30 protein-coding genes (1 of these 30 running past the window's edge) are annotated in these 57,671 nt (G+C 52.1%); 16 read left to right on the top strand and 14 right to left on the bottom strand.

Going from position 1 to position 57,671, the window contains the following annotated elements:
- Positions 1-4,629, top strand: the 3' portion of a protein-coding gene (locus RIC19_RS24525; RefSeq protein ID WP_350181031.1) for a T9SS type A sorting domain-containing protein. 1,341 nt of this gene lie to the left of the window's left edge; the window shows 4,629 of its 5,970 coding nt (coding positions 1,342-5,970); the start codon falls outside the window, past its left edge; the stop codon is at positions 4,627-4,629.
- Here RIC19_RS24525 and RIC19_RS24520 read toward each other — a convergent pair.
- The 4 genes from RIC19_RS24520 to RIC19_RS24505 all read right to left on the bottom strand — a co-directional run bounded on the left by RIC19_RS24520 (position 4,619) and on the right by RIC19_RS24505 (position 21,782).
- Complete coding sequence (locus RIC19_RS24520) at positions 4,619-6,610, bottom strand: OmpA family protein (protein WP_350181030.1); 1,992 nt, start codon at positions 6,608-6,610, stop codon at positions 4,619-4,621. The genes RIC19_RS24525 and RIC19_RS24520 overlap by 11 nt on opposite strands.
- 307 nt (positions 6,611-6,917) lie before the next feature.
- The gene (locus RIC19_RS24515; protein WP_350181029.1) at positions 6,918-15,107 is read right to left on the bottom strand and encodes a choice-of-anchor L domain-containing protein; all 8,190 of its coding nucleotides are present in this window, start codon (positions 15,105-15,107) and stop codon (positions 6,918-6,920) included.
- 182 nt (positions 15,108-15,289) lie between these two features.
- Positions 15,290-18,364 (bottom strand): protein translocase subunit SecDF, encoded by a 3,075-nt coding sequence (gene secDF / locus RIC19_RS24510; protein WP_350181028.1) that lies wholly within the window; start codon positions 18,362-18,364, stop codon positions 15,290-15,292.
- Between the two features lie 160 nt (positions 18,365-18,524).
- Positions 18,525-21,782 (bottom strand): amidohydrolase family protein, encoded by a 3,258-nt coding sequence (locus RIC19_RS24505; protein ID WP_350181027.1) that lies wholly within the window; start codon positions 21,780-21,782, stop codon positions 18,525-18,527.
- Between the two features lie 91 nt (positions 21,783-21,873).
- Here RIC19_RS24505 and RIC19_RS24500 point away from each other — a divergent pair, with 91 nt between their 5' ends.
- Positions 21,874-23,298 carry an aldehyde dehydrogenase family protein gene (locus RIC19_RS24500; protein ID WP_350181026.1) on the top strand — a complete coding sequence of 475 codons (1,425 nt, stop codon included), beginning with the start codon at positions 21,874-21,876 and terminating at the stop codon, positions 23,296-23,298.
- Between the two features lie 86 nt (positions 23,299-23,384).
- Positions 23,385-26,615, top strand: a complete 3,231-nt coding sequence (locus RIC19_RS24495) for a reprolysin-like metallopeptidase (protein WP_350181025.1) — start codon at positions 23,385-23,387, stop codon at positions 26,613-26,615.
- 1 nt (position 26,616) lies between these two features.
- On the opposite strand, the gene RIC19_RS24490 is transcribed toward RIC19_RS24495, so the two are convergent.
- Positions 26,617-26,949 carry a tetratricopeptide repeat protein gene (locus tag RIC19_RS24490; protein WP_350181024.1) on the bottom strand — a complete coding sequence of 111 codons (333 nt, stop codon included), beginning with the start codon at positions 26,947-26,949 and terminating at the stop codon, positions 26,617-26,619.
- Between the two features lie 206 nt (positions 26,950-27,155).
- On the opposite strand from RIC19_RS24490, the gene RIC19_RS24485 reads away from it, so the two are divergent.
- The 8 genes from RIC19_RS24485 (at position 27,156) to RIC19_RS24450 (ending at position 35,750) form a co-directional block, all read left to right on the top strand.
- Positions 27,156-27,896, top strand: coding sequence for an electron transfer flavoprotein subunit beta/FixA family protein (locus tag RIC19_RS24485; RefSeq protein ID WP_350181023.1), 741 nt, complete (start codon positions 27,156-27,158; stop codon positions 27,894-27,896).
- A 39-nt stretch (positions 27,897-27,935) separates the two neighbouring features.
- Positions 27,936-28,898 carry an electron transfer flavoprotein subunit alpha/FixB family protein gene (locus RIC19_RS24480; RefSeq protein ID WP_350181022.1) on the top strand — a complete coding sequence of 321 codons (963 nt, stop codon included), beginning with the start codon at positions 27,936-27,938 and terminating at the stop codon, positions 28,896-28,898.
- A gap of 87 nt (positions 28,899-28,985) precedes the next feature.
- Positions 28,986-29,261 (top strand): 30S ribosomal protein S15, encoded by a 276-nt coding sequence (gene rpsO / locus RIC19_RS24475; RefSeq protein WP_350181021.1) that lies wholly within the window; start codon positions 28,986-28,988, stop codon positions 29,259-29,261.
- 459 nt (positions 29,262-29,720) lie between these two features.
- On the top strand, positions 29,721-31,913 hold the full coding sequence (gene pnp, locus RIC19_RS24470; protein ID WP_350181020.1) for a polyribonucleotide nucleotidyltransferase: 2,193 nt from the start codon (positions 29,721-29,723) through the stop codon (positions 31,911-31,913).
- Between the two features lie 337 nt (positions 31,914-32,250).
- The gene (locus tag RIC19_RS24465) at positions 32,251-33,120 is read left to right on the top strand and encodes a sigma-70 family RNA polymerase sigma factor (RefSeq protein ID WP_350181019.1); all 870 of its coding nucleotides are present in this window, start codon (positions 32,251-32,253) and stop codon (positions 33,118-33,120) included.
- Between the two features lie 316 nt (positions 33,121-33,436).
- Positions 33,437-34,513 carry an SH3 domain-containing protein gene (locus RIC19_RS24460; RefSeq protein ID WP_350181018.1) on the top strand — a complete coding sequence of 359 codons (1,077 nt, stop codon included), beginning with the start codon at positions 33,437-33,439 and terminating at the stop codon, positions 34,511-34,513.
- Between the two features lie 50 nt (positions 34,514-34,563).
- Complete coding sequence (locus tag RIC19_RS24455; RefSeq protein ID WP_350181017.1) at positions 34,564-35,217, top strand: hypothetical protein; 654 nt, start codon at positions 34,564-34,566, stop codon at positions 35,215-35,217.
- A 110-nt stretch (positions 35,218-35,327) separates the two neighbouring features.
- On the top strand, positions 35,328-35,750 hold the full coding sequence (locus RIC19_RS24450; protein WP_350181016.1) for a hypothetical protein: 423 nt from the start codon (positions 35,328-35,330) through the stop codon (positions 35,748-35,750).
- Between the two features lie 275 nt (positions 35,751-36,025).
- On the opposite strand, the gene cmk is transcribed toward RIC19_RS24450, so the two are convergent.
- The 9 genes from cmk to RIC19_RS24405 all read right to left on the bottom strand — a co-directional run bounded on the left by cmk (position 36,026) and on the right by RIC19_RS24405 (position 50,118).
- Positions 36,026-36,688: a (d)CMP kinase gene (gene cmk / locus RIC19_RS24445; RefSeq protein WP_350181015.1), complete on the bottom strand. Its 663-nt coding sequence runs from the start codon at positions 36,686-36,688 to the stop codon at positions 36,026-36,028.
- A 72-nt stretch (positions 36,689-36,760) separates the two neighbouring features.
- Entirely contained in the window at positions 36,761-38,272 is a 1,512-nt protein-coding gene (locus RIC19_RS24440) for a hypothetical protein (protein ID WP_350181014.1), read from the bottom strand.
- A 265-nt stretch (positions 38,273-38,537) separates the two neighbouring features.
- On the bottom strand, positions 38,538-38,759 hold the full coding sequence (locus tag RIC19_RS24435; protein ID WP_044146732.1) for a DUF2795 domain-containing protein: 222 nt from the start codon (positions 38,757-38,759) through the stop codon (positions 38,538-38,540).
- 282 nt (positions 38,760-39,041) lie between these two features.
- Positions 39,042-40,235: a hypothetical protein gene (locus tag RIC19_RS24430; protein ID WP_350181013.1), complete on the bottom strand. Its 1,194-nt coding sequence runs from the start codon at positions 40,233-40,235 to the stop codon at positions 39,042-39,044.
- 188 nt (positions 40,236-40,423) lie between these two features.
- Positions 40,424-41,488, bottom strand: coding sequence for a tRNA preQ1(34) S-adenosylmethionine ribosyltransferase-isomerase QueA (gene queA, locus RIC19_RS24425; protein WP_350181012.1), 1,065 nt, complete (start codon positions 41,486-41,488; stop codon positions 40,424-40,426).
- Positions 41,489-41,656: 168 nt separating this feature from the next.
- A complete protein-coding gene (gene tamL / locus RIC19_RS24420; RefSeq protein ID WP_350181011.1) occupies positions 41,657-43,951 on the bottom strand; it encodes a translocation and assembly module lipoprotein TamL in 2,295 nt (764 codons plus the stop codon).
- Positions 43,944-48,926, bottom strand: coding sequence for a translocation/assembly module TamB domain-containing protein (locus RIC19_RS24415; protein ID WP_350181010.1), 4,983 nt, complete (start codon positions 48,924-48,926; stop codon positions 43,944-43,946). The genes tamL and RIC19_RS24415 overlap by 8 nt, the downstream gene beginning before the upstream one ends.
- 243 nt (positions 48,927-49,169) lie before the next feature.
- Complete coding sequence (locus RIC19_RS24410; protein ID WP_350181009.1) at positions 49,170-49,550, bottom strand: hypothetical protein; 381 nt, start codon at positions 49,548-49,550, stop codon at positions 49,170-49,172.
- 148 nt (positions 49,551-49,698) lie between these two features.
- Positions 49,699-50,118, bottom strand: a complete 420-nt coding sequence (locus tag RIC19_RS24405) for a nucleoside-diphosphate kinase (RefSeq protein WP_350181008.1) — start codon at positions 50,116-50,118, stop codon at positions 49,699-49,701.
- A gap of 290 nt (positions 50,119-50,408) precedes the next feature.
- Between RIC19_RS24405 and RIC19_RS24400 the strand changes: the two genes are divergently transcribed.
- From RIC19_RS24400 to RIC19_RS24380, 5 genes are all read left to right on the top strand, one after another.
- Positions 50,409-51,422: a DHH family phosphoesterase gene (locus RIC19_RS24400; RefSeq protein WP_350181007.1), complete on the top strand. Its 1,014-nt coding sequence runs from the start codon at positions 50,409-50,411 to the stop codon at positions 51,420-51,422.
- Positions 51,423-51,459: 37 nt separating this feature from the next.
- Positions 51,460-52,353: an FKBP-type peptidyl-prolyl cis-trans isomerase gene (locus RIC19_RS24395; protein WP_350181006.1), complete on the top strand. Its 894-nt coding sequence runs from the start codon at positions 51,460-51,462 to the stop codon at positions 52,351-52,353.
- A gap of 113 nt (positions 52,354-52,466) precedes the next feature.
- A protein-coding gene (gene prfB, locus RIC19_RS24390; RefSeq protein WP_350181005.1) for a peptide chain release factor 2 occupies positions 52,467-53,565 on the top strand; the annotation gives its coding sequence in 2 pieces (ribosomal slippage) (positions 52,467-52,526 and positions 52,528-53,565; 1,098 coding nt in all).
- Positions 53,566-54,156: 591 nt separating this feature from the next.
- Positions 54,157-55,665 carry a T9SS type A sorting domain-containing protein gene (locus tag RIC19_RS24385; RefSeq protein WP_350181004.1) on the top strand — a complete coding sequence of 503 codons (1,509 nt, stop codon included), beginning with the start codon at positions 54,157-54,159 and terminating at the stop codon, positions 55,663-55,665.
- Between the two features lie 11 nt (positions 55,666-55,676).
- Positions 55,677-57,200 (top strand): T9SS type A sorting domain-containing protein, encoded by a 1,524-nt coding sequence (locus RIC19_RS24380; RefSeq protein WP_350181003.1) that lies wholly within the window; start codon positions 55,677-55,679, stop codon positions 57,198-57,200.
- The last annotated feature ends 471 nt before the right edge of the window (positions 57,201-57,671 follow it).

Here is a 57,671-nt window from a genome sequence, read left to right as displayed (position 1 = left end):
GATACCCTCCGGTTGCGCTTTAAAGGGCAGGAAGGGAGTACTACCCGGGGAGATATCGCCCTGGACAATTTGCAGTTTTACGGCGCTACGCTACTGGGGGCGCCCGGCTTTACCTTTTATGTAGACGCGGACGGCGATGGCTTCGGTGATATCACTCAGCCGGTCCACACCTGCCTGAGTACGCCACCTTCCGGCTTTGTCGCAGTGAGTGGAGACTGCAATGACAACAACCCTGCGATCAATCCGGGGGCGGATGAAATCCCCTGTAATGGATCAGATGAGAATTGCAATGGTTTGGCAGACGACCCGCTTTTGCCACCTCCCAACGTAGTCAACGATACCATCTGTTCAGGAGCTTCAGCTCTGCTTAGTATTTCTTCAGAACTCAATAACAGCCTTTTCTTTTGGTACCCGACAGCAGAAGCTACCAATTTCATTGGGTTTGGGCCCAATTATTCACCTTCGGCGCTTTTGATTAACGACGGGCCTGAGCCTGTGGTTTACACTTATTACGTTGAAGAACGCAACCTGACTTGTGTCTCCGCCAATCGCGCAGAAGTGCAGGTTGTGGTGAATCCTACACCGAATACCGCCCAGCAAACGGTGCCTGAAGTATGCCCGGACGATTCGCTGAACCTGGAGAGTATTATTATTGCTGATGCCAACTTTACCGGGAGTACCCTCACCTTTCATACCGGCAGCCCCGCCACTGAAAGCAATCAACTCCAAAATACCGTAGTCGCCCCTGGTATCGGCAACAACTTTTATTACAAGGCTACGGCGGATTTCGGATGTTCTGATGAAGCGGCGCTGCAAATCGACTACAAGCCCGGCCCTGCCTTGTCGTTTGTTCCCGCTGATTCCTTTGTGCTCTGCCAGGAAACCACTGCACTGTTGGGCGTACAGGCAAGCGGAGGCGGGCAACCGTATACTTATCAGTGGAGCACCGGAGCAACCGGTACGGAAATTGAGGTGGAAGCCGGTTTTCAGGCCGGGGTCACCAATACCTATCCGGTAACCATTACCGATACACAGGGCTGCTTCACCGTTGACAGTGCACGGGTGAGGACCATCGTTAGCATTGATTCTCTGCGGAGTTTTGTGACCAATGTCAGTAGTTGTGATGGCACGGATGGCGCGATCATACTAATCCCTTTGTCGGGGGAGCCGCCCTACGATTACAGCTGGGAAGGGGCCAACGGTATTGCGGGCAGTGCGTCTGGCCTATCGGATACTCTGGTAGTGAGCAATCTCCCACAAGGCAACTACCGGGTTTCCGTTACCGACAGTTCGGATGAAGGCTGTCAGTTAATTATTCGGTCGGTCCTGGTGAATGGGCCGGGAGCAGCCGTACAGAATATTAGTGTTAGTGATGTCACTTGCCCGGAAAGTCAGGACGGTTCCGTTTGCCTGACGGTTTCCGCCGGGGCACCGGTATTCGAATGGAGCAATGGCGGCTCAGCAGCATGTATTAATAATTTGGCAGGAGGTTTTTACAGCGTCACCGTGACGGATGGCGACTGTCAGACTATAATCGACAGTATAGAAGTGGCTACCGCTACACCCCTGCAATTGAGCTTCAACAGTACCGCACCCTCCTGCGCCACCGCCACGGATGGCACGATTGCTGCCACGGCTTTTGGCGGTACGCCCCCTTACAATTATCTGTGGAGCAACAACATCAACTTTTCCAACCCTTTTGACCTTGTAGCTGGCACATACACCCTCACCCTCACAGACAGTAAAGGGTGCGAATTGGTGGAAAGCTACGAGCTGCTGGCACCTGACCCGCTACAATTACAACTCCTGGACCAAAGAGATATGCCGTGCGTAGGGCAGGAAGAAGGCCGTATTCTGGTGGGTAGTACCGGTGGTACCCCTCCTTATTATTATCAATGGGCGGATGGCAGTGATGCTCCGCTGCGTGTCAATTTGAGTGAAGGAACATATCAGGTCACGGTTACCGACTTTCAGGGCTGCACCGCTACGGCAACGTACGCCATAGCAGCACCTCAGCCGCTGGCGCTGGCGCTCATTGATACGGACAACCCCACCTGTGTGGGCGAAAAAAATGGTTCCATTACGGTGAGCGGAAGCGGTGGAGTTCAACCTTATTCCTACTCTTGGAGTGAAACGGGCACCGATAGCGTACTGGCTAATCTTGCTGTTGGTACCTACTTTGCTTACCTCACGGATGCCAATAACTGCCCAGGAGATACACTGGAAGTGGTGCTTGCTGCCACATCCGAGCCTGACTTTACAGCACAAGTCGTACAGCCTTTATGCGAAGGCCTGGAAACCGGCAGTATCACCCTCAATCCGCAGGGCGTGCCACCCTATCAGTATACCTGGAACACAGGCGCAACAACGAATGCAATCAGCAACCTGCCGGTGGGTGCCTATGGTGTACTGGTGGAAGATGGGCAGGGTTGTCTTTACGATACCACTTTTGTGATCGCCGCACCGCAGCTCTTTGGCAGCGCTATAAACATCGTACAGCCAGCCTGTGATAATACGATGGATGGCCTGATCAATGTGACTGCTACACAAAACCCCGGCGCTCCGCCCATCCAACCTCCCATTCATTACCGCTGGAACGATGGTATTCTTGGCCCTAACCGGATTGGGATTGATGACGGGGACTATGTGGTGTCGATATCCGATGGGCGGGGTTGCGAGCTTATCAGCGATACTATTGCTATCGTAAGCCCGGCACCGCTGCAAGCCGGACTGGAAGGGCTTGGCCCCATTGCCTGCCGGGCGGATTCTACCGGCTTCATTGAGGTGGATACCCGGGGCGGTACGCCACCCTACGGCTATAGTTGGATCGGCACTGGTATTGAAACGGAAGACCTGTTTAACATCCCTGCGGGCTCTTACCGGTTGGTTGTCGATGATGCCAATGCCTGCTCTTACGATACGACGTTTGTTTTGAATGAACCCCCGGCTTTATCCGTAGCTATTGGTATAGAAGCAGAAGATATTTGTGAGGGCGGGGAAGTAGATGAGCTTCAGGCGATCGTAAGTGGAGGCGTGCCCGGCTACCAGTACAGTTGGAGCAACGGGGTGGATCAGCCGCAAATTCCCAACCCGGCTCCGGCTGATTACGGACTGACCGTCACGGATACCAATGGCTGCGAACGAGAAGCCCTGCCGGCCAAGGTCAAAGCATTCACTTCTGCATTTGAATTAGACACTTTTTATACCGTCAACGTCAGTTGTAATGGTGCGGCCGATGGTTGTGCTGTCGCCAGTATTTCCGGCGGTTCTTCCAATTATCAGTTTCATTTCAGCAATGGGTATTTAGAGGTGACTGACACGAACACGGTCTCGATCTGTAACCTCAGCCCCGGCAATTACCGGGTCACTGTGACGGACTTATCTACCGGCTGCAATGAAAAGTCGCCACTCCGGCCATTGAGTCAGCCCGAGCCTTTGTCTCTGACCCGGGACAGCATCCGAATGGTTCCATGTTTCGGGGATTCGACCGGAGGGATCTTTACTTCTGTTACCGGGGGGACGGGGCTCTACAGTTATTCCTGGTTCAACACCAATAATCAAGTGTTCGATGCTGTGGCGGACCTTACCGGTATCCCCGCAGGCACCTACACAGGTGTAGTGATTGATGAGAACGGATGTACCGATGCTGTGAATGCAGTGGTGACCAATGCGCACCCTGCCATTACGGCCAGTCTTCTTAGCCTTGAGCCTGTGGTTTGCAGGGGTGCCCTTACCGGCAACGTCGAGCTTGACATCATGGGCGGTGTTCAGCCGTATGGCTTTGCCTGGAGCAATGGCGCTTCTACTGAGGATCTGAACCAGATAGCTGCAAACAACTACAGCCTTACCGTTACAGACCAAAAAGGGTGTCAGGCTGTCTTCGGGCCTTACACCATTGAAGAGCCGGATGAAGCCCTGACGCTGGGTGTGGTGCATTATGATACCGTGCGCTGTTTCGGTGGGCAGGACGGCAGGCTTGCTGTAGATGTGGTGGGCGGCGTACCCGGCTATACTTACGAGTGGTTGTACGGCGGGCAATTACTGCCCTTTACTACCGACAGTATCTTTGACCGCCCGGCGGGGCTGCATCAGTTGAATGTCGTTGACAACAATAACTGCCTGCGCACTTTTGAGTTAGATGTCCCACAACCGGAGCGCCTTGAAGCCACAGTGAGTACACTGCCTGATCCACTCCAGGCAGTAGGGCAGGGCGTTGGAGGCACGCCTCCTTATACCTACCTGTGGAGCACCGGCGCTACTACGGATACCATAGACATACCGGTATCCGGTACTTACACCCTGATCACTACGGATGCCAATGGGTGTACAGCAACCGCAGAGGAAGAGCTGGTCGAAACCGTTGCTTACGAATGGCTGGAAGCCGTAAAACTGTTCCCTAACCCTGCGAGTGATTTCATTCAACTCGAAGGCACTCTGAAAGCACCAGCCCGGTTATCGCTCTTTATTGCCGAGGTCAGTGGTAAGTTGGTATTCCATCAGGCCTTACCGATGCAGAAAGCCTTTCAGTACCGCATGGATATGGCCCAATGGCCGGCAGGCACTTACTGGGTGCTGCTAAAAACAAAGGGGCAAACGGTTTACGCTGCCCCTGTTGTCCTTACTCGATAATCTTGAATGTCGTTCGCCGGTTGATTTGGTGTTCTTCCTCCGAACAACGGCTGCAGATACAATCGGCTTCCGGCTCGCTCTCGCCGTACCCGTAAGCGACGAGCCGCCCGGGGTCGATGCCCAGGGAGATCAGGTAATCCACTGCGGCTTGTGCCCGGCGCTGAGCCAACTCCTGATTGTAGCGGGCACTGCCCCGGCAGTCTGTATGTGAACCCAGCTGAATGCGGATATCGGGGTTCAGCTCCAGGTTGCGGGACAGTTCTTTAAGCGTAGGTTGCGCATCTTCGCGGATATTGGCTTTGTCGAAATCATAGTAGATATTCTCCAGCCTTATCTCCTTATCCATGAATATACGGTCCAGTACAATTTCGATTTCAAACTCCTGTACCGGATTGTTGGGGTCGCGCCCGATGCCCCGGGTGGAGAAGGTAGCTTCATTTTTCAGGTAGCCTTCTTTGGCGGCAAGGAATTGATAATCAGCATCTTCTTCCAGTTCGAGCTCGAACATGCCGTCTTCTCCAACTTCAATGACTTCCTTTTTGGGGCCAAACCGTATGGCTACCGTAGAGCCTGGTAGGGGTTTGCGGCCCAGCACAACACTATTGGGGTCAGTAGGCACTTCGTAAAGCTTTTCAAGTACAAAGCCTTTAAGCAGGAGTTTGTATGCTATTTCTTTAGGTGGTTCTTCATTCTGTACGACTTCTTCTGGTGGTAACTTACGCTTGGTAAACCGGTAAATATCATCATTGCCAATGCCTTCCTCACGGCGGGAGGTGAAGTACCCAGAGTAAAGGACGTCCTCATCTTGCTTAGTTGCATCATAGTCGATGATATATCCAAAGTCATCCGAGCCGGAGTTGATCGGTGGCTTCAGGTTGTAAGGCGAAGACCAGCCCCGACCTTGTAGCTGATAGGTCTTGAAAATATCCAGACCGCCCATGCTGGTATGCCCCCGGGAGGAAAAGTAAAGCGTATCCTTATCTACAAAGGGGAACATTTCATCTGCCTCGGTATTGATCACGCGGGTCATCAGCTGAGGAGGGCCCCAGGTCCCGTCGGTCTGCCGTTCGCTGTAGTAAAGGTCGTGGCCGCCCCAGCCATCAGGGTGGTTGGCAGAGAAGTAAAGGCGTTGCCCGTCTTCAGAAAGGGCAGGCCCACCGTAGTTGACGTTTTCTTCCATGAATGGCAGCGGTTGTGGCAGGCTCCAACTGTTGCCATCGACTTCAGCCCGCATAATTTTGCAGTGGTCTGTGCCCCATTTGCCCCCACCAGTGCAGCGCGTGAAGTAAACCTCCGTGTAGTCGTTATTGAAGATGGCTGTTCCTTCGTTATCTTTTGTATTGATTGGCCCGGAAAAATCAGAAACGGTATTGGACTCCAGGTCTACCAGGAACAGGTCAGAAAAAGCGTTGCCGGTCCAGTTGTAGGTATCATCACCGGTGCTTGTGGCCCGGTCTGAGGTGATCACCAGTTGATTGCCTTTGTACAGCACAGGTGCGTATTCGGCCCGGCTGGAGTTAAAGCCCATGACCTCAACTTCGTATTCCTGGGGGAGTTCTTTCCAGCCCTGTGCAATCTGACAGGCGCTGATCTCCCGCCGGTACTCATAGGGGCTGCCGATTTCAATGCCGAGGTCTTTGAAGGCCCGGGCTGCTTCTTCGTAGCGTTCGGCTTGTTTCAGAGCAAAGGCATATTCCCGGAGCGACTCCCACCCGGCCTGATTATCGTAGGCAATCTTATACCACCGAATGGCTTGGTCGCTCTGATTCAGGTTTTTGTAAGATTCCCCCATTTTGTAGGCAATACGCCCCTTTTCGACTCGGCTTTTGGACTTGTCATATTCTTTCTGCAGGAGCTCCAGGGCTACTGCGTACTGCTTGACCTCAATAGCCGTTTGCCCGTCTCTGACTTTTTCGGTGTAGGTGCAGCTACTAGTGGCTACCAAAAGGAGCGCTATAAGAATTGAAGAGTACCGGATCATAGCTTTACTTGGGTTTGAATGATATAGGGAACACGCTCTAAAAAACGACTAACACTGCCCAGAATCTTCCTTTTGAGCCTGGTTTTTAACGGTCGTACCCCCACGAAGTAAACGCGGAATGAATCTTCCAGACCAGTTTAGGGTAGACGCTGTTGACCTACCTGAGCAACACAGCGCATACACCAATAAAAACGCCGGAGGTGTTTTTTTGTTGCCAGGCTCCTTAAAATGAAGGCCGCTCCAGCAATGCTAAAGCGGCCTTCCGTCCTGTAGTTTAGAGTTGATTGGGATTTTGCTCTACGGCAGTTTAACGGGTCAGTTGTACATCGCCCTCAAAAATCTCAACGGTACCATCAACGAATTCGATCTCGGCAAACCAGGCAAATACGGCATTATTCATTAACTCGCCCCGGAACATGCCGTCCCATCCGTGCTCCGGATTGTTGGGTGAGAGGTTGTAGCCTTCGAAAACAGGCTCACCCCAGCGATTATAGATTTGGAAAGTACGGATTTTTTCCACCGTCCCGTTCCGGGCAAAAATATAGAACCAGTCATTAGTGCCGTCTCCATTCGGGGAGAACGCATTGGGTATATAAACGATCTGCGTCCGGTCTACAAAAAGCCGGAACGGTGCCTGATCGATACACCCGTTTTGGCTTACCACCGTCACGAGGTAGTCTGTGGTCCGCAGTGGGTTAGCGGTTGGCCGCAGACAGTCAGCGCAACTGAGGGTATTGGCGTTAGACCAGAAAACCTGTGCGATCTGGTTGGGCGTAAGGTTGGTCTGCGCATTGATATCAATGCTTTCGCCAAATTCGATGGTCGCTTCGGCCGGGTCAATGATGGTTACCGTGGAGTCTGGCTGATTAATGGCCGCGTTGGCTTCGAAGGTACAGCCATTCTCATCCTGTACAATCAGCTCGTAATTGCCAGGGCTTACATCCGCAAAGAGGTTATCCGGCTGATAGGTTTCGCCACCATCTATAGAAAATGCGTAGGGCGGTGTGCCACCAGTTACCTGAGGGAAACGAATGGTGCCCGGATCGCCGTAGCAAGGTGGCTGAATGAGGTCAAAACTAGCTTCAGGGATGGGTTGTGTTACCAGTACTTCGTCCTGATCGGTACAGCCGTTGGTGGTATTAGTCACCATAAGCGTATACAAGCCCGGCGCATCAATCACCGGCGCGGTCGTGGTGGCACCGGAGGTGAGATTGCCACCAATGGTGATCCATTGGTAGACTATGTTCGCACCCTGTTCTGAATCCGAACCATCAAGAGTAGCCGTGTTTTCCCAGCATTCGAGTACGAAGCTGTTGCCGGCATCGACCGCCGGAGGGGTGATGTCCTGGTCCACCACTACCTGATTGGTATTGGTGCAGCCGGTAAGCACATTCTCAATCGTCAGCAGGTAAGTGCCCGGCTGATCAATGGATACGGACAAGCTATTGGTTTCACCAACGAACTGCCCGTCTTGTGTAGACCAGTTAAAGTTGAAGCCATCTCCCTGTGTACTGGCGCTGGCATCAAGGGTTGCGGTCTCGACTGCGCAGGTGAGGGTGGCGGGCGGTGCGAATATCACACTGGGCAATCCCACGTCCTGTGTAATTTCTACAGCATCCGTGCTGGTGCATTGGTTGAAATTATTGGTGACCAGCAAGGTATAGGTGCCCGGCAGGTTGATATCGGGGTTTAGAGTACCTGTACCGCTCAGGACGCCAGGTCCCTGCCACGCATAGGTGAAATCTCCGGTACTGGAGCCGGCCCCGCTGAGGGTAAGGCTCGGGCTGTCGCAGTTGAGTTCCTGCCCGGTCCCGGCCTCGGCAACCGGCGCGAGGGTATCCTGAACAACGGGAATGCTCAGCTCGCTGCTGCAAAAATTAACGGTATTGGACAGCGTCAGGGTATAGGTGCCGCCGCTGCCAACCGTTGGGCTGTTGGTTTGCCCTCCGGAAAGGATCTGCCCGTTGGCGGTAGCCCAGTTATAATCGAATACAGCACCATTACTGGACGCACTGGCATCAATTTCCACGCTGGTTGTCGCACAGGTCAGCGTATCCGGTGTCAGGGCGGCGGCGACCGGCGCAGCGATATCCTGTTCGACTACAATACTGGCTACCGCATCGCAGCCATTACCGGTATTCTCAATAAGGAGGGTATACTCGCCCGGTGCATCAATAGTCGGCTGCAGGGTTTGGCTGCCGCTGTTGATATTGCCATTTGAGGTACTCCAGGTGTATTGGAATAAGGTACCCTGACTACTGTTGCCGGCCTGTAATTGCTGCTCCAAAACCGCACAGTTCAGAACTTGCGGGTCTGCAATAGCTATGGTCGGGGTGAGGGTATCCTGGGTGATTTGAACTGCATCAGTAGAGAGGCAGCCGTTGAAGTCATTGGTTACTGAGAGTGTATAGGTGCCGGGCTGATTGACTTCCGGGGAAAGCCCGTTGTTGCCGTTGATCAGGCCGGGGCCGTTCCAGTTGTAGGTGTACCCGCCGATGCTTGAGCCGTTACCGGAAAGAGTGAGGCTCGGGAAGTCGCAGTTGAGTTCCTGAGCAAGGCCTGCTTCTGCCACCGGTGTGATGGTATCCTGTACCACTTGTACTTCCAGGGTGCTGACGCAGTTGTTTTCGGTATTGGTCAGGGTGAGCAGGTAGTTGCCACCGCTGTTGACCGATGGGGTGGGGGAGGTACTGCCACTTTGCAAGTTCCCGTCAGGGGTGCTCCAGGTGTATTGGAAGATCGTCCCGCTACTGCTTGCGGTAGCATCCAGCTGCAAACTAGTCAGGGTACAGGTCAGGGTATCGGGCGTTGTGGCTGCGACCACCGGTGGGGTGATATCCTGGTCAACGTCAATACTTTGGCTACTGGTACAGCCATTATCGGTATTGACAACCAGCAGATTGTAAGTGCCGGGCGCATTGATGGTGGGCTGTAGCGTACCCGCCCCGGCTGAGATGGTTCCGTTAGCGGTAGTCCAGCTGTAGCTAAAGTCTGCCCCCTGTGATGATCCTGCTGCATCCAGTGATTGCTGAGTCAGGGTACAGTTGAGGACTTCCGGGTCTTCAATAGTGGCATCCGGAGGGGTTACATCTTGCGTTACCTGTACCTGATCCGTGGAAGTACAGCCGTTTTGAGTATTGGTTACCAATAGTTCGTAGGTGCCGGGTGCCTGTACAGCAGGGGTCAGCCCATCGGCTCCAGAGTTGAGGTCCTGGCCTGACCAGTTGTACAGGAAGTTGCCCTGACTGGAGGCGGTGGCATCCAGATTGAGTAACGTATCGGTACAGGTAAGGCGTACGGGGACACCTGCTTCAGCTATTGGGGCGAGGGTATCCTGTTGCACACTTACGGTAGTCAGGCTCTGGCAGCCATTGCTATTGTCGGTCACCACAAGTGTGTAAGTGCCGCCGCTGCTTACGGTTGGGCTGAGCACATCAGTCTGCCCGTTAATTTGCCCGTCTGTGGTGCTCCAGGTATAGGTAAACTCATTGCCCTGGCTGGAGGCACTGGCATCGAGTTGAAGGCTGGTTACGTTACAGGTTAGCACATCAGGAGCCAGAGCTGCCGCCGTTGGCGCAACGGTGTCAATAGTTACTGCGACCTCGTCCAGGGCTTCACATTGATTGTCGGTATTGAGTACAGACAACTGGTAGAGGCCTGGCTGTGTAGCATCTACAGTAGGATTTCCTGCATTGGGAAGCGGGTTGCCATTCAGGGTCCAGGTGTAAATTAGGGGCCCGTCCTGACTGGTGTTGCTGCCCCCGATGCTTACGGCACTGACCTCGCAGTCGAGTATGCCATCGGCGCCGGCATCCGCCTGAGGAATGGCAGTATTTTCCACTACGGTTATGGCCTCTGTGACGGTGCACAGGTTATCGGTATTCGTGATTTGCAGGGTGTATGTTCCTGCCTGTAGTGCCGTGATGACCGGATTGTCGGTGGCTTCATTGAAGTTGCCATCCGGTGAAGTCCATTGGTACAGGAGGTTGGGCCCTGCATCAGAATTGCTGGCATCAAGGGTAGCCGTTGGGCTGTCGCAGTCGATCTGCGGGTCTGCATCAACGGTGATGCCTGGCAGGGCTATATCTTCGTCTATGTTTACACTGCTGCTATTGGTACAGCCGTTACCCTGATTGGTGACTAGCAGGGTATAGATGCCTGGAGCATCAATTACAGCATTGAGTTCACCTTGTCCGGCCACAATATTACCGTTGCCCGATTCCCATGTATAAGAGAGTGGGGCGTTACCGCTGGCATTTGCCTGAAGGGTATAGGTGGTGTCTGCACAGTTGAGCGTCGTGGCCGGCCCGGCGTCTACGGACGGGGTTTCCACATCCTGATCCACAGTTACGCTGAGGCTCTGCACGCATTCATTATCAGTATTGGTGACCTGCAGAGAGTAGGTACCCGGGGCATCTGTAGACAACTCCGGCGTGGTAGCGCCACTCAGCAGATTGCCATCCGGTGTAGTCCACTCGTACGCTAGTGCGTTGCTGTTGGCAGTGGCGCTGCCAGCTAGCGCAATGACCGTATCTGTACACGTCAGCGTGGCGGGTGGTGCAATGACAACCTCCGGGAGTAGCGTATCGATCTCTACCAAAATGGTCGTAGCGGCGCTACAGCCGTTATCGGTATTCAGGACCTCAAGCTGATAAGCGCCTGGCTGATCAATACCAGGCAACTGATTATTATTGGTGCCAATAGCCGAAGTGTCCGGGACCGTCCAGGTGTAATTGAAATTATTACCTGCGCTGGATGCCGAGCCATCAAGTGTAACGCTTGAGGTGCCACAGTCAAGCACTTCCGGGGTGGCAATATTTGCTTGTGGTGGCGTAATATCCTGTTGCACGTTGACCTGAGCCGTGGTGGTACAGCCATTCACCGGATCGGTTACTTGCAGGCTATACAAGCCCGGCTGTACAATAGACTGCTCCAAGGGGCTTATGCCCTGTGGCAGCGTACCGGCTGGCCCGCTCCAAGTCAGGTTATTTTGTCCACTATTGGTACTGGCGGTACCCTGCAGGAGTAAGCTGTCGTTATAGCAGTTAAGGATGCCGGGCACGGGCAAATCAACCTGGGGCGTAATGGTATCAATGGTGATGATTAGTGCTGCGGTGTCGTAACAGGCAATACTCGGAGCGGAAATCACCAGTTGATACTCACCCGGCCCATCAATGACAGGGGTCAGCGTGCTCGATCCGCTGACAATATTACCATCTGCAGTACTCCATTCGTAAATACCGTCTGGCCCGAGGTTGGAATTTTGAGCGTCAAACTGTAAAGTGGTATTGTTACAATCGAGCACCTGTGGGCCATTGATGATGGCCACCGGCAGGTTATCGTCTTTAATAATGGAAACCGTATCAATGGAAGTACAGCCGTTGATGGTGTCTGTTACTTCGAGTTGATAAAGCCCACCAGCATTAACGGTAGGGTTGAGGGCATCCGCACCACTTAGAATGTTCCCATCGGGGGAGCTCCAGCTGTAGATAAAATTGTTGGTGTTGCCGTTGGCGCTGGCACCAAGGGTGGTTTCCGGTTCTTCGCAGGTAAGCTCGGCACTCGCACCGGCATCAATAGCCGGGGGCGTGGTGTTCTGTCCGATGGTGACGGAGCTGCTATTGGTGCACCCGTTTTCGGTATTGGTAACCGAAAGGGTATAGTTGCCCGGTGCATTAACCGTTGGAGCCAGAGTATTGGCACCGCTAGTAATAGCAGGGCCCGACCAGGCATATTCGAAGGCGGTGCCCGTACTGCTGCCGTCTGTATAAATCTGTATTTCCGGGACGTCGCAGGTGAGGGTCGCAGGGGCTAGGGCAATAACCGGTGGTGCATTATCGGCAGCAACGGTTACGGTGTCATAAGCCACACAGCCATTGACGGTATTGGAAATTGTCAGGATGTAATCTCCGCTCTGTTGGGCAAAAGCGGTAAGCCCATCGGTAGGCGGTAGCCCGGGGCCGGACCAGGTTGCTGTGAATTCGGTGCCCGTAGAGGAGCCGGTGCCATCTAATGTTACCGCGGGCTGAAAGCAGGTTACGGTATCAGGGGTATCAGACTGTACAGTGGGTAAGTCAAAGTTTTCTTCCACGATAGCTGAAGCCGTTGCCGTACAACCTGCATCATCCGTAATTGTAACGAAGTATTCTCCTGCCGGCAGATTGGCAGGGTCTTCATTACTGTCGCCATTACTCCAGCTAAAATCATAACCCGGTGAGCCACCACTCACCTGTAAGTCTATACTACCTCCATTGGGGTTCAGGCAGTTGACACCTTCGGTGGAGGCAATGCTGCCGGTAACCAACTCCGGTTCTTCCACTTCCACCTGCACGGTATCCGCACACCCGTATCCGTCCACGATGTAAGCTTCGTACAAGCCCGGTGCAAGCCCGGTAAGGTTGTTGCTTTCGTCGGGCAGAGCCTGATCGTTGGAGACATCGTACCAGCTGAAGTAGAACGGGGGCACTCCTCCGCTTACATTAATGGCAATTTCCCCATCGGTCGCCCCCGTACAGGAAACGGGCTCCGCATCCGCTTGTGGGTTGAGGTCGAGCAACTCTATGAAAGCAGTACCCTGTACCTGCCCCACACAAGTCGGATAAGCCTGTGGCGCTACATATTCTGCCTGGTAAAAGCCAGGCGCATCGACTTCGAGAATAAGTGGGTTTTCTGTTGCTACAATTTCTGGCTGCGGCACCCCATTAAGGGAGTAGGCGAACAACCAGGGGCCAGCCCCCTGAAAGGTCACTTGTAGCTGAGCGGTGAAGGGGGCTTCACAAAACTGCGCCTGTCCGGACAATAGTGCTTCAGATGCCCCACTTACGGTGACAGTAGCATCGGTAGTGGAAGTAAGCCCGCACTGATCCGTTACCGTGACGGTGTAGGTCGTGGTTTCATTGGGGGTCACTGTGATATTGGAACCGGGCGAACCATTACTCCAGGCATAACTGAACCCGGGCAATCCACCACTTACCGTAGCGGCGAGCGATGCCGGCTCCCCGGGGCATACTTCGACCGGCGGCACCGTCACATCCAAGGGCGGACTGTCCTGTATGATGAGTTCTATAGTACCGTTGATACAGGAACAGGAGTTTTCAATTTCCAGAATGATGCTTTCCTGCCCTTCCACCAGGTTATCCTGAAAAACATCAATAGGGATTTGTATTTCGGACTGACCAGGAAATGCAGTGACCGAAAGGGGGAACCCGGCATAGTCTACCCCTGGCGTTGCTGTACTATTTGGCGAGACGATGAGGTTGACGGTGCGGGTGGTGGACAGGTCGCCACCTACGTTGAGGGTGAAATAGCCATCTGAGCAAGCTTCATAAGTGATGTTGCTATTGGTGGTGGGAGAGAAAGCCTCCCCTGTAGCCGTACCACCGGCTGCGAAGCTGTTGGCCTCCAGGAATACCGCAGAGTCGTAGATGCCGTCGCCTACATCACCTACCAAGAGCCGGATGGTGTAGGTTTCGCATTCCTGTACATTAGCGATGGCGGTGAGGACTTTGGTGAAACCATCAAACTCAATATCGTTATTGATGGTGCCGGCGCCGCAACTGCCGGAGTTGGGTACAAAAAAGACGGTGTTGTCCTGATCATTGATGTTGTCGATGGTCACGCCGATGCCTGAACCGGGCAGAACAGCGATGTTCTCTCCATTACCGGTGAAGCCGCCATTGATGCCTGGGCCACTGATGAAAAAGCCGAAGACATCATTATAGCCGGCGTCCACAAATTCACAGTACTCTTCAGAGGCAAAGGCATACCGGAACGTAATATTATCTACGGTTGGCGTAAACTGGAACTCAATGCCCGAGGCATCAAAAACAGCATTGGCGCCTGCCAGGTCAGCCAGATCGGGATGGCTTCCGCCGCCCATGTTGTTGCCGGTGCTGCCGGAGTTGTTCGGGCCGGTGGCATCGGTAACATTACCACTGGAAATGATGACGCCGGAACCAATACCAATTGAGGAGTCTCCCATGCCAAACTGTCCCGCACTTGATGCATTACCAATCACGCTAACGTTGGAGACATCGAAGCAATTACCACCGATGAATATATCTTGGATCAGTGTAAGGGCATCCACACCGGGGCTGACGGTCAGGGCGGCGAGCCGGTTTTCGTCTGCTGGCCGTTCGCAGCTTTCGCAGCTGACCGATAGAATGAACCTGGTTTTGGATGTTCCTGGGTTTAACTGGGCTACCGGAATACTCTGGCACGGAGCCGAGGCGGTAAAGCTGTAGGTGATTTCCGGCGTGCCGCCATCAGTCAGGAAACGGACCTCTCCACCCTGTTGCGCTTGCGGGCTTAACCAGAGTTGGTACTGCTCACCGGGCTGTAATTGGCAAAGGGTTAGTGCAAACGGGCCATCAGCCTGCGTGGACAGCCGGTGTCGTGACCGGGTCTGCTCCAGGTTGACCACAATAGGATCATTGTTGGCTTCTGTCACAAAGGTAAGTAGAAGGAATAATGGGGCAAGGAGTATGTGTTTTCTCATATTCTGGAATTTAGGTGTATAGACACCAATTGTTCTGTGTGCAAATATGTTTTCCTGATTTTACAAAAGATAGGCCGTTATTCCACAATAAAGATATGGTTATTTACTCAGCCAGAAAAAAAAAGGGCTAATCCTTTGCAGGATCAGCCCTAATTCCATTGAATTATGTTGTGAGTGGGTTGCTACCGTGCAGCTTGAGCTGCCTTGGAGAACCCTTTCTTGTCTGAATTCGTTTCTTTCGCCCGAAGCTCGCCGGTCAGGTCTGACATGATCGGTGTCGCCACGAAGATCGAAGAGTAGGTACCCACAAGGATACCGATGAGCAATGCGAATGAAAAGCCCCGGATACTTGAACCGCCGAAGAAGAACAGGATAGCGACCACAAACAGGGTGGTCAGCGAGGTGATGATCGTACGGCTAACGGTGCTGTTGACCGCGCGGTTGATCACTTCTTCCTTAGAGCTCTTCGTGTAGTTGTTCAGGAATTCCCGGATACGGTCGAATACGACAACGGTATCGTTAATGGAATAACCAATCACGGTCAGAATCGCTGCGATAAAGGCCTGATCAATCTCCAGTGAGAAGGGCAGGATACCGTGGAAGATGGAGAAGATGCCCATAACCACGAGGGTATCGTGGAACAGAGCGGCTACTGCACCAAGGCTATACTGCCACTTGCTAAAGCGGATGAAGATGTACAGGAAGATAAACAAGAGGGCAAAAGTAGCCGCGTAGAATGCACTTGACTTGATGTCATCGGCAATCGTTGGGCCTACCTTACTTGAGCTCTCCACGTGTGTACCTTCGCCATCCGGAGCCTTGAATTGCTCCAGGTCGAGGTTACCGCCAGTGATGCCGTTAACGCCGTTGTACAGCGCCATCATCACTTTCTCATCAGCGCCCTCTTCGGTAGACTCTACGAGATAATCAGTTACAACGTTGTAAGTGTTTTCTGTATCTACAGACTTTACGATCGGCTCATTGCCTTCGAATGCCTCCGTCAGTGCCGTGCGCAGCTCAGCAGCTTCCACCTCCGTACCTTCAATAGTTACGTTGTAAGAGTAGCCACCTTTGAAGTCAACGCCCAGCTCAAAGCCACGGGTTGCCATTGAAACAAGGCCTGCGAGGATGATCGTACCCGAAATGATGTACGCCATCTTACGCTTGCCCAGCCAGTCAATGGACAGGTCAGCAAAAGCATTCTTAGAGAAGCCTGTTGAGAAGGACATGCTGCGATCTTTCTCCTTCAGCCACTGATCGATCATCAGGCGGCCTACCAATACCGCTGTGAACAGCGAGGACAGCACACCAATAATCAATACAACAGCAAAGCCTTTGATTGGGCCAAGACCGAAGTACGCCAGAACGAAGGCGGTCAGCAGGGTCGTCACGTTGGCATCGATGATCGCAGAATAAGAATTCTGGAAACCATCGCTTACCGCCATGAGCAGCGATTTGCCATCCCGTAGTTCTTCCCGGATACGCTCGTAGATGATCACGTTGGCATCCACTGCCATACCGATGGTCAGTACGATACCGGCGATACCAGGGAGCGTAAGTACGGTACCGTAGGAAGCCAGTGCACCGAAGATGAAGAAAATGTTCAGGATCAGTGCCAGGATGGAAACGATACCGCCACCGCCGTAGTAGGCGATCATAAAGAGCAGTACGAGAACGAAACCAACAGTCAGTGCAATGGTGCTGTTACGGATATTTTCCTCACCCAAAGATGGGCCCACGAGTGCTTCCTGAATGATCTCTGTTTCAGCTGGCAACTTACCAATCTGAAGGATGTTGGACAAATCCTTGCCTTCCTGAATGCTGAAGTTACCTGTGATTTGAGAATCACCGGTCAGGATAGGGTTGATTACCCGTGGTGCAGACACCACTTCATCATCCAGTACAATAGCGATTTCGCGATTGTTATCCTGTGCAGCTTCAGTGGTCAGCTGTCCCCAGATTTTGGCACCGGTGTTGTCCATTTTCAGGGACACCGCCACCTCATTGGTCTGAGGGTCAGGGTTGGCACTTGCATCCACCACGTGGTCACCAGTCATAGCAGGCTTACCGTCGCGGGCAGGCTTCAGGCCATAAAGCTCGTAATTGTCAGTAACCTCATTGGTCTCGTAGTTCTTCATCGGGTCTTTACCCCAGCGCAGGACCATATCCCGTGGGAATAAAGACTTGATTTCCGGCTTAGCCAGAAGGCTGTCGATATAACGACGCTGGTTTTTCTTGGCAAAACCAAGTACTGACAGACCTTGTGCACCTGTGGAATTCAGGGTCAGCGCTTCGAAAAGCGGACCAGATTGTGATGCACTGCCGTAGATGGTATCAATACTTTCAATTTCACCAGCAATCTCATTGCCCAGCGAATCGGTTGCCAGAGTTGTGTCAATACGCAAAACTTCCCGCTCCACTCCGCTGCCGCTCATAGACTGTGCCAGGCGCTGATTGGCCTCCATAAAGGCTTGCTGTACACCGGGGTCAGAAATGCGGAAAACGTTAAAGAACTCAAGCTTCGCAGCTGCCTGCAGGAAATTACGGGCACGCTCCGGGTTGTCAATGCCCGGCAGCTCTACGATGATCAGGTCGCGGCTGGCATCCAGAGAAACATTCGGCTGGGTTACCCCCAGCTTATCAATACGCTCTTTGAGGAGCTTAAAGGTCAGGTCTACTGTTTCGTTCGCCTTTTCGCGGATCACCCGTACCACTTCACCGTCGCCGGTTTCGTAGTTGATCTGATCGCGTAGGGCTTCGTTGCGGGTGAAGATCGGAGCGAGTTTTTTATCGCCCTTTACCTCATTCCACGCATCAAAGAATAGAGAAACAAAGTCGGCCTGTTCGGTTTTCTGCGCTTGAGATGCTCGGTTTAACGCTTCCTCAAAAGTCGGATCCTTGCTGTCGTTAGCTAACGCTCTGATAAATTGCCGCAAATCAACTTGCAGCACGACGCTCATCCCTCCTTTGAGGTCGAGGCCGAGGGCCAGTTGCTGTGACTTTAATTCCTGATACGTGTAGCTCTTCAGCAGAGGAATCTTAAATACCTCTTCCGAAGACATGGAGTCCAAAAACTCCGCGCGCTTCATTTTGAAGGCGGTCTTCTGAAGCTCTTCCGACAGGTTTTGGGTCGACGCGCGTGCGTACTCCTCAGCAGCTTTCTCAACTTTCTGCGTGGGCAGAATGAAAAAGTACTGAACGAGTGTTACGATCGTCATGACCACAAGGAAGAACTTCACTACTCCTTTTCCTTGCATAACTCGAAGTGACTTTTAGAAAATGTTAAAAAATGAGCATCCGTCTTTCTTTGCAGAACACCTAAGCCGCTGATAAATAGCGCTTTCTGTGTATCCTTTAAAGAAAAACTGCGCAAATATACGTGTTTTGGGGCGCTAATGAAACCTTAAGGTGTATTTATTACCGTTGACAAGCACACTGCGTTGGCATCAGCGAATTCGTATCAGTCATCGTTGGCCAGGAATTACCACTGCCTTCCAGTTCGAAATAAAAAGGCTTGCGCTTATTGTCGTAGTTCCCTGCTTCGTTCATGGTCGCTGCATCGTAAAGGCGGCCGTTGACCATAGTGTACCGGACCGATTCAGAATTCCGGATGTCCTCCAGCGGGTTTTTATCAAGTACAATAAGGTCGGCCAGCTTACCTGCTTCCAGGGACCCAATCTGATGGTCCATACCCAGGTACCTGGCACCATTCATGGTTGCGCAGCGCAGCGCCTGATGATTGCTCATCCCGCCTTGTTCCAGCATCCAAAGCTCCCAGTGGGCGCCAAGGCCCTGCAATTGCCCGTGGGCACCGAGGTTGATGTTGACACCATTATCCTGCAGCTTTTTCAGGGATTTGGAAGTCAGGATATGCCCGTTTTCGTATTCCTCATCCGGGACCATAGTCCGGTGTCGGGCGCGCGCATCCACTACGGCTCTCGGCGTAAAGGAGAGCAACCGGTCTTTTTCCCAAACATTGGTCTTTTGGTACCAGTAATACTCACCGTTGATCCCCCCGTAGTTGACAATAAGGGTAGGAGTGTTGTGGGTCTGGGTTTGAGACCAGAATTGGACTACATCGTCGTACAGCGGAGCGACCGGTATATTGTGCTCCACACCGGTATGGCCATCGGCGACCATGCTCATATTATGGTAAAAGAAAGAACCGCCCTCCGGTACCACCAGAATATCGAGCTCCCGGGCGGCCTGCATAACCTGTTGCCGTTGCTCCCGCCGGGGCTGATTGTAGCTCTTCACGGAGAAGGCGCCAAATGCCTTGGTCCGGCGGATGGCCGAGCGGGCATCATCGAGGTTGTTGATCACCGCCTTGAAGTCGCCGTCTGCACCATATAATATGGTACCGGTAGAAAACAGGCGAGGGCCTACCGTTTCCCCGGCTTTGATCATCTCAGCGTGAGAAAAGATCATTTCCGAGTTGGAGGAGGGGTCATGAGCGGTAGTCACCCCATAAGCGAGGTTGGCATAGTAGTACCAGTTTTGTTGTGGGCTCAGCCCGTAGCGGAAATCGCCAAGGTGCCCGTGCACGTCTACCAGGCCCGGTATTATGGTCTTGCCTTTACAGTCGATGATTTTAGCAGATTTAGGCACCTGCACTTTTTTGCCGATCTCCCGGATCAGGTTGCCTTCCACCAATACCGTTCCGTTTTCAATAACTTCATCGCCCTTCATGGTGATAATACGGGCATTGGTAAAAGCTAAGAAGCCTTCCGGCTGATCGGCTTTCAGCTCCAGCCCGATACGCAACCCAACGGTGTCCATAGGCGGCAGGCTGTCGAGGCCGCCTTTCAGGAAGCTGAACCGCTCCGTGAGGTCATCGCTGAAGAGCTCCTCGCCCAGTGTCCAGTAGAGCCGCTTGCTGTCTGTGGACCAGTGAATGTTGATGCCGGCATCACGGGCGACTTGCGCTACGGGTACCGCTTTAGTCTTGGCGCTCAGGCCAACGGACTGGCCCGTATGGGGCATAGGCGCAACGTAGACTTTGTGCAGTTCTGACCAGGCTACCCACTGATTATCGGGGCTGAGCACAAACCGCTGGGCGTATTTGCCATCGAAGTGCTTCTTATCGTCACTCCCATTGGGCTTGATGCTATGGTAAGCCTTGGTAATACTGCCAAATAGATAACCGCCGCTTTGGTAAAAAATACGGCTGCCATCAGTACTGAATACGGGGTATTCTCCTTTAGGGGTTACCAGGGAAGGCTCCCCGCCGTTTACTGACAAGGTATAGATGCCAGGCTCCTTGCAAAAAGCATAGCCCTGATGGCCATTGCCGCCATCTTTGCGGTAAACGATGGTTTGCCCGTCTGGAGAAAACCGGGGCGTCCGGTAGATGCCCCGGGCTGAGGTGAGCTTTTTGCGCTGCCCGGTGGAAAGGTTCAGCAGTTGTATAGTGCCCATCTCCTGGTCGTTCCAGGTGACATAAGCCAGCGATTGCCCGTCCGGGGAGAAGGCCGGTTCAAACTCGAAGTCTTCGGCATCCGTCAGGCGTTCGGGTTTCCCGTCGGGCAGGGCTTTTTTCCAAAGGTGGCCGACCGCAGAAAAGACCAGCATCTGTTCGTCCGGTGCGGTCACTGCGTGGCGGATGACCTTGGCGGTAAACTGTTCGTCGAAGGCGTTATTCCTGAAGCGGACAGTCTCCTGAAACCGGTGTTTGGCAGTCGCCTCGAAGGGGATCTCCGTAGCTTTGCCGGTCGCTACCTCTACTTTCCAAATTTTGCCCTGTCCCCAGATGATAATGTGCTTGTCGTCGGGTGTCCAGTCAAAGCCGGTATACACGCCAAAGATGGCCCAGGCTTCCTGCTGATCCTTGCTTAGCCCATCAAAGAGGGGGAAGTTCTGCCCGGTTTCCAGATCGTGGATAAAGAGCACAGACTCCGTCCGGATCCGACGCACAAAGGCCAGCTTCTGCCCGTCGTGAGAAGCCTGAGGGCGGCAGGCGCCCCCGGGGCCGGAAATGAGGGTCTTTTCCTCTCCCTTTTCCCGGTCGTACCGCTTGATGACATAAATCTGGCTGTTCGGGTCTTTATTGTATTGGAAATAGCCACCCGGGTACATGTCTTCGCTGTAGTAGACGTAGCGGCCATCGGGGGAAACGGCAGGCTCGTTGACGTCCTGCTGGTCATTTTTGCGCTCAGTGAGTTGCAAGCCACTGCCGCCGGTTTTGTGGTACATCCACATTTCGCCTGCCCCTAGGGAGCGGGAAGAGGTGAAGTGCTTGCGGGCAACGAAGTATTCACCGTCGGGCATCCACACTGCGTTGTTGAGCAGGCGGAAGTCTTCCTTCGTCAGCTGTTTGGCGGCACTGCCATCGGCATCCATCACCCAGATATTATCGCCGCCCCCGGCATCCGAGGTGAAGAGGATTTGACGGCCGTCCGGGCTGAATCGGGGTTGTACTTCCCAGGCCAGCCCTCCGCGCATCAGGGTGGCATCACCACCGGTTACCGGCATGGTGTAAATATCGCCTAAAAGGTCGAAGGCAATGGTCTGCCCATCCGGGCTCACGTCCAGGTTCATCCAGGTCCCCTCCCCGAAGGTCAGTTCTTCTTCGTGGTGCTCGCCCGGTGGATTGTTGACATCCCAGGTCTTTTCTTCATCTTGTGCAAGGAGGCTGCCGGGTACCAGCAGTAGTAAAAGGAATAATCGGAAATTCATTATCTGGTTAGTTTGTATGCAGAATAAGGACTTGCAAGTCTATGAAAAAAAATGCTTACTATTGTTAAGATAAGACCTAACCGATAAGAAAATGACTACCCAGATCTCTACTTCAGCCAACCGGCAGGAAATCCGCGCTTTATTTGAAGCCCAGCGAGGGCATCAGTTTGAGGTTGCCCGCAGTACTGCCCGGGAGCGGATACAGAAGCTTGGCCGACTGAAAAAAGCGGTCCTTGACCGGCGGCAGGCCATCCGGGATGCGGTGTACGCTGATTTTAAGAAGCCGGCTGCAGAAGCCGATCTTACCGAAATTTACGCCATAACCACTGAGATCAAGCACACCTCCCGCCACCTGAAGCGGTGGATGAGCCGTCATAGTGTAGGGACCCCGCTGCCCTTCCTGGGCAGTTCCTCCTGGGTGCAGTACGAGCCCAAAGGCGTTTGCCTGATCATCGCGCCCTGGAATTTTCCGTTGCAGCTGGCGATTGGGCCATTGGTGTCGGCTATTGCAGCCGGCAATACGGCTATTGTGAAGCCCTCAGAGCATACGCCTCACACCTCAGCCGTGGTGCGGGAAATCATAGCGGATGTGTTTGACCCCCGCGAAGTTGTAGTCGTGGAAGGAGCGGTGGAAACCGCGACAGAGCTGCTAAAGCTGCCTTTCAACCATATCTTTTTTACCGGTGCGCCTGCAATCGGCAAGCTGGTCATGCGTGCGGCAGCCGAACACCTGGCATCCGTTACCCTGGAGCTTGGTGGCAAGTCGCCAACCATCATTGACGAAACAGCGGATTTGAAAACGGCGGTCCGCCGGATCGCCTGGGGCAAGTTTTTGAACAGCGGGCAGATCTGCATTGCACCCGATTACCTCTTTGTGCACGAAAGTAAAAAAGATGAGTTCGTCCGGCTGATGGCCGCACAGCTTAAGGCGCTTTACGGTGATGACGCCGCTACCTCCGGCGCGTACAACCGCATGGTCAATGCGAAGCACTTTGAGCGGGTGGAAGGCTACCTCCGGGATGCGGAAGCACGCGGTGCTACCATCGAGATCGGTGGACGGCGCGATGCCAGCTCAGACTACATTGAGCCTACAGTGGTCAGCGGGGTGCCGGATGACGCGCTGCTGATGCAGGAAGAAATCTTCGGCCCGGTCTTGCCCATTCGGACCTTCCGGAGCCTGGAAACGCCCCTGCAGGTGATCAACAGTAAGGAAAAGCCCCTGGCGCTCTATTTGTACAGTAAAAGCGAACGCAACATCAGGCACATTCTGCAGGGGACCCGTGCCGGGGGGACCTGTATCAACAACAACGACGTCCACTTTATGCAGCCCAATCTGCCCTTCGGCGGCTCCAACAACAGCGGCATCGGCAAGAGCCACGGTTGGTATGGCTTCGAAGCCTTTTCCAACGCCCGCGCCGTTTACCGGCAGTACCTGCCCGGTGCCCTGGAACTCCTCATGCCGCCCTATACCAGTCTGAAACAGCGTATCATCGACCTGACCATTAAATGGTTCTGATTCTGTTGGCAGTCAGACAATCGGGCAATCTTTAAACCTTTGGGTAGCGTCTATCCTTTACATTCGCAGAAAAATAAACTGTTAGTATGAAGAGGACGACCCTTATATTTACATGGTTGCTGTGCGGGCTTACGAGTGCCGTTTTTGCTCAGCAACGAACGTATTGGAAAGACGCAACACCACCCGCTATTGGCTGGGCACAGCGGTATATTTTACCGGAGGCTGCCCGTATTGTGGAAATCGATGAGGCCACGCTTTCAGAAGTGCTTGAAGAGGCGCCGCCGGAAGGCAGTACCACAGCTGCGACTTCTGATTTTATTTTTACCCTGCCTACGCCCGATGGCGGCACGGAAGCGTTCCGGCTGGTCAATTCCCCCATCATGGCACCGGGCCTGGCGCGGCAGTTCCCCGGTATGCAGACCTTCCTGGGCAAGAGCCTGGAAGACGGCCGTGCACTGGCGCGGATCGACTACACCCCCAAGGGGTTCCATGCAATGGTGCTTAAAGGGGATCAGACTTACTTCATTGACCCCTTTTACCATAATTATGTGCATCCGGCGCATCAGGTGTACTACCGCCGCGATTTCACTTCCGAAGAAACCTTTACCTGTGAGCTGGAGCATTCCGAAGCACCGGCCGGGCAAGTTGGGGCGAATGCCACTTTTGTAGGTGAAGAACTCCGTATCTACCGGCTGGCCATTGCGGCGACCGGTGAGTACACTCAGTTTCATGGAGGTACGGTAGCGGGTGCTATGGCAGCAATCGTTACGTCTATGAACCGGGTCAATGGTGTTTATGAGATGGACATCTCTTCCCGGATGATCCTGATAGACAGCAATCACCTGATCGTTTATACCAGTACCGCCACCGACCCTTACTCCGGCAGCTCGGGCAACCACCTGGGGCAAAATCAGTCCAATCTGGATGCAGTGATCGGCAATGCCAACTACGATATCGGGCATGTCTATCACCGGGCAGGCGGGGGCGGCGTAGCTTCCCTGCGTTCGGTTTGTGATGATGAAGACAAAGCCCGCGGGTTCACTTCTCAGGCGACCCCTGTAGGTGACCCCTTTGATATTGATTATGTTGCCCATGAGATGGGGCATCAATTTGGAGGCAATCACACCCAAAACAACAATTGCAACCGCGTTTCTTCAGCGGCGATGGAGCCGGGCAGCGCTTCTACCATAATGGGTTACGCGGGGATTTGCCCGCCTGATTTGCAAAACAATAGCGACCCTTACTTCCATGCCATCAGCCAGGAAGAAATGATTGACCATACCATTTTTGGCGGGGGCAACAGTTGTGCGACCATTATCCCGACAGAGAATACGCCTCCACTGGTAGAAGCAGGAGAGAACGGGCTGTTTTTGCCCATTTCCACGCCCTTTGAGCTGACGGGTACCGCCACTGACCTGGAAGGGGATTCCCTGACCTACTGCTGGGAGCAATTTGACCTGGGGCCTTCTGCTCCACCCAATAGCCCGCAAGGGAACTCCCCCATTTTCCGGTCCTTTGTGCCAACCACGGACTCCACGCGGGTATTCCCCCGTTTGCAGGATTTGGTGAACAATACCACTACGATTGGCGAATTTCTCCCGGACTACAACCGGGGGCTGCGCTTCCGGCTGACCGTACGGGACAACCATGGGTTTGGCTCCGGGGTGAGTACAGATGACCGCACGTTTAATGTGACTGAGCAGGCCGGCCCTTTCCGGGTGCTTACGCAAAATACGCCTGATACCTGGGCAGGCGGAAGCCTGCAAACGGTGGTATGGGATGTGGCCAATACCGATCAGCCGCCGGTCGCCGCCACTACAGTCGATATTTTCCTTTCTGCCGATGGAGGATTCACCTATCCTTATTTATTAGCTGCGGGGGTCCCTAATGACGGTGCTGAACTGATCACGGTGCCGGATACTCTTGATGGCAGCACCTTCAGGTATAAGATCAAAGCCGCAAACAACGTATTCTTTGATATCAATAATGCCAATATCACCATCGACTCCGTGGATGCGCCCGGGCTGGCCTTGGGCACTGAGGTATCAACTGTAGAAGTATGTGCCGGCGAGGTAGCCTCTTTTTCAGTGCAGGCGTTGCCTGTTCTGGGGTTTGATGCCGAAGTGGAATGGGTGGTGGAAGGATTGCCTGCCAGCTTCTCGGTCAGCGGCATTGATCCGGTAGTCCTCCCTTCTGTCCTTAATGTGGACGTCACTACGGCTCCGGGCCTGGCTACAGGGCCTTACCCCTTTCAGCTGATCGGCACGAGCGGTATGGTTTCGGACACTCTGGAGCTGGAGCTGTTGTACGCAGCGCAGGTTCCCGGTGAAGTCTTTTTAGTAGAACCTGTACCCGGTGGTGTAAATACGCCTGTAACCCCAACCCTCTCCTGGACGCCCAATCCGGATGCCTCCACGTACGATGTGCAGGTTGCCGCTGATGCTGCCTTCACGGACATTCTTTTGGAAGCCAGTGGCCTGTTGGATACCTTTTTCATCGTCACCAACCCACTGCCCGACAGTAGTACTCTGCACTGGCGGGTCAGAGGGCAGAGCAGCTCCTGTGGCGCAGGCCCCTATGCCGGGCAAGCTTTCCAAACCGAAGGGTTACGTTGTGAAGTGTTTGAGGCGGCAGATGTGCCGCTTGACCTGGGCGCACCCGGCCCATTTGCGACCTCTGTGATTGAGGTGGAAGTGGATGCGCCGGTCCGGGACGTTAATGTCCTGGAAATTGCCGGGAATTATACCCCACTGGACCGGATTGATTTCCGTCTTCGCGGCCCGGGTGGCGACTTGCAAGACATTTTTGTGGGTAATGAGTGTGAGAATGGCTTCTTATTCAACTTTTCCATTGATGATGCGGCCAGCAGTTTTGTCCCCTGCCCACCGATCGGCGGGCCCTATCGCCCGGCAGAGTCTTTGTCCATTTTCAATGGGGAATCAGCGGCGGGCACCTGGCGGCTGGTGATGTTTAAGAATGGGCAGTCAGGGTCGCTGGCGCGGTGGTCTGTAGAGATTTGCTATGGCGTACCTTTGTTGTCGAATACAGCTGAAGAAGACTTGGAGGGCGCACTGCGTATCTTCCCTAATCCGGCCAGCACAACGGCTACCGTCGTATTGCCGGAGCAGGCATCAAGAGGAGGGCAACTCTACTTATTCAGCGCCACGGGCCAACTGCTGGAAAGCCTGGCAGTGGGAGCAGGGCAAGAGCCGTTGAACCTACCTCTGCGGAATTACCCGGCCGGGTTGTACACGGTTCACTGGCGTGGTGCGGATGGTGCGTTGCTAGACCTGCGCAAGCTGATTATACAGCGATAGGCTATTGAAAATCCTCTTCATCGCCCAGGGTGAGTTTGGCGCCGGCCAGTTCACTGAGGGCATGTTGATCACCGGCCCGTTTGGCGGCCTCCATACCTGTTTTGTAGGTTTGGAAGGCGTCGGCGGGCCGGTTTAGTTTTTCATAGAGTTTGCCCAGGTGGTAGTAAGTGCCTACGTAGTCCGGGTCATTGGTCGTCAATGTTTCGTAGGCTGTACAAGCTTGGGCCCATTGCTCGTACTTCTCATATTCTTTAGCGATCGCAAACTGTATAAAAGAGCTGCCCGGGTCCTCTTTCAGGAGGGCTTTGAGCTGTTTGAGCCGTGTATCGTTCATGTTGTTGATGTTTACTATTTTGATTACGAGCAGGTTAAGTTGGTTTTTCAGTCGACTGTCAAACCTAAGCGAAAATTCGCTGGGTTACTTTCCTGAGTGGATAAAAGTAAGTATATTTGCACGAATTCAATATTTAGCAAAATAAGCGGCTTTTAGGTTGCACTGCAGCCTAATCCCAGCCAAAGAAACCACAAAAATACCCATTCATGAAATTATTGGTTTGTGTCAGCAAGACTCCGGAAACCACAGCCAAGATTGCTTTTACGGAGAGCAATACTCAATTTGATACCACAGGCGTACAATTCATCATGAACCCTTATGATGAATGGTATGCGCTGGTCCGGGCACTAGAGCTCAAGGAAGCGAACGGGGGCAGCGTGACGCTCATCAACGTTGGCCCTGCTGCCAACGATACGGTTATCCGGAAAGGGCTTGCGATCGGTGCAGACGAGGCCGTACGTATTGATGCGGAACCCGGCAGTGCGCTTTTCGTGGCTAAGCAAATTGCAGCTTATGCCAAAAAGGAAGCATTTGATATCGTCTTTCTGGGCAAAGAAACAATTGACTACAATGGCTCCGAGGTTGGTGCTATGGTTGCCGAGCTCCTGGATGTTCCATTTATTTCGTACGCTTCCCATATGGATATGGAGGGCGATACGGCTACCATCTCAAGAGATATTGAGGGGGGCAACGAAGTTGTTGAAGTAAAGGCACCGTTTGTCATTTCGGCGGCGAAAGGGCTTGCCGAGCAGCGCATCCCCAATATGCGCGGCATTATGATGGCGAAGCGCAAGCCACTGAAGGTAGAGCCCGCAGTGGAAGCAGAAGACCTTTCGGTAGTCGTGCATTACGAGCTGCCTCCTGAAAAAGGAGACGTAAAACTGGTTGATCCGGAGAATATGGATGAGCTGGTGCGCCTGCTGCACGAAGACGCGAAGGCCATATAACCCATCTATTTCAGAACCCTCTCAAAGTCAATATAAATTATGGTTTTAGTATTAGCAGAAACCCAGAAAGGAAAATTCAAAAAGGCCGCCTACGAACTGGCTTACTACGGTTATCAGACGGCTCAGGCAATGGGTACCACCTGTGCCGCATTAGTATTAGGCACAGCCGAAGGAGCAGAGGAGCTCGGAAAGTACGGTGCCTCCAAAGTATATCATGTTAATGATGCTGCGCTTGATATTTTCGACAGTCAGGCATACACGAAAGTGATTGCTGCGGCTGCGGATAAAATTGGCGCAAACGTAGTGGTGGTGGGGCATACCTCAACCGGCAAATCGCTGCTCGGCCGGCTGGCGGTCCGTATGAATGCCGGTTCTGTGCCGGCGGTCAACGCAGTACCTACCGTTGACGGTGGCGCTTTTAAAGTCCGCAAGCCGGTATTCTCCGGGAAAGCCTTCGCGGATTACGAAGTGAAGTCAGACAAGAAAGTACTCTCGCTCATGGGCAACTCCCTTCAGCCTAAGGAGGTAGGCGAAGCGGCAAGTGTTGAAGCATTGGATGTGGACGTCCCTGCCGCACAGGTTACTGTAAAAGAAGTGAAGCGCATGGAAGGCCTTACGCCTCTGCCGGAAGCAGAGCTGGTTGTATCGGCGGGCCGGGGCATGAAAGGGCCTGACAACTGGAGCATCATTGAGGAACTGGCAGGCACGATGGGCGCGACAACCGCTTGTTCGCGCCCGGTAGCGGATGCTGACTGGCGCCCGCACCACGAGCACGTTGGGCAGACCGGCGTTGCTATCCGGCCGAATTTGTATATCGCCATTGGTATTTCCGGGGCAATACAGCACCTGGCCGGAGTAAACAGCTCCAAGACGATTGTGGTGATCAACAAAGACCCGGAAGCGCCTTTCTTCAAAGCTGCCGATTACGGTGTGGTGGGCGATTTGTTTGATGTGGTACCACGCCTGAATGAAGCGATGAAGAAGTTTAAGGCAGAGAATTAAGGCAAAGGTCTTGTTAATTCGGGCAATTCGCCTATCTTTGCGCCGCTGTAACTGATTCATACAATCACTAACGGTTAAAAAATTATCATGGCAGAATATTTAACGAAAGAAAAGAAAGCCGAGATCTTCAAGGAATTCGGCGGTTCTGACAAAAACACTGGTTCTACAGAAGGGCAGGTGGCATTGTTCACTTACCGTATCAAGGAGCTTTCCAAGCACCTGAACGAGAACCAAAAAGACCACTCCTCCCGTCGCGCATTGCTGACGCTGGTAGGAAAGCGTAAGCGCCTGCTGGGCTACCTGGCGAAGAAAGACCTGAACGGATACCGGGCCCTCATCGAGAAGCTCAATATTCGTAAATAATTCAGCGTATTGCGCTGAGCAACATACAGGGGCGTTTCCATACGGAAGCGCCCCTGTTTATGTTTTCAAGCCGTTCGGAGCAATAATTTGCAAATCTGCACCGAAAAACGGCGTAAAATTGTTTATATTCGCCTTCGATAAAAGAAGCTAAGACAACTAACGGGAGCAAGACCACTAGTGCGGCTGGTCAGAATTAACGGATGTTTTTTCAGACTCGGAGCCCTTGCCAGTGCTAAACTTAGAAATGGTTAAGCACTTTTGTGCATCAATCCACTAGCAAAAAACCCGGCTAACGAAGGAAAATGAAGGTCACGATACCATCTCACAACCCTTATTCCTCCCTCATTTGCTGAAGACGGTTTCTCACTGGGTTTTTTCAGCCCCAGACCGGTCCCTTTGCATTTCGTTGTGATGCTTTGCAACATGATTTATTAGAAGTTAAAACCAATCAAATTCAAGATGGGATTACAAACTCCTATTACCACGTCCTTTGACCTACCTGATGGGCGCACAGTAACTATCGAAACCGGCAAGTTGGCTACTCAGGCTGATGGCTCGGTTGTGATCCGTATCGGAGATACGATGCTCTTTTGTTCCGTTGTTTCTGCTAAAGAAGCTCGGGAAGGGCAGCCTTTCTTCCCCCTCTCCGTCGATTATCAGGAAAAGTTTGCAGCAGCAGGCCGTATCCCCGGCAATTTCTTCCGCCGGGAAGCCAGGCTATCTGACTACGAAGTGTTGATTTCACGCCTGGTAGACCGCGCGATCCGCCCGCTTTTTCCAGACGGGTACATGAATGATACGCAGGTCATTATCAACCTTATTTCCGGCGAACCGGAAGTACTGCCTGATGCATTTGCAGCCCTTGCGGCATCTTCAGCTCTGGCCGTTTCGAGTATCCCATTCGGCGGGCCGATTTCTGAGGTGCGGGTGGCTCGTATCAACGACCGCTTCATTGTGAACCCTTTCCGTTCTGACCTTGAAAACGCAGACCTGGATATCATCGTTGCTGCAACCCTCGATAATGTAATGATGGTGGAAGGTGAAGCCAATGAGGTGCCGGAAAGTGTGCTGGTCGAAGCCATTAAAGTTGGCCACGAAGCCATTAAAGTGCAGTGTAAAGCACAGCTGGAGCTGGCAGAAAAGGTAGGCGAGCAGGCTACCGTTAAACGCGAGTTCATACCCCCGGCAGTGGCCAGCGAGGTTAAGGAGGTCGTGGAAAGCAATACCCGGGAAAATATCCATAAAATAGCTTCCGGTGCCCTGGACAAAGTGGCACGTAAGGAGGGCTTCAAAGCCATTATCGACGAGCTGATCGAAAAGCTGACCGAAGAGAAGGACGAGGCGTTCATGGAAGAGCACGGGGATGCCATCAAAGAATACTACAACAAATTCAAGAAGGAGGTCATCCGAGATATGGTGCTTTCGGATAGTATCCGCCTGGATGGCCGTAAATTTGATGAGATTCGTGATATCTGGTGCGAAGTAGATTACCTGCCTTCGGCACACGGCTCAGCAGTATTCACCCGTGGGGAGACACAGTCGCTGACGTCTCTGACGCTGGGTACCAAGCAAGATGAGCTGATGGTGGATACCGCCATGGAACACGGCTTCTCTAACTTCATTCTGCACTACAACTTCCCTGCATTTTCTGTAGGCGAAATTAAGCCGATGCGTGGCCCTGGCCGCCGGGAAGTCGGGCACGCCAACCTGGCTGCACGTTCTATTAAGAAAGTGATGCCGGATGAAATGCCTTACACCATTCGCCTGGTTTCCGATATTCTGGAGTCTAACGGGTCGTCCTCTATGGCAACCGTATGTGCCGGATCTCTGGCGCTGATGGACGGTGGTATCCAAATCAAAGCACCCGTTTCGGGCATCGCTATGGGTATGATCTCTGACGGCAAGCGTACGGCTATCCTGTCTGATATCCTTGGTGATGAAGATGCGCTGGGTGATATGGACTTCAAAGTTACAGGTACAGAGAAAGGCATTACGGCCTGCCAAATGGATATCAAAATTGATGGGCTGCCTTACGAAGAGCTGGAAAAGGCACTGAATCAGGCACGTGCCGGGCGTATTCACATCCTTAACGAGATGAAGAAATCCCTTGAAGTGCCACGTGAAGACCTCAAGCCACACGCACCACGTATTGTTGAAATTGTTATCGACAAGAGCTATATCGGTGCTGTGATTGGACCGGGTGGTAAAGTGATTCAGGAGATTCAGGCAGAGACCGGTACCAACATCAACATCGAAGAAGTGGGTGATGAAGGCGTGGTCAGTATTGCCAGTCAGAACAAAGAGTCTATTGATGCTGCGCTTGCGCGTATCCGCCGCATTACCTTCACTCCATCAGTAGGCGATACCTACGACGCAGTGGTGAAGACCGTAATGCCTTACGGGGTTTTCGTAGACTTCATGGGCAAGAGTGGTCTGTTGCACGTTTCTGAGATTTCTCATTCCCGTGTTGACCGCGTGGAGGATGTCTTCCAGGAAGGCGATGAACTCCGTGTCAAGCTTATTGGCGTTGACAATAAGACCGGCAAGCTCCGCTTATCCCGCAAAGCGCTGTTGCCAAGGCCGGAAGGCGGAGGTGGGCGCGATAATGACCGTGGTGGCCGCGACAATGATCGTGGGCGAAACCGCGATTAATATGATACAGCATAATTAAGGAACAGCCGGATACCTGACCAAAAAGGTATTCGGCTTTTTTTGTTGGGCCAAAGACAAATCAGGGAAACTTAAAACGGCTGAAAACGGCTGAAATACCGGAGTTATGGAGCGTAGCTACTCAGAGCGCTACCATATTGTATGCGGCAGGCTGCTGCTGTTGCGGAACTTTTTCAGGATGATAGTTGTAAGTTAAATGGAAAACATGCATTTAGCATCTTTTTCGTAAAAAGTCAAGTTTCCACAATGGGGGCAACATTTCTAACTGATTAACGTAAATTTACAGTGTGGAATAGCTAACCCTAAAATTACCTTGCTTATGCGTCAGTTGAAAATTACAAATAAAATTACGGCCAGGGAGAGCCTTGCCCTGGACAAGTATTTGAATGATATTGGCAAAATCCCAATGCTTGCTCCCGAGGACGAAGCCGAACTGGCCCGGCGCATTCGACAGGGAGATCAGGAGGCACTTGACAAACTGACCCGTTCTAACCTGCGTTTCGTGGTGTCTGTAGCCAAGCAATACCAGAATCAGGGGCTTTCCCTAAGTGATTTGATCAACGAAGGTAATGTAGGATTGATGAAGGCTGCTCGTCGATTTGACGAAACGAAAGGCTTCAAGTTCATTTCTTATGCCGTCTGGTGGATTCGCCAATCCATTCTGCAGGCTATCGTTGAGTATTCCCGGATTGTCCGTTTGCCGCTGAATAAGGTGGGCTCTTATAATAAAGTCAATGAGGCTTTTCTGGCTTTCGTACAGGAATTTGAGCGGGAGCCGACACACGAAGAGCTGGCGGACCTGCTGGGTATGACCCCAAAGGAGATTTCCAATATGCTCAAGGGCAATGGCCGGCATGTATCGGTGGATGCACCGATGAGCGGCGAAGATGGCGATAGTACGATGCTGGACATTATCTCTGTGGACGAGCCCGGTGCGAGCCCGGATGGTTCCCTGATGGATCAGTCCCTGAAAGATGAAGTGCAGCAAGGCTTGTCGATCTTGTCTCCCCGTGAGGTAGAGGTCTTGTCTTCCTACTACGGTCTCAACGGGCAGAAGTCTCTGACCCTGGAAGAGATCGGTGACCTTTACGGCCTGACCCGGGAACGGGTGCGGCAGATTAAGGAGCGCGCGATCCGCCGGTTGCGGAAGTCTTACAACCGTAATGCCCTAAGGTCTTATTTGGGGTAAAAGATTAGACTTGATGCGTCGGGTCAGTGCAGTGGGAAAAATGAGCTATTTTCAACCACGTGTCCCGGTAATTACCGGGATTTTAGGAGCTTAGCCTGAGTTAACGGACTGAAAAAAGGCATCCCGGTTCTACCGGGATGGGAAGAGACAGTGCTATTTTAACCCTGTAATGATCCCCGATACATCAAGTCTATTATAAGCGCTAACAGAAACGCCTGTTCCCTGCGAAAGCCCGGAGCAGGCGTTTTTTTAGAGCGTCTTTTAAGCCTACCCCAAAAGGGGGGGGAAGGTTTTTCGCTCTTAATTGGTAGATCAGATGAAAGAAAGATTTTTGCTACTTGGTTTTATGGGGCTGCTCTTTGCGGGCTGCAGTCAGGCGCCCTCTGATGAAGAGGCCGGCTCCGGTGCAGTTGCGCAGCCGCAGGATACCCTGAGGGTTTCAAGGTACCCCACTGCCCAATTGAGTGTGCCCGTTTTCCAAATCCGGGAAGCACCGCTGGTGGACAGCCGGAGCCTGGGCGATCTCAGGCAAGGCGAGCAACTGGAGCTGCTGGGCCCGGTAAGCGAAAATAGCACGCGGTTAACGATAGGAGGGCAGGCTTTCCTGCAGCCCTGGCTGCTGGTACGTACTGTCAGTGGAGTAGAAGGGTGGGTGCATGCCGCCGCTCTGGGTGATGAGATGCCCGATGGGTTGCGCCTTCAAGCTTTCCTGGGAAAAGACTTAGCGGCTACAGCTACTGCTTACAGGCAGTCATTTACAGAGATGGGCAATGCTGCAACTGTGGTTCAAGCCCTCCGGCAGGCCCATCAATTGGCTGGTGTACTGTCTATTGCTTTGCAACCCCGGCACTTGGACGTTGCACCGAAGGTGGCTGATCTGCTGCCTGCGCTGACAGCGGTATGGATGGAAACCCGGCGCAGTTGGTTATTTTTTGTAGATTACAAAGCATTTGAAACGGCGGCGCAACGGTCACAGGGCATTGCCGACGAAGCACTGCTTAAGCTTTACTATGATACGTACCCTGTAGACAGTATCGGTTATGTGCACCCGGCCTGGAAGCTGGAAGTGGAACCCGATAAGGTGTACAGCTTGCTGGGGAAGGGCATGCATTTTTCCTATTTGGAGCATTTAGACCAAATGTTGAAGTACCACGATGTAGCCGGGCCGGAAATCGACCAGCTCAAAGTGCTCATTATCAACGATATGACGGCACCATCTGTTTTATATTGGGAAGCAAGGGAAAAAGTGTGGGCTGAGCTCGAAGCTATACTTGACACCACTTTTTTGGTGTTAAAACCTGCAGATACGCTAGCTTTGCACCAAAGCATGGAGTCGATCAGGGATACGGGCGTTGCGCAGAGGCGGCGTTTTAACTTCCGGGCAGGCTTTTGAGTATATAATTCTCGTTTTTAACTAATAATAATCAAATGGGTTTATTTGCATTGATCACACTATTAGTTGTTCTGACCGGAGCTGTTCTGCTGGCCAGGGGGCTCAAAAACTTTATGCCAGGCGACAAGCGCTTGTTCCAGGATTTGCAACAGCTTAAAGAAAGCATGCAGGAATGGAAACCCGAGCTCGTCCCGATTTCATCCGAAGAACTGGATACTTTTTCCTTCAATCAGGAGCAACGCTCCGTGCGTAAGCGGTTTGGAAAAACGGCAAAGGGCGTATTCACCACCATCTATCACGAACCCATTCTGGCCTATGCCTACAAGGAGTACTCAGGGCCGGGGCACAAAGCGGTCCTTTTTGCAGAGACCCGGGAGAAGTCCTATTCCTTCATTAAGGATAAAAAGGGGGTGCGTATTGCTGCCGGGCAGCGGCAATTGGGCACCTTAAAGGAAGATGGTAAATTGTACAGCCCGAAGGGCGGCAAAGCCATCGCTACACTGGGGCAATCTGCCAATCAGTTGCTTCCGGTACGTACGGCAGACAGAGAGTTGGGCAGCCTGGTGGATAAGCCTGCTGCTCAGAATGATGAACTGGGGCAACGCGCTTTTCAGTTTGTGCCCAATGACCTGGCCGAAGAGGAAAAAGATGTTTTTCTGGCATTGGCTACCCTGGAATTGGTGCACCGGTCTTTGAAATCGTAAAAAAAATCAAAAATCATTGCTGCTTTCCCCTCCATTGGCCTAGCTTTGATGAACCATTTATATGGATACCTGTTTTCCAGTACATTCTGGCAGGTTAATATTGACATACTATGAAGTTACGGAAGAAAGCTAACCTTATTATATACCGGTTCCAGGAGAAAGGGCTTGAAATCTTTTTGGTCAACGCTGACGAAAAAGGGACCAAGTGGGATTTGCCTCAGGGTGCTGTGGATGATGATATGTCCCGGTCTTTCATTGAAGAAGACCGGCTTATTGAGCTTGATCCGGTGGCACAGGACAGCGGGGATATGGAAAATGCTGTAGCTGTAGAGGGCGACTGGCATGAAATCCCTTCCCTGAAGTCTATGCTCTCCGAAGATGCACAATACCTGAAGGATAAGATTAAAAACATGGAGAAAGGCACTTACTTTGCCCTGAAAGAAGCGGTAAAAAAAGTAATGCCCCACCAATACGAATTCCTGAAAGAACTTAAGGATATCCTGGTCGACCGGAATTCAGTTAAAGATATCTAGTGCCTCAAGCCATAAATCCTTGACCCCCCAAGTTTCGTTCTTTTCCGCCTACTCTTCGTTGAAGAACCGCTCCTTTAGCTCGGGCTAAAGTCGCGAACCTTCGCCTTGATTAGTAGAGAAATAACTTCAACTTAAGTATCAGAGATCTATGACTTGAGGCACTAGTCCGGCGTAGAAGCTTCGGAAAACCAAGCGCTTAGCGGCAACAAGCTGCTACAGGCACAAAAGGCGCGATTCGCACACTATGCGGGTCGCGCCTTTTGTTGCTGGATAGCTCAGGCACCTGCCTGTTGGGCCAGAAAGATGGCTCTTTCCAGTTGTTCCTCCCGGTTGAGCAAGGTATTATCAATGATAATGGCATCTGCCGCTTTGCGCAGCGGGCTGTCCTCCCGGGTGGAGTCAATATGGTCGCGGTGAGCAAGGTTAGCCTTTACTTCTTGGAGGCTGGCGTCCTGTCTTTTGTGAAGGAGTTCTTCGTACCGGCGTTTAGCTCTGATATCAGGGTCTGCTGTCAGGAATATCTTAAGCTCCGCCTTTGGGAAGACCACCGTGCCAATATCCCTGCCGTCCATCACCAGCCCTTTTTCTGCTCCCATCTGTTGCTGTTGGCTGACCATCGCCCGGCGCACTTCCGGAACCGCAGCGACTTCACTTACGTAGTTGGAAACGGCCATCTGCCGGATTTCCTGTTCCACATCCTCGCCATTCAACAAGGTGTGATTGTTGGGGGCGAAGCGGATGTTGATGGCTTTCAACGCTTCGCTGACACTGAGGCTTTCTTCTACTTTGACGCCTTGGTTCAGCAGATACAGGGTAACAGCTCTGTACATCGCGCCTGAGTCTATGTAGGTATAGCCGAAACGGGCTGCGAGCGACTTGGCCAGTGTACTTTTACCGCAGGAAGAGTAGCCGTCTATGGCAATGATGATTTTTTTCACGTGGGCTCGGTTTTTCCGGGCAGTAAAGATAACGAACTGCAACTGACTTTTTCAAAAGAGCATCGCTGTTCCCTACCTGACGTATTGTTTGACTCGCTCCCAGAGGGCTTCATAGGGGATGATTTCAAGCTCAGCCGTAACACCCCGGTAGAAAAAGGGCACACTTGACAGTTGTGCGAGGTACCGATCCACGCCTGTGACTTCACCGGGCTGGAAATCAGACTTTGCATACTGCTGCAACAAACGGATGAATTGCACCGGGCGGTGGTACTCCTCGCGGCGGAGCTGCCGGTTGGCGTACTTTTTGAGCCGGTCGATGCGCTCCAGTGCGTCATTGAACTTGCGCTCTTCCAGTAGGAAAAGGACCTGTAGGATCAGCATATGAACGGTGAAAATACGCTGTTCCTTAGCGTATACAGCAGGCTTGCTAATAAACTTGGAAGATCGGAACTGCGCATTTTGCTGTTTTTTCAAGACGGGGTTTTCCTTACCTTCAACCAGTATGAGGTATTCAATATAGCCCTCGTAGATGTTCCACTTTTCGACGGTCTCAGTATCTTGTTTGCGAAGTTTGGAGTTGGTGGATACCAGCTTGAAGATCGCTACGCTCTGCAGCGGGTTGTTGACGTGCATGGTCAGCAGGAAGTAATAATCCATAAAGGTGAACCAGTCTTCACTGCCAGCTTTCAGTTCTTTCAGGCATTGTTCGGCTGTTGCACGCCCGTCTCGGTAGTTGCGCAGGTGCAGGTAAGCGGACATCTTCTTGGTCTGAAAGGTCACCATTTTTTTATGCTGCTTATAGACGGCGTTTTTCTGTACAAACTGCTCGCCTTGTTCGCAGACCTCCAGCATAGACTCAAAGTCCTGTTGCATCTCGTAGGCAAAAATCCAGACCAGGTACATATTGTAAAAGATCACCGGGGCGTCATACTGTTCGGAAAGACTGACGAGGGCTTCACAGTAATCCTCGATATTTTCCGTCAGCTCCTGTGTTTTGGACAAAGGCTTGTAGTAATTCATGATTACCCGTTGCAGGAGCTCTTCCGAGCGTATTTCTGCATTCAGGATATCATTGTATTCTTTGATATAGTTATCGTACTCTTCGTAGGCCCTTTCATCCCCTTGCTGAGCTGCGTAGTCACGGAGGATACGGGAGCTGTTGATGATCAGGTCTGCAAATTTAAACTTCAGGGAAGTTGTCAGGATTTGGCGGGCAAGCTGAGCCGCGGAGTTTGGCGCATTGTACCAGATCAGGGTTTTGACAAGGGTCCAGTCTTTATGGCAGGAGTAGTAGGCCCGGTCGTAACTCGCTGCTTTGGGCATATTGATATCAAGGAAAAAAAGCGTGTTCAGCAACCGTTTTCTAAAGCGTGATTTTAACTGACGGTACTTGGGGTCGGTCGGGCTGCATTTATAGAGGGCTGTGGCGGCCTCTCTGTCGTTTTTGAACTTGTTGTCCCGTAATGATTCGTAAAACTGATTGAACTTACTCTTATTGTTCCGTAAGGAGTGGTCATCAAAGATTTCGATCTTCCGTACTTTCCGCTTAGTAACGACACGAGCTATTTCAAGTAAGTTTTTCATTTACTAGTTTGGTTAAGGCCGAGCGTAGTCTGGCCGGTGTGCATAATTTGTGACATTCAAATTAGGGGATTTTCTGATGAATGGCAATAATAACAGGTTCAAATCGCACTATTCGGGAGGGGTAAACAGGCGGGCGGTAACAGAGGTGTAAAATAAAAAAGGTTTTGAGTAATGACAAGTTACTCAAAACCTTTTTATTCAAAGATGTGACTATCTTTTTTGAAGAGGCTTAATATTCAAAAAAGGGAACCATCAAAAGCTGGCTTTAGTATTCATCCTCGTTGAAGAGAAAGTCATCTTTGCGCGGGTAATCCGGCCAGATTTCCTCCATCCCTTCATATACTTCACCTTCATCCTCCATTTGCTGAAGGTTTTCGATCACTTCCAAAGGCGCTCCGGAGCGAATGGCATAGTCGATAAGCTCATCGCGGGTAGCTGGCCATGGCGCGTCTTCAAGATGGTGAGCAAGTTCAAGCGTCCAATACATATGTTGGCAAAGTTTGTTGTTAGCCGGCTATTTTTCATCATGCTCCTGCTTAACCCTGACAAGCAAGGCACAAGAAAAGTCAAAAAATGAGCCGAAAGAATTTTATAAACGGTAAAAAGCCGCGACTAAGCAAATTGTGGGCCAGATATTTTGCAGGAAATAGAATTAATTTCACTTCACAATGGCTTCTCTTTCGCAATGCGCCTGCTTTCGGCAAAAGTAAAAAACCTGGCGTACTATCCAAATATTTGTTGCGCTTTTTAAATTTAGTTGGAGATTAACCTATTTTTCCTGAGTAACGCCAGGCACATGGTAGTGTTTAATGATCTTAAAAGGTTTGTTCTCATAGCCTTTGGGTACTTTGCCTACGGTATGGTCCCGAACCGGGCCGGTAGGGTCTGTGAAATAGTAATTGTGCCCCTGATAAGGTACCGTATTGCCGGGTGCCGGTGGCAGCGCCATCGCCAGGGTCAGGTGGTCCGGATAAGCAATAACCAGGGTTGGAAGCGGGAGCAGGTGCTTGGCCAGCTGGAAGAATAGTGCCGTCCGGTCTTCACAATCGGAGTATGGATGGATGAAGACCTCCTCTGCAACCATCGGTTTACTGTAACCGAAGTACGCTTTATCCTCTTTGTAAGCAAAGGCCGACCGGGTAAAGGCCGCGAGCAATTCGGCAGATTGCCACTCATTTTTCCCTTTGAGCAGCTCCTTCATCTGAGGGATCAGGCTTTGAAACAGCTGGGCAGACATGGGGACTTCCAGGTACTGTGTTTCTGCAACAACGGGGTAGTCTTCCATATAAGCCGCAATATTCTCATCGACCTCCACTTCCAAAGTGTACCATTCTTTTTTGTAGAAAAAGCTGATTTCATGAGACTTGAGCATCGGCCGCAGCCGGGGAAGGTCTTTAAACGTAAAAGTGAAAGCATGCCCGTCCGGATTCGGGGAAAACCCCAACATATACAGGGCTTGCTGTTTGGTGTGCCCTGTCCGGATCTCAGAGAGGTTGATAAAGGAACGGCCTCTGTCTTGAATGATCGGTGCCTCAAAAACTTCGTCCATTGTAAAAACATAGAGATAAGCCTTGTCCTCAAAGTACGTCAGGCGGGTATCATAACCACTTTGCGAAAGGATGAACCAGGAAGCCAGCGTACGGTCTACCGGTTCGTGCTGCCCGTAGATCTGCCGGAGTACCTGCTTAACGAGTTTGTAGTACAGCCAGTCATTAAGCCGGAAGGCTCTCCTGGCTTGCTGCAGGCTCCGGATCAGTACCTCGTACTCCGTGGTGCTCATTTGCCGGAAGTACGCCCGAAGCCCTTGTTCTGACATGCTGGGCCGCTGTATTTGCAGCAGATCAGTCTGGTATTGGATCGGGACTTGCTCTGTGAAAAACGGGATCATGACTTCCTCACAGTTGGTCGCATAAACGCTTTTCCCTAAGGTCAGTAATAATGAAAGGAGTAAAATCCGGGGCATGATGTTTATATGATCTGTTACCGAAGCCGTCCTGAACGGACCTCGTTGTTGCTGTTAAACCATTTAGAATGAAAGGGAGGGGCAAATCCACCCTAAAAAGTACGGAATAAAATCAGAAAAGCGTATCCAAAAAAGTTCAGATACGCTTTTCATTAAAAGCAATGTATGAATTTTTACTGAGGACGAGCCTACAAAATGAGCATAGCGTCACCGTAGGCAAAGAAACGGTACTTTTCCTTGACGGCCTGCTTGTAGGCTTCCATGATCAAATCATAGCCACCGAAAGCACAGACCATAATCATCAGGCTGGATTTTGGAAGGTGTAAGTTGGTGACCATCGCATCCGGGATGCTGAACTCGAATGGCGGATAAATGAAGAGATTCGTCCAACCTTCGGCTTCCTTGAGCATATTCTCAGCAGATACTGCTGACTCGATTGAGCGCATACTCGTAGTGCCTACTGCACAAACCCGGTGCTCTCCGGATTTTGCCCTGTTGACAACCTCGACAGCATCTGCGCCGATTTTGAAGTACTCGGCATCCATCTTGTGCTTAGACAAGTCTTCCACATCAATACTGCGGAAAGTGCCCAGGCCAATATGAAGTGTAAGCTCTGCGAATTCAATCCCTTTGATTTCGAGGCGCTTCAGGAGTTCGTCGCTGTAGTGCAAGCCGGCTGTAGGAGCAGCCACCGCACCCATCTCCTTGGCGAACAAGGTCTGATAGCGGTCGCGGTCAATCACTTCTGCTTTACGCCCCATCTCTTTAGGCAGAGGGGTGGTGCCAAGGCGATGCAGGTCCTTTTGGAAGTTCTCATCGCTGTCGTCATAAATGAACCGGATGGTCCGGCCACGGGAGGTCGTATTGTCTACTACTTCCGCCACGAGCACATCATTATCATTTTCATCACTAAAGTAAAGCTTGTTGCCAACCCGGATTTTACGGGCTGGGTCTACCAGTACGTCCCAGAGGCGGGAATCGCTGTTGAGCTCGCGCAACAGGAAGACCTCAATATCCGCTCCGGTTTTTTCTTTTTTGCCATATAGCCTGGCAGGGAACACTTTGGTGTTGTTGAAAATCATAGCATCCCCCTCGTCAAAATACTCAAGGATGTCTTTAAATGTCCGGTGTTCGATTTTACCTGATTCCCGGTGGATAACCATCAGCCTGGAGTCGTGGCGGTTATCAGCAGGGTACTTTGCAATCAGCTCGGGAGGTAGTGTGAAATCAAATTGAGACAGTTTGGTCCTCATATTGTCTTATGCTTTTTTCGGGTAAAACGGAATCAGAGGGCTTTTGCTTCCCTGTTTTCTGAAATCAGCGGAGCTGCTTCAAGGTAAATTCCGGCAATGATACTAAAAAAATAGCGATTTAAACTGAGGATGCCCTTTGGATATCCTCATAAAAATCAATCATCAAAATTAAAATGGATAACCAATAGCGAGATTGTAAACAATATTTTCTGCTCTCCAGTTCGTCGATCCCGGTGCAAACTCATCAAAAACCCAACGGTTACCTGCTGCATTGTAAGGTTTACGGAATGGGAAAGCTACATCCAGGCGAAGCACAAAGTAGGAAATGTCTAACCGAAGCCCCAGCCCGCCCCCTATGGCAATCTGTCGGTAGAATTCGTTCCACTGGAAAACCCCGTCCTCTTGGTCTGCATCAATAGGGCCTTGATCTACCAGCCAGATGTTACCGGCATCCACAAAAGCAGCTCCTTTGAGGTAACTGATGATGGGAAAGCGGTATTCCAAATTGGCCTCCAGCTTCAGGTCACCGGTTTGGTCCTGAAAGGTTGCGGCATCAAGGGCTTCCACCGGGACTGCACCCGGGCCGAGGGTCCGGATCTGCCAGGCTCTGATGCTATTGCTGCCCCCTACAAAAAATTGACGAATGTAGGGGATAGACATCCCGTTGCCGTAAGGCTGCGCAACGCCAATATTTAGTCTGGCCAGCCAGTCTGTATGCTTGTTGTACCAGTGGTATTTGACCCCTGTTTCCACCCTCAGAAACTGAGCAAAGGGCAGCCCCAGCAACCGATAGGGCGCTTCGGTGTCGGGAGACGCTAAGCGCGCAATCCCATAGCTCAAATTGCCCGCGGGCTCCACAGAAGCAGACATCGTCAGGTAATTCTGCCGTTTTCCAGGGCGCTTTTCGCTGTAGTTGTATTCAAAAATGGTACTTAAAATCAGGTTGTCCTCAAAGGAGGCCCTCAGGCGCGAATTCCCCGCCAGGCGCTCATCAAACTGATCCGTACTGCTTAGCAGGCGCGTGCGGGTGAGCTGTACGGGCTTCCAGGTATAGCGGTGGAGGCGCCCGGGCTGCCAGTCAAAGCCGTAAGATCCGGACAGGGAAAACAGGGAGAAGTTGTTCGTCCGCCGCTGGAAATCACCCCGTAGCTGGGCGGTGGTGGACGATTGCCAGGCTTGCTCGCCTCTGAGCCAGTTGAAAGGGGTGAGCATGCCCGGAAACCGAAGGCTGGTCTCCAGCCCAATATTATAGCTGTTGATAAAGTCAACGGATTCTCCGATTTGCGTAGCAATGCTCGTGGAGAGCTCTATGTTGAATCGCTCTGCTCCACCGAAAAGGTTGTGGTGGGCATAGTTGAGGTTCACCCCACCATTGAGCGAACTACTTGCGGTACTCAGCGAGCTGATTTCCAATTCTGCAGAGAAGTCCTGCGTCAGGCTGGGGGTCAGGTAAAAAGAGCGGTCCAAAAACAAGCTGTCTCCGGCTTCCCGGAGTTGCATCTTCAGGTTGACAAACTTATAAGCGCCCAGCCCCATCAGCCGGTTGGTGGACTTTTGCTGTAGCGATTGTACGTAAAGGTCGCCTTCTTCCTGCAGTATGGTCCGGCCGAGGACCTTGGGTTTGATAAATGCCCGGTTCTGGAAAAATGAAATGCCATCTTCCGCCAGAGTATCCCGATAAGTCCATTCCGGTTCTTCCAGATAGTAAACAGGATAAACATTGGTTTTACCGATATAGTGCTTTTGATAGGGGTTGCCGGTTGGTGCCTCAGCGAGCCTCAGAAAAGCCTGTACCTGATGCTGCCCGTCGGTGGTATCCAGAAAGTAGTAAAGGTGGCGGGGGTTTAGTCCATAGAACCCATTCTCATTGCCGGAATTAGCGAGCTTGTCTCTTTCTTCGGACAGGCGCTGCGTTTGGTACGGCACGCCTTCCCATTCAGACTGTTCAGAGTGGGCGGCTTGGATGAACTGGCCGATATCGGTGTTGCTTGCAGGCCAGTCCATGCCCTTTATCGTATAACGGTCCCCCGGAGAAAGCCGGAAGACGGTCTCTACCCGCTTTTCTTTCTGCAAGGTATCCATACCGACCCGGGCTTGCAGGTAACCTTGGTCAATCAGGCGTTTTTCGAGCCGGAGCCGACTGGTTTCGGCTTCCTGGTAATCAAAAATTACGGGAGGCTCACCGAGCTTTCGCTGTACCCATTTGCCTAGTTTCCCTTCTTTTTTGGCGGTGGCATTGTAGATGCCCAGTCGGATGGGCAGCCCGAGGAAATATTGGTTGGGCTCCTGCCCAATGGCACTTTCCAGTGCAGTAGTGCTCACAGCTGCTTTGGGACCGGTGTATTGCAGTTGAGTTCCGGTGTAGAGGGATTGCCCATCCTGCAGGGTACGGGTAGGCTGACAACTGCTGCCCAGCAGCAGGAAGGCAAGGGTGCCAAGCATGTATTGCAGGTTCCTAGTCATTGGAAGGGGCTTTTTGAGTACTGTCACGGCGCAGGTCGCCAAAGGAGCGCTGATAGATCAGGCTGGCGCCGGTGCGTATGCCGTTGGAGAAGATGTCAAAGTCCGGTCGGCGGAAGACCCGCAGTTTGTACCGGCCGTCTTCCGTCAGTTTGTATTCCAGGCGGAAATCGCCGGCCAGAACGGTATTCTGACCGGTTGCTTCACTTTCGCTGACGCCCAGGTTGCCACCCACCTGCACGGATAGCCGGTCATTAAACAACTGTTTGGACAAGCCAAGGTTTACTTCCGTGACGGTTTCTCCAGCGGCGGCAGACGCATCAGTCTTGTAAGAGTCTACCCCGATACTCAGATCTACGCCCTCTACGTAGTTTTCTGCCAGGCGGTTCAGCTGATTGGTTAGTAAAGTACTCACGCTGGAAAGGGCAATATTCTCTCCAGCGGTCGCCAGGTTACTGCCGCCTGTACCCAGAAAAGCATTGAAGAGGAGCAACCCAAAGACCTGCTTGTTGAGCTCCGACTGATTGGCACGTAGCTGGCTCATCTTTTGGGTGAGGATGGACTCCAGGTTGGCGGAGATTTGATCCCCTAATTGAAGGTCAAACAGGAGTTCGGGTTGCTGCAGGTCGCCTTCAAGGTTGAGCAATACTTTCACCTGTTGCCGGCGGCGGGCAGCCCGCTCCTGTTCAGCGGTGAGCTCTGTTTCCTGCTCAATGAGGCCCAGCACTGGCGTCTCCGCTTGGTAAGCTGCCCGAATATCGAACCGGGCTTGGAGCGGATCGCCCGGCAGGTAAATACTGCTGCCTTCCAGGATGCTGAAATTCCGTTTGACCAGCCCCTCATAATTCAACTGATAGCTGCCCGAGGTGACCTCAATATTACCGGTAATGGACATTTGTCCACTTGCGTTAAGTTCAACAAAGAGATTGGCGCGGCCCCGGGCTTGCAGTTGGTCGCCGGTGGAGGGGTCGATAATGGCGATGATTTGGGCATCAGGAGTTAGGTTGAGCTGCAGGTTGAGCCGATAACCGGAAGACCCGGTTTGATACACCTGGTCTGACTGCCTGGCGGTATCCGCAGTGAACGCTTCGGGGGACTGAAAAATAAGGTAGTCTTCGTTGACGATGGCTTTCGCTTCGCTCAGCGGCAGGGCTGTCAGGACGGTACCTGGGAGGGTTGTCGTTTCAACTTCAATGTCCAGGTTGTCAATGGGGCCGCGGACCAATGCCTCGGCGCTAAGGAATACTTTTCCGTAAAAGAGGTCATTGTCCCGGGCGTTCGTGTTGAGCACCTGAAACCTGGAGGTGGTGAATCTAAGGTCAGTTTGGATATCTTTAAAATGGTCATGCCTGATCGTTCCGCTCAGCTGTGCCGGCTGTTGATTGCCGTCAATAAGGGGCATGTTACCCAGTTCTATACTGTTTTCAGTCAGCTCAATGCGGTGGTTGGGCACTGTAAACGATGTCTGCAGGTAGTTGACAAATGCTGAGAGGCTGTCTGCGGTGAGGGTGCCCGTGCAGACGGGTTCGCTGACTGTACCACTAAGCGCTAACCGGGCACTGATTGCCCCTTTCAAATCCCGGACGGATTCTTGGGTAAAGAACTCGAAGGGAGCCACCGGCATCTGATCGGCAGTAAGGTTGGCCCTGAGTGTGCCGGCTTCAAGGTCATAAGAACCCTGCAGGTTAAGGCGTTCTTCGGGGTCTTGGAGTAAAAGGCCGACTTTTAGTTCTTTTTCGTTAGCGCCCGGCTGCATATTCATTTTCAACTGACCGAGTGCAGCATCATAGAGGTGCAGGCTATCGATCTGCGCATCAACTGTGTATTGCAGCAGAGTGTCTATGGGCTGCAGTTCGATTTGGGCATTGAGGCGGCCACTGAGTAGCGTGGTGTCCTGCCCGATCAGCTTACTGATTTCACGCAGACGAAACTGCCCAAACTGAATTTGCAGGGGCGGCTGTCGGCCTGATTGTGAGCTGGCCAGTGTAGACAGGGTGACGTTTTGCTGCTTTCGGGATATCCGCAGGTCGGCTTTCGTCAGCAGCTCTGGCGAAAACAAGATTTGGTTGTCCGCAGAAACCTGCCAGGGCCGGCCATTCAGGATCAGGTCAGGAAGAACCTGCAGCTGATAGGCGGTGCTATCAGGCTGCAGCAGGGTACTCAGGCGTAACCGGGTTTTTTGATCCCCCCCTTTGACCAGCATCTGCAGGTCCATACTATCTCTGTACAAAAAGGTACTGAATTGAATAGGCCCCACCAGAAGCTGGGTGTCCTGGCTTACCTTGCTCACGCTTATGGACTGTTGCAGCCCATCGCCTGAGCGGCCATCGAGGGCAAAGCTATCGATGGTTATGCCCGCATAAGTTACGCTGGGCACCCCTCCCGAGAACTGCATTCTTCTGTCCAGGCTGCTGAATACAAATTGCACCCAGGCGGTGTCGAGCTGCTCCAGTTCGGGCACCAGAAAGTGGGTCAGAGGAATAGGGTCCCGGATTTCAAGGACGAACTGGAAATCCTGGTCGGGCAAACTGGGATCGACTTGTAAACTGTCGGGCGGCTCATTGGGAGTTACCCATTCTTTGACAGGAAAGAAGCCATCAACAAACTCAGCCAGGGCAGGCAGGAGTGTTGATAACTGAAACGTACCGTCAATTTCAGCGTTGAGGAAAGGGCTGCGAAGCCGTACCATGCGGTTATTGTCTGGTTTCGCTTTGGCTGTAAGGCTGATGAGGTCTGCTGAATAGTCTTGATCTTCGTCCTGAAGGTGCAGATCCCTGATGCTGGCGTTCCCCTCCAGATCGTTGAGCCGGCTACCCCTGAGCCTGGTGACGAGTTCGGCTTTGATACTCAGTGGGGTGGGGTATAGGTTCAGTTCATGCAGGTTCAGGGTGTCCAGATCCGCATTGAACTCAAAAGTGGAAAGGCTGTCGGACAGGTTCGCCAGCCCCTCAAAGTGGAATTGTAAATTGGGGTCCTGAACGTCAAGGCGCCCCTGAAATGACCGTGCATTCATGCGCCCGTTCAGGCTCAGCCCCTGATAAGCATAACCATAAGCTTCCAGTTGTGTGATGGCCCCGTTGAGTGTTGCTTCCAGACTATCAAGGGTAAGGCCCTGCCCTTTCCCCGACACCTCCAGTGATAATCGGCCCAGTTCCGGGTTGTCAAGTATCTGGTTTAGCGCCAGAGCACGGAGTTGCAGTTCCCCTTCATAGTTGGCGTCTTGGTAGTTGTCCGAAAACTGAATTTGTACATCATGCAATGCTGAGCCTGCATCGGTCTGCAGGTTGCCATTTAGCTCGAAATCAGTCAGGTTGCCCGCTATAGTCCCCTGATAAAAGCTGCGGCCCAGGGCTTGCAAAGAGGGCGGAATGGTATCATTGAGGAACCCGCTGAGGTCGGAGGGCTGTGTCCTCAGGGAGTCCAGAAAAAACGTGAACCGAAGTTGGTCGGGCGAAAGGACCTGGCTTGCTTCGATTTGCCCGTATAATGCGGTATAACTCTGCGTACGCAATGCGAGCCGGTTGATTTTGAGCTGCTGCGTATTGCCTTTAATGAAACCGGTGAGGCTGAGCCTGCCTAAGGGGGCCAGGCCGGCTTGTGGCAGTGGGCGCCCTTTCAGGTATTGGTTGAGCAGGGTAGGGGAGGCACTGAACGTCTTGAGGGCTAGCTGAAAGGCCAGGCTGTCCGGGGTCGTAGTATTGGACAGAGTGCCGCTAAGGTTGGCTTTGGCCGCCTGCCCCCATTTTAATTGTAGTTGCCCAATATTCAGGGCCTCAATGTATCCATCCACCTGTCCGGAAAGTTCGAGCGGGGGCACAGACGCATTCAGAAAGGGTAATGGGCCGCTCCAGTAGTTGAGCTCTTGCTGACTTACAGTACTATTGCCCAATTTTACCGAAAGGTGCACTGCTTTTGTGAAATCTGACAGGTCATCAAATTGGTCGTATTGGAGGTGAAGGACAGAGGGGGCGATTTGACTATTTGTGGTTTGTACAGCTAAATCAGTCAAACGGATGGCGGTTGTTGACAGCTCGAATCCGGTAGACAGTTCTTCCAGTTCAAAACCATTCCATTCCCGAAAAGCCAGTTGCGCTATTTCTCCCTGTAGGCTAAGGCTGTCCCAGCTAAAGCCTTGTGCCTGAAGTGCCAGGCCTTCAAAGTGCAGGTGGGACGGATCGAACTGTTCGGCTGGCCCGGGCGAACGTGAAAAATCATCGTAATCCACATCTACGGATTCAAGGTCAATATCATCAGCGCTAATTTCCCAGCCCGTGAAGGGAAAGACCAGAGCGGTAGCTGTACTATCCACTGCCTCAGGCGGCCCCGAAGTGCCCCACTGTGCCACGGATGCAAACGACTTGGAGAGCGCGAGCTTTTCGATATCAATACGCTGCCCGTTGAGGTCAAGCTGACGGACCTGACTCTGGAAGTCGCCGATGCGTACGTAGGTTGCCATTTTGCTCAGGCTGTCCGTCCAGGAAAAGCGTACGGATTTCAGGTCCAGCGTTTTCAGGTCAAAACGCCAGGGCTTGGCTTCGGAGGTGGTGGTGTCCGGTTGGCTGCTGCTGAATGCCTCAATAAGATAGGTGAAGTTGAAAGTGGAGTCTGCCCTTCTTTCCAGCCGGGCTACTGTGTTTTCGAGGGTGAAATGGTTGAGCTGAATCTCGGACTGCAAGGGGGCGAAAATACTCAGCTGTGCATCCATCCGTCCAACGTACAACAAGGTGTCTTGCTGTTGGTCTTCCACATAGACCCCTTCCAGCACCAGCTGATTGAAGAAATCAATGTAGATACGGTCAATGCTAAAGGGGGTTTGGATGCGTTTTTCCAGGTAGGCTGTTGCTTTGTCCGCGATCTTTTGCTGCACGGCCGGAAACTGCAGGGCACTCCAAAGCAGACCCAGCAAAAGCAGTAGGGCGAGCAATGCGTAAAGGAGCCATTTGAGCAGCTTGTTCAGCAAAGGATACGGTGTGTACAAAGGCGGAGGCTTTTAAAAATGAAGAGGGTATGTAGATAGAACGGCAGGTCAGGAGGTAAGTTTGATGATGAGGATGAGTGGCGGCATTCTTTTTCAAAATAGGTCGGCAGGGTTTCAAAGAAGCATTGGCGAGCTGGACTTTTACGCAGGAAAACTATAAGTTTGGAGGAATGCCATTAAGATCGTAGAGGGGTGGGAGCATTAGCCTGCAGCCTGCAAGGTGGGAGCCATCCCCAAAAGCTATTACTCCCGGACAAACTCAATCAGCGGCCCATCCACTTCCGGCATGTCAGCCAGGAACAGCCTTTCGTTTTCGAAGTAATAATCATAAGCAATGCCCTGCAATTCCACGGTGCTGTCAGTGACAATAATGGGGTAGGAGCCTGTTGGTAAAATGGTATGTAGCTGTTCGGCTACATTATTAATTACGTTGAGTTGGTTTTCGGATAAGTCAAAATCCCAGATATGCTCACCCACCTCGAGGGAGACTGGTTCGCACAGGCAGGTAACCGAAACGAGGTTCCATTCACCGCCCAGTTCGGTAGTGGAAGGCTTACCATCGTCGTCTTTATTGCAGGAGGCGAAAATAGTGATCAGTGCGAGAAGGAGGAATGTTTTTTTCATGGTGGTAATGTTTTCAGGACTGTTTTTTGAGGGAAGGGCAGCGTAATCAATGCCTTTTAAAATACATAAACCACACGCTCTAACAGGAAAAGATAAAAAAAGCCCACCCTTCGTAGAAAGGTGGGCTTTGCCATCCGGCAGACGTTGCTTAGAACATCTCCGTAGCGGCGAAGTGGAAGCTCGCTTCCCGGGCAGCGTTCTCATCAGAGTCGGCGCCGTGTACGGCGTTTTCGCCAATGCTTTTAGCAAACAGGGCACGGATTGTGCCGGGCGCTGCCTCTGCAGGGTTGGTTGCGCCAATCAGTTTGCGGAAGTCTTCTACTGCGTTGTCTTTTTCCAGTACAGCTGCCACGATGGGGCCGGAAGACATGAACTCAACGAGCTCGCCGTAGAAAGGGCGCTCCTTGTGCACTTCGTAAAATTCACCCGCCTTCTCTGTGGAAAGTTTGGTGAGCTTCATCGCAACGATGCGGAAGCCTGCTTCGTTGATTTTGGCGAGGATACCGCCGATGTGCCCGGCTTTGACTGCGTCGGGCTTGATCATGGTGAAGGTCTTGTTACCAGCCATATTGTGTTTAGATTTTTTGCAGATTTTAAAAAACGCTGCAAAAGTAAGTAAACCCTGCTAAACCTGAGTGGTTTCCTGGTGATTAATGGGAGACGGATTTTGATTTTTGTGGGCAGAGGGTTTGCGCAACATGGCCTGATGTCTTCTGTGCCTTTACCGGCAGGCGCTGGGAGGCATCTGGCTTATCTGGTGAATGGGGCGTGTTTCAGCATGCAGCCCATAACCGGGCGTCTTTTATTTGGGTAAATTCATTAATTTTGCCAACTTCGCGTTCTGACGCTATAATATACATGGAGAACATCAACGAACTAAAGGCGCTGCTGGCAGTGCCCAAAAATATTGTTATCACAACTCACCGGAATCCCGACGGTGATGCCATTGGTTCAAGCCTGGGGCTCTATCACTTTCTCAACAAGGGCGGGCATACGGTCCGGATGATTACGCCTTCTGAATATCCGGAGGGCTTTTCCTGGATGCCGGAGATCGAAAAGATGGTCATCTATGATATTGATCCGGAGTATGCTCAGGAATTGGTAGAAAAAGCAGATATCATCTTTTGCCTCGACTTCAATGCTCTGGACCGCATCGATAAGCTGGGCGACCTGATAGCCCCCACGAAGTGCTACAAGGCCATGATTGACCACCACCTCTACCCGGAGGGCTTTGCAGATTTCCTGCTCTCCGATACGACGGCCAGCTCCACTTGCGAACTTATCGTAGATTTTATACATCTGCTGGAGATGGAGTCTGATCTGGATGTCCGGATCGGAGAGTGCCTCTTTACAGGAATTATAACTGATACCGGCTCCTTCCGTTACAGCACCTCTGCTAAGTTGTACCGTACCGTAGGTGAGTTAGTAGAGTTGGGAGTGGATGACTACAAGTTGCAGGACCTCATCAACAACAGTATGAAGGAAAAGCACCTGCGGTTGCTGGGGCATTGCTTAAACAACCGAATGGAGGTGCTGGAAGAATACAATACGGGGATTATCTACCTAACCAAGCAAGACTACGAAGACTTTGACATACAGCGGGGTGATACAGAAGGTATCGTGAATTATCTGCTGAAGATTAAAAATGTAAAGATGGCGGTCTTCATTATGGAGCAACCCAAGATTGTAAAAATATCCCTGCGTTCGAAGGGCGACTTTTCCGTTCAGGAAATTGCACAGAAGCACTTCAAGGGTGGGGGGCATAAAAATGCATCCGGTGGTTTTTCCTTTCAGCCACTGGATATAACCCTTAAACGCTTCAAAGGCGTATTGCCGCAGTACAAAGACAAACTGGCTGCGGCAGTCATTTAGATCATTTCACTCATTTATATCAACAGACCAAGATTTTATGCGAATCCAATTGCTATTTATTTTGCTCGTTGGGGTAACGCTGGCCTCCTGTCAGCAGGAACCAACTATACAAACCACACCCAGCGGCTTTGAATATATACTGCATACCGACAACGGTGGCGAAAAGCCAGTAGCCGGGGACTATGTCTCCTTCCATGCTTACATGCGCAACGGGGACTCCGTTATCTACAGTAGCCGTGATCAGCCAAAGCCGCCTTTCTTGCAGATACCAGGAGAGGCGCCTGCCAACCGTCCTCCAAATCCGCTCGAAGAAGTAATGCAGTTAATGGGTATGGGGGACAGCGCGACAGTCATGATCGCAATCGATACGCTGGACCAAAAGCCTAAAGGTTTTGAAGACACAGACGTCATGTATTACGATCTCGTTATTGCGGATATCAAGTCGGCTCAACAACAGGCCGATGAGCAGAATGCCCAAATGGAAGAAGCCAAGCGGCAGGCTGAAGAGCTGAAAGAGCGCCTGCCGGAAGTTGAAGCACTGGTACAAGAAACCCTGGAAAGCTACCAAAACAATACCCTGGGCGATCAGCTGCAGGAAACGGGGTCCGGGCTGAAGTACGTGATCCACGAAGAAGGCGACGGTGCACAGGCTGCACCCGGCAAAGTTGTTGGGGTACATTACTACGGTGTACTGGCGGAAGATGGGGAGCGTTTTGACGATTCCTTCAGCCGTGGGCAGCCCATTGATCTGCCACTGGGGCAGGGCCGGGTGATCCCGGGCTGGGAAGAAGGCATCGCACTGTTCAAGGGCGGTACGAAAGCCACCCTATTCATCCCTGCACCTTTGGGCTACGGTGAAGCAGGCTCCCCTCCAACGATTCCCGGAGGCGCGGAGTTGATGTTCTACGTAGAGCTGGGCGAAGTACAGTAACTTTAGATTTTCAGAAGGCGGCAGTATTACACCCTGAGGGGGGTAGCACTGCCGCTTGTTTTTCTAATTCGTGCAATGCCCTCAGGCGTTGTACTAAAACCACGACAGAAGGTATGACTGCAGATCAGTTGAAAGACTTGCAGGATCGCCTGGCTGCTTTAGGGAGGTATCTTTGACGTCGGTAACCGGCGCATGCAAATCAAAGATAAAGAACAGCAGTCCATGGACCCCGGTTTCTGGGATGATCCTAAGCGGGCCGAATCGATTCTTAAAGAACTCAAGAGCCATAAAAACTGGCTGAGTCTTCATGATAAGCTGGAAAGCAGGATTGAGGACCTGGAAGTGCTATACGAATTTTATAAAGAGGGCGAAGGCACAGAGGAAGAAGTTGAAAACCGTTACCAGGAAGCCCTGGGCGTGATAGAAGATGCGGAGTTCCATTCTACGCTAAATAAGCAGGAAGACGAACTAAGTGCCATCCTGGAAATCAACGCTGGTGCCGGTGGCACCGAAGCCAACGACTGGGCCGAAATGCTCATGCGTATGTACGTTATGTGGGCAGAACGCAGTGGCTACAAGGTGTCTGAGCTCAATCGGCAGGATGGAGACGTCGCCGGTGTGAAGTCGGCTTCTCTGGAGATTCAGGGGGACTTTGTATATGGCTGGCTCAAAGGGGAGAACGGCGTGCACCGCCTGGTGCGCATCAGCCCCTTTAATTCGCAGGGAAAGCGGATGACTTCCTTCGCTTCGGTATTTGTGCACCCTATGATTGATGACCGGATTGAGGTAGAGATCAATCCTGCTGACATAGAGTGGGACACTTTCCGTGCTTCCGGTGCGGGCGGTCAGCACGTCAATAAAACAGAGTCCGCTGTACGCGTCCGTCACTTGCCCTCCGGCTTAGTGGTCGAATGCCAGCAGGAGCGCTCTCAGCATATGAACCGTGACAAAGCCCTGCAAATGCTTAAAAGCCGCCTATACGAACTCGAGCTGGAAAAACAGCTGGCAGAGAAGGACAAAGTAGAGGCCCAGAAAATGAAAAACGAATGGGGCTCTCAAATCCGCTCCTATGTACTGGACGACCGCCGGGTAAAAGACCACCGCACTGGCCATCAAACGAGCCAAACTGATGCGGTCTTGGACGGCGACCTCGATGGCTTCCTCAAAGCCTATCTGATGAATGACTCAGTGGAGGGGAAAGAGTCGGCTTAGACTTAACGAGTTAGGGTGTACTTTAAGCGCGAGCCCAGATATGGAGTACACCCTAAACTACACCGTACCAGTTCAGCCCAACCATTTTCTGCCCCCTCAGGCAATACCATTTGCCCACTCCTGCGTTTAACTACCTGAATAACGGATGGAAAAAGCCACGCTGCCCCTCTGGCGCAAGGTCTACCTTCGCTTTTCTAAGACTTCGGCGGATATCGTCCCCGAGCGTCCATTGTATTACAAGCCTGAAGAAGGGGTTGAAAAGTACGCCAGGTGTAATGCAATACAGGTTTGTCTCAGGCAAGGCATTCACCGGGCGTTTTCCGCTTAGCTTCAGCACGCCCGGCGAGCGGCCAACATTGTTTTTCTCCTCCAAATTCCGTACCTTACCGATCATTCACTAACCGCTAAAAACGGACCTCATGTTTACAAATACAGACACATTTCACGCGTCCTATCCAGTAATTTTCTTTGGCGAATGCTCATAATGTCAGGCGTACACACCGCAACTGCCCAAAACTACGTCGAGTATGTTTAATACGGGCAGCAGTCAGCCTACCGTAAAATCATTGTAACACGCTAAAGAATTATCCCATGAAATTATTAACCAAAGTACTTTTACTGGTGCTGCTGGGGCAGGTGTCTCTCAACGCACAGTTGTTCAATATTGCCGAAGATTTAGGGTATGTGAGCAATCACTTTGAAAGAGTGATTGTTCACAATGACACCATTGCATGTATAGGGTTTGCACAGAATGATTCTCTTCAGCAAGGCATAGCGGTAGTGCTTTATGATTCTACAGGGCAGCGCCTGACCAGTCGCTTGCTTCTGGATGACGAAGGCGAGAGGCTAATGATTTATCGTAAAGCCGGGGGGATTTCCCCGGCAAATCATGGAGGGTATATTGTCATAGCCTACGCCAGCGGGAACGCTATTTTTTTTAAATTAGACGAAAATCTGAACGAAGAGTTTCGCCATCAGTACACGAACGATGGAGACGGCGGGAATTATAATTACTATGCCCCTATCCCATTGGGGGATGGCTACTTGATATACGGCTATATTTACCGGCCTAATGGCGAACCTGACCCCTTCGTGCGCATCGTGGACGAGCAGGGGCAGACCCTTCGGCTCAACTTTTACGGGGAGTATGAGATGAACGATATTTATCAGGATGCCCAGCTGCTCGGCGATTCTATTTTGGTGGCTGGAGGTCAAAGGCGCAGTAGCCAGGGGTCTGGGTACAGCAAAAACTTCTTCCACCGTATCCGCCTGTCGGATGGCGCGCTTTTAGATAGCTGGGAATCACCAATCAACCCAGATATGGGCTGGCTGAGGCAGTTCGTCGTGCTGGAAGACGGCGATATTATCACCTTTGGGCAGCAGCCTTTAGAAATTATCGACGGGAATACTTTTATTGTACAGCCTATGCTGACTCGCCTGAACAGTAACTACGAAACAGTATGGCAGCAGCCTATATGGAGATCGGGCTACCATATACAGGGAGATGGCCTATACGAAATCCAACAGGTATCAGATGGTTATTTTGTAGGGTCCGGGCATTTGAGTACAGAAATAAACGGTAACTGGACGCAAGCGGGGTGGCTTTTCAAATTTACCGCTTTTGGTGATTCTCTGTGGTCGCGTTATTATTTACCTCCATTTGAGCTTCAAGGCAACCCCTTGGTTGGCGGCAACTTTTTCAACTTTGGAGAGCTCTCGAGTGGACACCTGGTTAGTGGCGGAACCGCAAGCGGCGATAGCCCCCGGCGTTGCTGGGTTGTAAAGACCGATGCCAATGGATGCCAGGGGGAGACGCCCTGTGAGGTGCTTACGGGTGTGGTAGAGGAAGAGCCATTGGAAGAGCCGGGTATGCGGGTGTTCCCCAACCCCACACAAGGCACCCTTCAGGTCGTCCTTCCGCAAGGGGCTAATCAGGCCTCCCTGATACTTTACAACCTGCAGGGGCAGCCTGCCTTCCAGTCCGTTCTCACCGGGCAGCGCACCACCCTGCAACTGCCGGTGCCAACGGGCATCTACTGGGCACGCCTGCAAATAGCCGGGCAGCAGCCAGAGTACCATAAAATTATCGTATCACGCTAAAGAAAAATCCTATGAAATTACTGCCTAAAGTACTTTTACTGGTGCTGCTGGGGCAAGCACCTCTTAGTGCGCAGTTGTTCAATATTGCCGAAGATTTGGGGTATGTGACCAATCGCTTTGAAAGGGTAATTGTCCATAAGGACACCATCGCTTGTATAGGGCTTGCACAGAACGACTCCCTTCAGCAAGGCGTCGCTGTCGCGCTTTATGATTCTACGGGGCAGCGCCTGGCCAGCCGCTTGCTACTGGATGACGAAGGCGGGAACCTGGCAATGTACCATAGCGCTGGTGGTATTTCACCAGCAAATCATGGAGGGTATATTGTCATAGCCTACACCGGCGGAAACGCTATTTTTTTTAAATTAGATGAAAACCTGAACGAAGAGTTTCGGCATCAATACACCAACAATGGAGAAGGAGGAAATTATAATTACTATGCCCCCATCCCATTGGGGGATGGCTACCTGATATACGGATATATATACCGGGACAATGATTTGCCAGACCCCTTCGTCCGCATTGTGGACGAGCAGGGGCAAACCCTTCGGCTCAACTTTTACGGGGAGTATGAGAGTAGGGACATCTACCAAGATGCCCAATTGATTGGAGATTCTATTTTAGTAGCTGGCGGGCAGCGGCGCAGTGCTTTGGGGGGAGGGTACAGCAAAAACTTCTTCCACCGCATCCGTTTATCGGATGGCGCACTTTTAGATAGCTGGGAATCATCGGTCAACCCGGACATGGGCTGGCTGCGGCAGCTCTTTGTCCTGGAAGACGGCGATATCATCACCATCGGGCAGCAGCCTCTGGAGATAATCGATGAGAATACCTTTATTGTACAGCCAATGTTGACCCGACTGAACGGCAACTTTGAAACCGTATGGCAGCAGCCCATATGGAGATCGGGCTACCATATATGGAGAGATGGCCTATACGAAATCCAACAGGTATCCGATGGTTATTTTGTAGGGTCCGGGCATTTGAGTACCGAGATTGATGGTGACTTAACCCGGGCTGGTTGGCTGTTCAAGTTTACCGCTTTTGGGGACTCCCTTTGGTCGCGTTACTATCTGCCCCCCTTTGAACTTGAAGGCAACCCTCAAATTGGCGGCAGCTTTTTCAACTTTGGAGAACTCTCAAGTGGCCATCTGGTCAGTGGTGGGACGGCAAGCGGCGACGGTCCCCGCCGCTGCTGGATCATCAAAACGGATGCCGATGGGTGTCAGGGGGAGACGCCCTGTGAGGTGCTTACGGGTGTGGTAGAGGCGGAGCCGATGGAAGGGCGAGGGATTCAGGTGTTCCCCAACCCCGCCTCCCGCCACCTCACCGTCGCCTGGCCGGGCGCTGCGCCCACAGGCACTGGCTACTTCACCCTCTATAGTATGCAGGGGCAGGCGGTATGGTCGGTCACCAAATTCTGTGCGCCGGAGATACTGCTTTCCTTGCCGGTACTCCCGCCGGGCGTGTATGCCCTGCGCGTGGAAGTGGAGGGGCAGGTTTGGGTGGAAAGGGTGGTGATTAAGGGTAAAGGTTAAAATGGTTAAGGGTAAAGGTTAAAGAGGGCAAGGTTAAAGGTTAAAGTGTCAAGATTAACCGACTTTGCGTCTAAGCTTGCTACATCGGCCGGGGAAGTAGCGAGCAATGCCGCCCGCAGGCTTTTGCTCCTGTCGGGGAGCTTTCCTCCGGGTCTCTACCGGGATCCGGCAGGTTCTACAGGGAAAGCTGGGGCAGAGCGCCGGGGAAGTACCGGGCTTAAGCTCTACACCAGCTACGTCTCGCGAAGCTGGAGCAGAGCACTTAGAGCGTGTTGAGATTTTGCTTTTGGAGCGAACGCAACCAGAAGTGTAAAGTCCCAACACGCTCCTTACTCTACCCGATGATTTTTATTTCAAAGCGACATCGTCGCTGCTGAATGAGATCAAAAACCCTGTCAAACCAACCCTCTAACTTGCGTTTAAGTGCTTGTCGGACCAGGTTAAGCCCCCTTCGGAAGACACTATATTGGG

The sequence above is a fragment of the Phaeodactylibacter sp. genome (assembly GCF_040219495.1).
Lineage (GTDB): Bacteria > Bacteroidota > Bacteroidia > Chitinophagales > Saprospiraceae > Phaeodactylibacter.
Note: the sequence above shows the minus strand (reverse complement) of the source record. Positions and strands in the feature narration are given on the sequence as shown.

Bases quoted from the DNA above. Each gene is read 5' to 3' on its own strand.
- RIC19_RS24520 (WP_350181030.1), bottom strand. From the start codon at position 6,610: ATGATCCGGTACTCTTCAATTCTTATAGCGCTCCTTTTGGTAGCCACT.
- RIC19_RS24515 (WP_350181029.1), bottom strand. From the start codon at position 15,107: ATGAGAAAACACATACTCCTTGCCCCATTATTCCTTCTACTTACCTTT.
- secDF (WP_350181028.1), bottom strand. From the start codon at position 18,364: ATGCAAGGAAAAGGAGTAGTGAAGTTCTTCCTTGTGGTCATGACGATC.
- RIC19_RS24505 (WP_350181027.1), bottom strand. From the start codon at position 21,782: ATGAATTTCCGATTATTCCTTTTACTACTGCTGGTACCCGGCAGCCTC.
- RIC19_RS24500 (WP_350181026.1), top strand. From the start codon at position 21,874: ATGACTACCCAGATCTCTACTTCAGCCAACCGGCAGGAAATCCGCGCT.
- RIC19_RS24495 (WP_350181025.1), top strand. From the start codon at position 23,385: ATGAAGAGGACGACCCTTATATTTACATGGTTGCTGTGCGGGCTTACG.
- RIC19_RS24490 (WP_350181024.1), bottom strand. From the start codon at position 26,949: ATGAACGATACACGGCTCAAACAGCTCAAAGCCCTCCTGAAAGAGGAC.
- RIC19_RS24485 (WP_350181023.1), top strand. From the start codon at position 27,156: ATGAAATTATTGGTTTGTGTCAGCAAGACTCCGGAAACCACAGCCAAG.
- RIC19_RS24480 (WP_350181022.1), top strand. From the start codon at position 27,936: ATGGTTTTAGTATTAGCAGAAACCCAGAAAGGAAAATTCAAAAAGGCC.
- rpsO (WP_350181021.1), top strand. From the start codon at position 28,986: ATGGCAGAATATTTAACGAAAGAAAAGAAAGCCGAGATCTTCAAGGAA.
- pnp (WP_350181020.1), top strand. From the start codon at position 29,721: ATGGGATTACAAACTCCTATTACCACGTCCTTTGACCTACCTGATGGG.
- RIC19_RS24465 (WP_350181019.1), top strand. From the start codon at position 32,251: ATGCGTCAGTTGAAAATTACAAATAAAATTACGGCCAGGGAGAGCCTT.
- RIC19_RS24460 (WP_350181018.1), top strand. From the start codon at position 33,437: ATGAAAGAAAGATTTTTGCTACTTGGTTTTATGGGGCTGCTCTTTGCG.
- RIC19_RS24450 (WP_350181016.1), top strand. From the start codon at position 35,328: ATGAAGTTACGGAAGAAAGCTAACCTTATTATATACCGGTTCCAGGAG.
- RIC19_RS24440 (WP_350181014.1), bottom strand. From the start codon at position 38,272: ATGAAAAACTTACTTGAAATAGCTCGTGTCGTTACTAAGCGGAAAGTA.
- RIC19_RS24435 (WP_044146732.1), bottom strand. From the start codon at position 38,759: ATGTATTGGACGCTTGAACTTGCTCACCATCTTGAAGACGCGCCATGG.
- RIC19_RS24430 (WP_350181013.1), bottom strand. From the start codon at position 40,235: ATGCCCCGGATTTTACTCCTTTCATTATTACTGACCTTAGGGAAAAGC.
- queA (WP_350181012.1), bottom strand. From the start codon at position 41,488: ATGAGGACCAAACTGTCTCAATTTGATTTCACACTACCTCCCGAGCTG.
- tamL (WP_350181011.1), bottom strand. From the start codon at position 43,951: ATGACTAGGAACCTGCAATACATGCTTGGCACCCTTGCCTTCCTGCTG.
- RIC19_RS24410 (WP_350181009.1), bottom strand. From the start codon at position 49,550: ATGAAAAAAACATTCCTCCTTCTCGCACTGATCACTATTTTCGCCTCC.
- RIC19_RS24405 (WP_350181008.1), bottom strand. From the start codon at position 50,118: ATGGCTGGTAACAAGACCTTCACCATGATCAAGCCCGACGCAGTCAAA.
- RIC19_RS24400 (WP_350181007.1), top strand. From the start codon at position 50,409: ATGGAGAACATCAACGAACTAAAGGCGCTGCTGGCAGTGCCCAAAAAT.
- RIC19_RS24395 (WP_350181006.1), top strand. From the start codon at position 51,460: ATGCGAATCCAATTGCTATTTATTTTGCTCGTTGGGGTAACGCTGGCC.
- RIC19_RS24385 (WP_350181004.1), top strand. From the start codon at position 54,157: ATGAAATTATTAACCAAAGTACTTTTACTGGTGCTGCTGGGGCAGGTG.
- RIC19_RS24380 (WP_350181003.1), top strand. From the start codon at position 55,677: ATGAAATTACTGCCTAAAGTACTTTTACTGGTGCTGCTGGGGCAAGCA.